The following is a 57,671-nucleotide window of genomic DNA, read 5'->3' as shown; positions in this document are numbered from 1 at the left end:
CATTAGTTATTAGTTATTAGTCATTTCACCGTTATTCCCAATGCCCAATGCCCTAATTAATAAAACATGATATGTCGTAATACATAAGCTATGATGGTGACAGCGCAGACTACAGCTAGTTGACCGGGAAGCGAAAACCAGGAATATTTGAGGATTGCTTGCATTAAAGGTAGATGTTCTGCACCTCTCCAGGGAAAAAGATAACTGATCATTAAATAAGCAATACCGCATAAGTGGACTGTTGACAAACCACAAAGGCAACTAAAAGCCAGGGTTTCTAAACGAGGTCTGGCTTTAAAGGCAAAATATCCGCAAATCCAAGCTCCTGGAATAAAACCGAGCAAATAGCCAAACTGAGATAGTTTAACATATCCTATACCACCTCCTTCGGCAAATACAGGCAATAATGTTAATCCCATGACTAGATAAGCAATCTGGGAAAGCGCACCAGCATTTTTACCTCCTAAACAACCTACCAACAGCACTGCACCAACTTGATAGCTGACACCTAAAGAAAAGGTTTTAATTCCTTGCTGACTCCAACTCCAAGGTAAGGTAGTGCCATAGGCTTCTAGGAACGTGCCACCCATTGTCAGGAGTAAGCCAATCATGGACCATAATAATTGATTGGAAGCAGCAAACATTGATCAGGCAATAGGGAATAGCCCAAAGGTAACACTAACAGCAACCACCAGTATATGTAAAAATCGCAAATGTAACCAATCAATTCAGGAGTCAGGAGTCAGGAGTCAGGAGTCAGGAGTCAGGAATCAGAATATTTGTTTGTAGCAGGAATTTACAGGAGTAAGTTTTTCATCAACAACCAATGACTCGAAAACTCTCATCAATTCTTAATCCTGTATTCTGTGTCCTGAATCCTTACCCAATCAAAGCAAATTGATATACTATTAAGTAGGTAGGCGTTAAAAATTGTCGTTATAACAAGGCAGGAGGCATCTATGCTGGAGGGAAAAGGTTGTTAGCAATTTTACATTTTTGTACTTGCTTTGGTTTTTTCCTGTCGACTTACTTGTAATTAATTTGCGAACAGAGTAGGCTATTTTGATCAGAGCTAAATCAATATTTGACCGTATTGTTCCCTAAATAATCTATAATTAGAGTGTAATTTGTATTACTAAATATAACAACTAATTCATCAGATGAATTTTGGGCATTGATTAGGAAAACAGAAAATTTTTGGTTTGTTAACCTTTTGTTTACCTGAGATTAAATATTTAGAGGTATGTTAGAGGCGTTTCTCTTATTATGGCAATTTACAAAATTTAGACAGCAATGCTATTACGCAAAATTTCTGTTAAAAATAATCGCGTCAAAACCGCTATTTCCGTAGTAGCACTGACATTAGGTTTAGCAGCTTGTGGGGGAGATTCCAGCCCAAACAACACTGCTAATACTGATAATTCAGGCAATACTGAAAATACTGCTGCCACTACCCCTGCTAAAAATTTGGATTTAGGTGGAGATGTTACATTGACAGGTGCTGGTGCATCTTTTCCTGCTCCACTTTACCAAACTTGGTTTACTGAATTGAACAAAAAATATCCGAGTTTAAAAGTTAACTATCAGTCAGTGGGTAGTGGTGCTGGAGTTGAACAGTTTACCAAAGGTACTGTAGACTTTGGTGCTAGTGATGTGGCCATGAAGGATGAGGAAATCGCCAAAATACCAGCAGATAAAGGGGTAATGATGCTGCCTGTAACTGCTGGTAGCATTGTCCTGGCTTATAACCTGCCAGATGTTCCTGAACTGAAACTACCACGAACCGTATATACTGATATTCTACTAGGTAAAATCAAAACCTGGAATGATCCAGCGATCGCCAAAGCTAACCCTGATGCTAAGTTACCAAACCAACCCATAACTGTCATCCATCGTGCTGATGGTAGTGGAACTACAGGTGTATTTACAAAACATCTCAGTGCTATCAGTCCAGAATGGAAAGCAAAAGTTGGTGAAGGAAAAAGTGTAAAATGGCCAGTGGGCGTTGGTGGTAAGGGTAATGAAGGTGTAACTGCCCAAATCCAACAAACTCAAGGTGCTATTGGTTACATAGAATATGGTTACGCTAAACAAAGCAATTTAAAATTTGCTGCTTTGGAAAACAAAAGTGGTAAATTTGTGACTGCAAATGCGGAATCAACATCTAAAACCTTAGAAGCTGTAACTTTACCAGAAAATCTCCGCGCCTTTATTTCTGATCCAGAAGGTGCAGATTCTTACCCCATTGTCAGTTATACTTGGATTCTGGCTTATAAAAAGTATCCTGATGCAGCCAAAGCGAAGGCAATGGAAGCAGCGATAGAGTATGCTTTGACTGACGGACAAAAGCTGTCTGATGAACTAGGTTATATTCCCTTACCAGCAAATGTGGTTACTAAAGTAGCTGCTGCTGCTGATCAAATCAGTCCTAGTTATAAAATTGCTGTTGGTGACTCCACCAATGCGAGTAAGTAATTTCACTCTTCCGTCTATGCTCAAGATAATCAATCATTGAATTACTAAATCAGTTGGGAACCCTGATTATTTAGTATCAAATGCCAAAAGGTAACGAAATGATAATTTCATTTATAGCCATCCCCAAGGTTATCACCGCAAGCATTTGACTTGTGACTTTTGACTTTTATTTGGTTCCCCTCACATTTTTTTCGATTTTCTTTCTAGAGTCAGTATTCATGAATACAAATTTTCAGAATCTGTCATTAGCTGTTAAACAACGCTCGGAACTTGATAAATCTCTAGATAGGGGCTTTATTTGGTTGACAAGGATTTTTGCTCTGGCGATCGCTGGTATTCTCCTATGGATAGCGTTGCAAGTCGCTTCTAGTGCTTGGCCTGCTATCCAAGAATTTGGGTTGGGCTTTTTAGTTCAAAGCAGTTGGAACCCAGTTAATGATAACTATGGAGTTTTACCAGCAATTTATGGAACTCTGATGAGTTCTTTTATTGGCTTGTTGTTAGCTGTACCCATTGGCGTGGGTACGGCGGTTTTATTAAGTGAGAATTTTCTCCCATCTCAGGTGCGGTTGGTTTTAGTATTTTTAGTAGAATTACTAGCTGCCATTCCTAGTGTTGTCTATGGAGTATGGGGAATTTTTGTTTTAATCCCGATTTTAAATGACGTGGGTAAATGGTTACACAGTTCTTTAGGTTGGATACCATTTTTTAGTTCTACACCTACAGGACCTGGGATGTTACCAGCAGGAGTAATTTTAGCAATTATGACTTTACCAATTATTACTGCTATCTCCCGTGATGCTTTAATTTCCCTTCCCCCTAGTTTACGTCAAGCAGCTTTAGGACTGGGTGCAACTCGTTGGGAAACTATTTTTCAAGTCCTCATTCCTGCGGCATTTTCCGGTATTGTCAGTGCTGTCATGTTAGCACTCGGCCGAGCAATGGGCGAAACAATGGCTGTCACCATGTTAATTGGTAATTCTAACAATATTAATATTTCTCTGTTAGCTCCTTCTAATACCATTTCTTCACTACTAGCAAATCAATTTTCTGAAGCCAGCGGTCTGCAAGTTTCGGCTTTGATGTACGCTGCTTTAGTGTTGTTTTTACTGACGTTGTTAGTTAATATTCTGGCGGAGTTTATTGTTATTCGGGTGAAGCGACTTTAATTACAGCAGCAATCAGAATGATTATGAAAAAATGCAGATGAAAATTTAAAATTATGCACGTTTTTTCATACTAATTCGGTTTCTGATTGCTAGTTATACATACCAGCAAAAATGACTTTTTGTAGAGTCAATCCAAAATCTAAAATCCAAAATCTAAAATAGAATGACTTCTCTATTTCCCCAAAATAGCCTGACTCGCTCCCCTACTTCTCCCCGCACTTTATTTAACACGGTGATGACAGTAGTAGCGTTTATATGTGGAGCATTGGCGCTATTTCCTTTGTTGGCTGTACTTTCTTATGTATTGTTTAAAGGCTTCAGCAGTCTCAGTCTTGATGTGTTTACCCAACTACCACCAGCACCTTTCAGAAAAGGCGGTGGTTTCGGTAATGCTATTTTGGGAACTTTGCTGATGGTGGGTATTGGTGCTATCATCAGTATTCCTACAGGAGTATTGGCAGCTATTTATTTAACAGAATTTAGTAATGGTAAAATTGCTCGGTGGGTACGCTTTGCTACTAATGTTTTGAGTGGTGTTCCCTCAATTATTGCAGGTGTTTTTGCATACTCGATTGTGGTTTTAACATTGACAAATCTCAATCTAGGCTCTTACTCAGCTTTGGGTGGTGGGTTTGCTTTAGCAATTTTAATGTTGCCAATTATTGTCCGTACAACCGATGAAGCCTTACAGCTTGTCCCCCAGGACTTACGACAAGCATCTTTGGGTTTAGGCGCAACTAACTTTCAAACAGTTATACAAGTTGTTGTACCAGCAGCTTTACCAGCTATTGTAACTGGTTCGACTTTGGCGATCGCCAGAGCATCGGGAGAAACTGCACCATTATTGTTTACTGCACTCTTTTCTTCTTTTTGGCCTGATGGTTTACTCAAACCTACCGCGTCCCTAGCTGTTTTAGTTTACAACTTCGCTATTTCACCCTTCCAAAATTGGCAGTCTCTAGCTTGGGCAGCTTCTTTAATTTTGGTGTTGATGGTTCTGATTACAAGTATTATCGCTCGCTGGGCAACTAGGCAAAAAGCTTAACAAAAGCTCATAAACATTATGCCTACTTTACAACCTAACTCTAAAATATCTATGACTATGAACACCAGTACAATCAACGATGCTAACGTTGTGTTACGTACAGAAAACCTGAATATTTATTACGGTAACTTCTTAGCTGTACAAAATATTTGGTTGGATATTCCCAAAAATAAAGTTACTGCTTTTATCGGTCCTTCTGGTTGTGGTAAAAGTACATTACTACGTTGCTATAATCGCCTGAATGATTTAATTGACTCATTCCGTGCAGAAGGTAAGGTTTATTTTGATGATAAGAATTTGTATGCATCTGACATTGATCCAGTAGAAGTGCGTCGTCGCATCGGGATGGTGTTTCAACGACCAAACCCCTTTCCTAAATCAATTAAAGAAAATATTGCTTTTGGTGCGAGAATTAACGGCTACAGAGGTAATATTGATGAATTGGTAGAACGGAGTTTGCGTCAAGCTGCTTTGTGGGATGAAGTGAAAGATAAACTCAACCAAAGTGGTTTGTCTCTTTCTGGTGGACAACAACAAAGGTTATGTATTGCTAGAGCGATCGCAGTACAACCAGAAGTAATACTCATGGATGAACCTTGTTCCGCACTTGATCCTATTTCCACTTTGCGGGTTGAAGAACTCATTCACGAACTTAAAGAACAATACACGATTGTGATTGTTACCCACAATATGCAACAAGCTGCGCGGGTTTCTGATAGAACAGCTTTCTTTAATGTTAAAACTTCGGAAAAGGGTGGACGTACAGGCTATTTAGTAGAATACGCCCCAACAGAATTAATCTTCAACAATCCGCAACAAGAAGATACAAAAGCTTACATTAGTGGTAGATTTGGTTAAATATCGTAGTTGTGTCACAGTTTGTTTATACCTGAACCTTGTCGGGGTTTAGCAATGCTGAACCCTTACTATCTCCTGTTATATTTGTTAATTCTTATGGTTTAGCTCCTCATCTTTGAAAATAGACAACAAAGTAAGTTAAGAAAGTTTGTGCTTTCAACTTACTTAACCTTGAATAACAAGCATAGTAAGATAAGCGGGCGGCGGGAATCGAACCCGCATTAATAGCTTGGAAGGCTATAGTTTTACCACTAAACTACGCCCGCGAATTTCCAACTATTTGAATATAACAGAACCTTCCTGAAATTGCAAGCCCTTATTGAAAATTTATCGGTTCAATTCTAATCCGCACATATAAATTGCTTAACTCTGGTTTTGAGCCATCCTGATTATACGCACCTATAAAGCTTTCTTGTTGAAACATCTCATTTAATGCTTGTTCATAAATACTTTCTTCACTGCGAAGTACCGCAGGTTCGAGATTGATAATTACCGCTTGTTGAAAGTTACCGTTTTTATCAATAATTAAACTGGCTAGTATATTTGCTGGTTTTAATCCAGAGTCACTTGCAAGAAAATTAAGCTTTAAGTCCTTGTTTGGAGAACCTTTATATTCTGCCAGTACATCAGGTAAACCATCTACTCTTAATTTTCCATCTTGTCTTAATTGTTCTATTTCATCTCTCAGTATAGGATCAATATTAGCTAGGAAACCTCCTATGTTTGCAGTTGTGGTTTCTTGTGATGTGGGAGTTGGTGTAGTTTCTGGTTCTGGGGTGGGATTTGGTGTAGTTTCTGGTTCTGGGGTGGGAGTTGGTGCAGTTTCTGGTTCTGGGGTGGGAGTTGGTGCAGTTTCTGGTTCTGGGGTGGGAGTTGGTGATTCTGAAGGAATATCATTTGGTAATAAAATTCCCTTTCCCAGCTTAATTTCTTGACGACGATTCCAGGGAAGATCATTGAATGGAATAGTCTGTGTGGGAGTAGGTTTAGGAGTAAATTGTACTTGAGGTGTAAATGTAGGTGTAGGTGTAGGTGTGGGTGTAGGTGTAGGTGTGGGTGTGGGTTCTAATTGTTGATGATTAACCTCAGTATTTTTGCTTTCTCCCTGTTGTGAAAGATTGAGATCAGAATTTATCACCTGATCATCTGGGTTTTCAGGAGTGGTGAGAGTAGTTTTTGGTAAAGATGCTGTAACAGACTTTTGACTGGAAGAAGAAACTTTTGGTTTAACGGTTGTGGGTTGTGATTCTTGTGATTCTACAGCAGATGGAATATCGATCAAATCAATAGCAATATAATCTTGATTCGACCGAGGAATCCACGGTAGAAATGGTTCATAGGAGCGCAGTAACCAAAACACGAACAGATGTAGGAAAATCGAACCTGTAAATACAGCAGTCCAAAACCAAGGTGGATCAGTATGTCTGTATTTGATGGTTTCATCATGCAGTTTAAAACTGGATTTGACATTGTTCATGTTTGAATATCCAGTAGAACTTGACTTTACTCATTAGCTATAGAAGCATCTAAATCTGTTCTCACGACAAAAGTGAGGACTGTTTCATCTATTCCTTTCAGTTCCAGGGGACTACCTTTAGTAATTTCTTCTTCCTGCAAATAATCAGCAACAGCAGCAGAAACTAAGATAGTACCAGGTATAGCCGCGGCTTGCAATCTAGCAGCAATATTCACAGAAGGACCAATAGCCGTATAATCAGCACGTTCTTCACTACCAAACATCCCCACCACTGCTGTACCTTGGTGAATGCCACAGCGAAACTGTACACCTTTACGGCCATCTGTTTCAAATATACCCTGTTCTAGCCAACGCTTATTTAAATTTACCAGGGCTTGTTGCATTCCTCTGGCAGTATTGATAGCACGACGCACCTGTTCATTGGGTGTGAGGTCTTCTGGCGCTCCGTACAAAGCTAAGATAGCATCTCCCATAAATTTATCGACAGTACCACCATTCTGAAACACAACTTTAGTCATAGTTTCCAAATATTCATTTAGCACCTCTGCGACTTTTCGGGATCTGAGAGTATTGGATAGCTGGGTAAAACCCACAATGTCACTAAACAAAACTGTCACTAAACGCGGTTCTGGGCGCAAATCTAGAGACAAAGTTCCCGCAGCGGCTTTCTGGACTAACGCAGTGGGTAAAAAGCGTTTGAGTACAGATTCTGTCAAGTAAGTGTTTAGCTCCAAAACTCGTTTTTCATTTTCCTTCAAGGCTAAAAGATTGCGTGCCTCTGCCAGCAGTTCCCGATCATTAAATGGTTTAGCTAAATAAGCATCTGCACCATATTCTGTTCCTTGAATACGAGTTTCGTCATCAGCTTTTGCAGTCAGGAGAATGACAGGTGTACCTCGCATCAAATCATCAGTGCGAATCATCTGAATCATTTCTAATCCAGTCACTAAGGGCATCATTAAGTCAGTGATAATCAGGCTGGGGAGAATTTCTCGTGCCAAATTATATCCTTCGTAGCCATTACGAGCGGTAGTTACTTGATAGCACGGACGTAAAATATTGGCTACATAGTCTCGCATATCTGGGTTATCTTCTACTACTAAGATTAATTGCTCAGGATATGGGTCAGTAGTATCAATTTGTTCGTTAGAATCGACAATTTGTAGATTCGGTGATGGATCTCTGGTGATAATTTCTCTGTGATCAGATGCTGATCCTACCTGTTCTAAATTCGCTAGTTCTACATTGGCGCGGCTGATATTTAATTCGCAGGGTGTATCTAGTACCTGTTCTGGAGGTAAATGCTCTGAACCTGTCAACAGGCGAATACTAAATTGAGTACCTTGTCTATAAACTGATTGGACGCTGATTTCGCCACCGTGGATTTCTACTAATTCTTTAACCAGGGATAAACCCAATCCACTCCCTTCATAGGAGCGGTTTTCTGAACCTTCAGCTTGACGGAATCGCTCAAATAGGTGGGGAATTTGTTCGGGAAGAATACCAATTCCTGTATCTTGAACTTGTAAGACGCAAGCATTACCGTCATTGAATAATCTCACAGTGATTTTACCCCCATCGGGAGTAAATTTCATGGCATTGGACAACAGGTTGTAAAGTACCTTGTCAAATTTTTCCATGTCCAAGTAGACTGTTGGACATTCAAACAAATCCGTAATTACTCTCAGTCCCTTTCGCTCACAATAAGGACGAAATGAATCGACTATTTGGTTCACAAATTCAACTAGACTGCAAGGACGGAAACTCGGTTGCATTTTACCAGCATCCAAGCGTTGTAAATCGAGTAGTTGATTTACCAATCGTAACAGACGGCGAGAATTGCGGAGGGCGATCGCACATTGCTCTGGGGTTAAGCCTTCTCCGCTTTCGACTGCCGACTCTAAAGGTCCTTGAATTAAGGTGATAGGGGTGCGAAATTCATGGGAGATATTTTGGAAAAATTCGGTTTTTTGTTGATCTAATTGGATTAAACGTTCCGCCTGTTCACGAGTTGTTTGGTATAAACGAGATTGTTGGACAGCGATCGCAGCTTGAGCGGCCACGGCCTTAGCCAGTTCAATTTCCGATGGTAGCCACTTACGGATTTTCTCACCTTCTCTCAGAGAAATACTACCAATACATTGACCATCAATTAATAAGGGAACGACCATGAGCGATCGCGGTCGCATTTTCAAAGGTAGGTCAAATGCCTGGACATCTGAGGGAGAGTGATTTATATCCGTAATTACAACAGGTTCTTTTGTTCGCAATATTTCTAAAAAAATCGGATTTTTCCTGATCGGAGCTTGGGAACTAGACAACTGCTGAGTTAAAGCTCGCCGATTTCTAGTGAGGTTATTTTCGGGAAAATTCTCCAGATGTTTAGAACTGTCATACAAACCTACACAATGGACAAATTCATCTTCCTGAGTCCATAAAGACAGAACACAGCCATCAACCTGCATAGCTTGTCCCAATCTTTGGGTGATAGCAGCAAAGATATCTTGTGGGTCTAGACTAGAGCGAATCTCCCTAGTAATTGTATTAATTAAACCTTCTCGCTTCGCCAAAGCTTCTACTTGTTCATAAGCATAGGCTTGAGATAAAGCTAAGGCTGCCTGATCAGCGACAATTGATAGCAGTTCTACCTCTTCCTCTTCCCAAATACGGATTTGATCGCACTGGTGCAAAGCTAATACTGCTCTTAGTTCTTGTTGACAAATCAGCGGCACTACTAAACTAGAACATATATTAGCTTCTTTAAAAGCAGCAGCCCGTTTTTCACGACTTTGAATGCGGTCATCACCAGTCACATTATGAATTACTTGCACTGCATCAATTTCCCACACTGTCTGAGCTAAAAGAGGTAATGGGGTGATAGAGACCTGATTTGCGGTAGCTAACTTGTTATTGTCTTTAGATAGAGGTGGAGAAAAAGCATCATTGTTCTCAGTAGCGGATCTCTGTTGGTCTAGCAATGATGCTTGAGTAGATTTTTGGTAGATAAATCCTTCATCTGCCAATTTTTCATCTTGAAAGGGACGTAACAGGCAAACATCCACCTCCAACATATGCCCCACTGTATCAACAATGGTTTGTAAAATTTGCCGATAGTCTAGGGCGCTACGAATAGTATTAGTGACAGTATTCAATAGGGATTCTCTCCGCAGAGTCCGAGTCAGTTCGCGGGTTCTGGCTTTCAAGACATTATGGGTATCCAACGCTTGACGGACTACGGCTTTCAGTTCTTCAGCTTCCCAAGGTTTCGTAACATATTTAAATACCTTGCCAGAGTTAATCGCCTCCACCAAGTCTTCAACATCAGTGTAGCCAGTTAAAATAATCCGAATAATATCTGGGTATTGAGTTGCTGTCAGACTTAAAAATTCCGTACCGCTCATCATTGGCATCCGCTGATCAGAGATAATCACAGCGATATCCCCTTCTTGTGCCAGCAATTCCAGAGCTGCATGTCCAGAGTTAGCTCTCAAAACCTGATACTCACGATAGAAACTGCGGTAAAGCAAGTCTAGGTTGTCTGGCTCATCATCGACAACCAAAATTTTTGGCTTACTGTTTCTGTTTGCTTGTGATGTCATGCACAGCTTTCCTGCTGCAACGGCAGTCGGATAAAGAATAATCTGCTCAGATCAAGGTATTTCTGAATCAGGTAAGGTTCAAGCATTTCGACCAATAAATTGCTGGGACACATGACAGCTAGATGCCAAAGTGTGTAATTAAAGTTATTGAAATTATTGTTTTTCAGGATTTGTCATCAGCAGTTTGCCCCTCTTCCGCAGGACAGTTTATTGGATTGTCATTTTTGATTTACCGTGTAAATTTCAACTGACTAATTCTTTTCTCACCTCCTTTTATAACCTGCTGGTGCTACATCAGACCCTGTCCTCCAGAGAAAAGAGTATAAACTATATATTGATTTTTCCCATTCCATCCGTGATACTAACACTTAAAGCTGATTTTTTGTGATCTAGGTTATGTTAGAGTGATGAATATGACATATAATAACTATATTTCAAAATAAAGTATAGTATTAAACAAGTACCTCTTGGTAATTAGACATCTGATGACAATTATTGTAGGGACAATTCATGAATTGTCCCTACAGGGATTCGGGGATTATGCACATTTAATTACCACGAGATGTCTATTGAGCAATCACAACGTGATCGGTGACAGGCTTCGCCGTGAGTTGCCACAGTCTCAACTACAGCATAACCTCATGACTAATGACAAGTGACGAATTACAAAAACTATACTCAAGCCAACTTTCCTTAAATTAACCTCAATCCTCAACTAGCTTTGAAATCCTGGTTTTTTCACCCACATCACCAACAGTTAGTTACAGATACACGTATCCTCAATTCTTGGCAGTTCCAAATCCGTGCAGCTACATCTGCTGATTTACCAGGGATTGCCCAAATCATTGCTGAAAGTTTTCACTCCCAAAAAGGTTTATGGGGATGGGCTTTTCCTTTATTCCGTTTGGGTATTTATGAAGACTTAAAGTATCGTCTAGCGTCAATGACACCTCATCACGTCTGTTTGGTGGCTGTTGACATCAGTACCACAGGCACTCATCAAATACTGGGAACTGTGGAACTGGGTGTGCGTTTCAGTGATAGTTGGACAAATATTCAAAAGAGTTATCCCTATTTGTCTAATTTAGCTGTTCACCCACAATACCGTCGGTATGGTTTGGCTTCCAGTTTACTGATTAGTTGTGAACAAGTGTGCCAAGACTGGGGATTTGAAGATTTATATCTTCATGTCTTGGAAAATAATTATCAAGCCAGGCAGCTGTATTTCAAGTTGGGATATCGCGTGCATGGAGTTGAATCTAATTGGAACAGCTTTTTCTTTTATCCCTCACGGCAGATTTTCTTGCATAAACACCTGACTCCTGACTCCTTGATATCCTGACTTCTGACTGCTGCTATAGTTAGGGTTTGCTGAAAAAGTCCTTTCGTTAGGGCTAGGAGTCAGGAGGAGAATTAAAGACATTTTTTCATTTCTGTCCGCCCAGAAAAGTGCAAGGTTTTTCAGACTCAAGACGCTATAACGAAAGCACCTACTGTCTTTTTTATGAGCCTCAAACCTTTGATTTATGAGGCTTTTTGGTTTATTCAGCAAACCCTAGTTAAGTTTCTTTAATATTCGACACTTGTGCTTATAAAAACTTTAAGAAAAAATTGCTGGAGTTAAAGACAAATCTGCCTCAATCCCATAAAATAGACATCTCCAGAAAAGAAGTTATGGGATATCTAGATGTCTGATTTTTCCGTTAAATTATCGCCCATAAGCTTCGCCCCTACAACTTATGACAAATTAATACATTCTATTTTGGAGATGTGTAATATAATTATTAATTTTTGAACACTACTGAATTTTGTTGTCGTCTATTTATTTAGGGTTGGTAAACAATTTTTAATGATACAAACATAATCTTTGATTTAATTAAACAGTTACTCAATTGACGTTTTTAAGTCCATATTCCCAGGGCATGGCAAATGTTTAGAATGTCTTTAAATGATAATTTTAGATAGTAGCTGTTACAACTGGGGGAATATCCGCAAAGCACTGCCTTGGCTACACAAACTAAGTCCTCCTGCACTGGCTAATTTCAACCGACATAGGTGGGGTTTACTTTTTTGATAATATACTATATTATAATATTTCTGTGCCTGTGCAAAATAGGAATGCTTCTTCTATTACCATCAATTTCATTAAAAATTTGAAAAACATGGATAGCGAACAACGCCAACGCTATCAAGCTGCTATAGTATCAACTTATTGCTCTGAAACTAGTTTCCTGGACAAACCTACCATGCGAGATGGTAGTGAGCGATCGCATAGCACTGATATTCTTGCGTCATTACATAGCGGAAAAGTTTTGATAGTTAATAGTCGTAAGCGCAACGGGTTAATAGTTGGGAAACGCTATCATGCAGAGTTTGCGGGTCCTGGAGCAGTTGTAGGTGGGGATTATGACAGGGATTGTCAGTTTGTCATACCTATAGGTAATCTCTCCTTATTAGCTCCTGAATCTCATGAAGAGCTTCAGAAGGCTTACTTGATTAGAAGACAATGGATTCGCTTAATCAAACAAATTACAGAAAATCCAGTTCCTGTACAGAGAGTACAGAAAATTCTGGAACAATTTGCACAGTATTTTCCAGCAGAAATGGTTGCTGATTTGCCAGATGCTGCCTTTGCTATGTTAGTGGGTGTGTTGCCGCAAACAGTGACAATAGTGCGTCGTCTTGGCAATGATTTAGACGACGAATGTTTTGATTATTAATAGTGAATATAGTTAATATTCAAGCTTGGCTAAAGCTGTTTTTAATCGCGTCAAGGTACGAGAGTTTTCTTCTGGTGTTCCTAGAGTAATTCGTAATCCCCCAGGCAGTGATCTGATCAAAGTGCCTTCATTTGTGAGTGTTTGATTGATCATTTTTAAAGCTTCATTGACTGGTTGAGAAGTCTTCTGTTTCAGACGCAGGTAAATAAAGTTAGTGTCACTATCTGTAATTTCTAATGCTGGGTGTGGGGATAAAGCCATGATCAGTTTACTGCGCTCACTCAGAGTTTGGGGAATGGAACTTAGCAAAAGTTGACGATTTTGTACAGCTACTAAAGCGGAAGCAAGGGAAAAACTGGGTAGATTGTAAGGAAGACGGACTTTTTCTAAAATAGCGATCGCATCGGGATGACCTACACAATAGCCTACTCGCATAGCTGCTAACCGGAAAGCTTTGGAAAAAGTCCGCAACACTACCCAGTTTGGATGCTGTGCTAATTCCCCAACTAAGCTAGTTTGGCTAAATTCAAAGTAAGCTTCATCAATCACTACCAAAATTTCCTCTGGTAAACTTTTTAACCATGTTACTTCTGCCGCAGTCAAACTATTAGCTGTGGGAGAATTGGGATGAACAACGAAAACCACTCGAATTGGAGGATTTTGAGTTTCTTCCAGTGCTGATTGTGCCGCTTTCAAATCTATTTCAAAATTGCTTTCATTTCTACCCACACTCACCACAGTAATACCTAGAGTTTGCGCCAAAATAGCATACATGGAAAAAGTGGGGTTAGCAACTAAAACAGAACCTTCTCCCCCCAAACAAGTGGCGATTAATAAAGAACGTATGAGTTCATCGGAACCATTACCTACAGAAATATGAGCAGCGGTGAAAGTGGAGGATGAAAGGTTAGCTGACTCATTGACATATTCGGCGATCGCTTCTTTGAGCGCCTCATGTCCACCATCAGGATAACGATTGCTTTCAATGACTTGTTGAAAAGTCCAAGCTAATTTTTCTTTGATCTCTGATGGCAAATCATAGGGACTTTCATTAGTATCCAGCCGATCAAATTGCGTTGCAGCCGGTTCGCTTGTATTGCTGCTGGGGTGGGGTTTGTAAGCAGAAAATTGGTTTAAATCAGAACGAATAAATGGAAGCATCATTTGTTAGTTGTTAGGGAACTATTAACAGGGAACAGAAGGCAGGAAGTTCAGGAGTTCAGGAGGCAGGAGGCAGGAGTCAGGAGTTCAGGAGGCAAGAAGTAATGTAGGGTTTGCTGAAAAAGTCTTCTCGTGAGGGCAAGGAGTCAGGAGGGAAAATTAGAAGTAGCCAAGAATGACTGATTTGGAAATAAAAGTGATCAGTTTTTGATGGTTTTAGTGTCTATTCCTTGCAGCTTTTTCACCTTTTTTACACCTGAATCCCTTGATTTATCGTGGTTTTATATTTATTCAGCAAACCCTAATATATTATTCTCCCCAGTCACCAGTCACCAGTCACCAGTCACCAGTTACCAGTTACCAGTCACCATTCCCCAGTTTGCAGAATGAGCGAATGGCTTGCCAAATCTTATCAGTTACATTTGCCAAGGTGTGATCGCTATCCAATTCTATTAATTCTACCCAAGGACGCGATCGCGCAAAATCTCGACTAGCTTGAATAGGAATAACTTCATCTTGTTTGCCATGTAAAATCAGGGTAGGAATGGGACATTGTAACAAGTTTTCCTGGTATTTGGCAGCATCTGTGACGAAATTATAACTTAGGGGTTGCTGAGAAAGTCTTTCCGTGAGGGCATAGGAGTCAGGAGTCAGGAGTCAGGAGTCAGGAGGAGATTTGAAAATTTCTTTGCCATCTCTTGAAATCCCCAAAAATGCACACTTTTTCCGGTATACCCTTCAAAACCCTTGCACTAATTTCTGTGTTTATCAGCCTCTAACCTTTGATATATCAAGGTTTTAGGTTTATTCAGCAAACCCTAACTTAAAGGTAATTCTCTTCCTTCCCCATAGTGATAAACAAAGCAATATTGTTCTTGATGCCAACGTTTGATTTTTTCTGCTCCTAAAGAGGGCAACCAATGGTATAAAAATCCAAAAGCTGGTGCTAGTAACACTAAGCGTTGCACTTGTGGGTTTTGTTCTGCCAAATGAGCAGATGTTAAACCACCTAAACTAGAACCAATCAGCGTTACAGGTATGGATGGATCAGGAAATTCAGCGGTTCGGCTTACTTCGGCTCCGCTCAGTACAGGTCGCTCACCATAAAATTTAACCTGATGTAATTGACGGGTAATGGTGAGATGGGAAAAATCACCAGCATTTAAATCGGGAATTTTTAACTTGATCTGAATTTGGGTAAAGTGATCGCTCAAATCCTGTGCTTTGGTTGATTTAGGACTGGAAGCAAAGCCATGAAGATAGATGAATGAAGTCAAATTAAAACTCCTGATCCATTATTCACTCAAAACTTAATTGTTACCGGGGTTATTGCCAGGGTTATTGCCAGGATTGTTACTTGTACTGAGCGGAGTCGAAGTATTCTGTCTATTTTCGCGGATGACTTCTCCTGTTTTGACAAAATAATCTATTGATCCCAAAGGATTATTCCTGATTGATTCTCTTCCTAAATTATCTCTGGTAAGACGGTTGATAAATCTTTGTTCGCGCCCAGATTCTCTATTGTTAGAGCGATTGTTGGAGTTATTATTGGCGTTGTTAGTAGAGCGATTGATTTTTCTAGCTAGTTCTTTAGTGTCCAGTCCCCAATCACCTATTCCCTATTCCCTATTCCCTATTCCCTATTCCCTATTCTCTATTTCTAATAACTAATCCAATCACTCCAACTACCTGCATAAAGTTTAGCTGTGGAAATTCCAGCTAGTTCTAAAGAAAGTAAATTGACACAGGCGGTTACACCAGAACCACAATAAACTAAAATTTCTTTAGTAGGTTCTATTTTTTCCCATCGTTGACGTTGTTCTGATTGGGGAAGTAAGAAACCGGAAGCGTCGGTGACTGCTTGCCAAGGATAGTTTACAGCACCGGGAATATGACCAGCTATTTTATCGGTTGGTTCTCGTTCTCCACGATAGCGATCGCCATCTCTTGAATCTACTAAAACTACATCTGGACTATCTTTGAAATTTTTAATATAAGTATAGTCTACAACTTTTTCTTCATTTAACTGAGGGGTAAAAGTTCCCATTTTAGGTGCTGGAATTACATCTGTAATAGGATAACCAGCTTTTTGCCAACCAGCAAAACCACCATCTAAAACAGCTACTTGTTCATGTCCTAAATAACGCAATAACCACCACAAACGAGATGCAAAAGCCAAACGTGAATCATCGTAAGCGACTACTAAAGTTTTTTGGTATATTACCCCAATTTTTGCTAATTTATCTGCTAAATCATTGGGGTTAGGTAAAGGATGTCTTCCCCCATGTTCAGCGACAGGGCTAGATAAATCCTGATTTAAATCTAAATAGTAAGCTCCTGGAATATGACTTGTTTGATATTGGTTTTGTCCTAATTGTGGATCAGCCAAAGAAAAGCGACAATCAATAATGACTACTTGGGAATCATTAAGATGGGTAAATAGCCATTCGGGAGAAACAACAAATTGATGATTAATCATAGGTGACAGGTGACAGGTAACAGGTGACAGAAGGAAGGTTATTTTCGCTCACCCAGTATCCTAACTGCTGAATGATGAATATTGAAATGAGGTAACGAGAAAAATGTCAGATACAAATAATTTTACACTTCAATCGACAAAAGATGGTTCTTTTACTTTTTTTTCTCCAGAATTTAATGAAGCTTTTCACAGTAATTATGGAGCAAAACAAGAGAGCTATCTAAAATTTGCAGTTCCCACTCAAGTACAGAAAGTAGCCAGGAAAGGAATAGTAAAAATTTTAGATGTTTGTTATGGACTAGGATACAATACAGCGGCTGCTTTGGAAGTAATTTGGCAAGAAAATCCTACTTGTATAGTGGAAGTTATTGGTTTAGAAATAAATCCTGAAGTTCCCAAAGCAGCGATGAGCCAGGATATATTTAATGATTGGGATGATGAGTATAGAACTATTTTAAACGAACTGGCATTTAAGCACTATTGTCAAACAAATCGCTTACAAGCTAAATTACTGATAGGTGATGCTAGAAAATTAATTCAAGAAGTAGGTAAATCAGGTTTTTTAGCAGATGCTATTTTTCTTGATCCCTTTTCACCACCCCATTGTCCCCAATTATGGACTGTGGAATTTATACAAAAATTAACGCAGTGTTTACACAGAGATGGGTTATTAGCGACTTATTCCTGTGCTGCTGCTGTACGCACTGCACTTTTAGCGGCTAAGTTGGTAATAGGTTCTACCGCACCTGTAGGAAGACGCACTCCTGGTACTATTGGAGCATATCCCGATGGGGTAAATGACACTTTGATAAGCTCAGTGCATCGCATTACAGGGATTTATCCCCTTTCAGTAGCCGAAAAAGAACATTTACAAACTCGTGCTGCTATTCCTTATCGAGATCCTTCTTTAAGTGATACTGGTGAGTTAATATTAAGCAGAAGGCGACAAGAACAAGAAACGAGTCCCTTAGAAACAACTTCAAAATGGCGCAAACGATGGCTAGGAAAGGGTTAATATTTGACACTTCGACAAGCTCAGTGCATCGCAATTGCCCGTCAACAGACTAGAAACCTGTTTTACTTCTTGATCATGGGTATATTATTTTAGAACTTGAATTTCAACGCAAGGCAAGTAATATTTTAAGAGTAATATTTTAAGGAACCTAAAACAATTACAAAAGATTCATTCATAAGCTATTAATTGCTTGGTTGAGAATCAGTTAATAACTTTTACCCATGTTTTTTTGTAATAAATAAACGATTATAGATTTTAAATTACTTGACTGAATAATTATTATTTTTACTACTATTCACTTCTATTAAATTCGGCTTTAACTCGACATTAGAATTTACAGCATTACCTAGTTGAGAAATCATCAAATTTGAGCCTAGACCTAATAAAATTCCCGTCACACTTAAACCCAGCATAGCTATAATTTTTTGTTGATTTATTGCAATCCAAAAAATATCTAATATCTGATCTGATATTGTACCAGAACCCATCACCGGAATAGGCATTAGTGCTGCTAAAGCATCCGCAGCATTAGCATAACGATATTTACGATTTGGTGCAACCATTTTCTTTAACCATGAACAAAAACTTGGACTGATATCAGGAAGTAATTCCTGAAAATTAAAGCGATATTTATCATCCATTAATTTACCAATATCCGCAGATCGACTATTTGTCAACAAGCAAATTAATGTTACACCTAAACTATATAAATCAGATGCTGCTGTTAAAGGATATCCAAATTCTGCTTCTGGGGGAATAAACCCCGGAGTACCAGCAACCAATGTACTCAAAACTGCTTTTTTATCCTGTGTCTTTGCTAAACCAAAATCTACTAAATAAGCTTGTAATTGCTGGTCTAATAAAATATTATCTGGCTTGATATCTCGATGAATAATTTTAGGTTTTTGTTCTTGTAGATAAACTAAAATATCTAAAATTGATAAAGCAATTTCCTTTATTTCTTGGGGATGAAAGCAGCGGCTCAAACCTAATGATGGAGCATTTTTATATTCTTGGACTAAATAGAAACATCCTGGTGTTTCAAAAGAATTTATATAACGAGGAATGCGGGGATGATTTAATCTTTGTAAAAACTGCATTTCCCTTTCATAAGCTTTCACTCCATACCAGTCAGCAGTTGTATTTGCAAAACAAAATTCCTTAATTACTACTTGTTTTTGAGAGTTGATATGATTAGCTAAATAAGTAATGCGTCCTCCTTCTGAGTTTCTGCCTAATTCTCGAATTACTTGATAGCCAAATGCCGAAAAATCTGGATAATTTTTGCAGAATTTTGTCTTTTTGTATCCATGATTTACATTAAACTCTATCATAAAATACACACAAGTTTTGTTTTGACAAAACAAAATCATAAAATACATTTTCAAAAATTTTCCTCAGTTGACATAGGAATGAGTAAAAGGTAATCTACGTGCTTCACAAATTACCCATTACCCATTACCAATTCCAGATGGTTTTGATGTTTTACCCTACGGACTTCCAGTTTTTCTGTGCTAACCAGTCAATAATTGCAGTGTTGACAATATCTGGTACTTCATCATGGGGACAATGACCGGCGTTAGGAATAGGCACAATTTGAATATCTTTACCATTGTTACCCGCCTCTTCGTAAATTTTAGCGCCGGTAATTGGAGTCCAAGGATCATTAGCACCCCAAATTACTAATAAAGGCCATTTTAACTGCGGTAATAGTTCTTCGGGAGCAGGTCCTGGAGGTGCGGTGAGAATGGAAGCAAAAACTTGTTGCGCTCCTGGATCGCAAGATGGTGTATAAAGTAAATCAACAAGTTCATCTGTTACAGCATTGCGATCGCAATATACTTGATACAATGTGCGGCGAATTTGTGATTTTTGGCGAATGCGGTTAAAAACGAATTTTCCTGTGACTGGGTTAGCTACCAACTTGTTAAACGTAGCCATGAAAACCCTTAAAACCGGGTTTAATTCATGGGGACGATGACTCAAACCACCAGCAGAATTTATTAATACTCCCCCAGCAGCAATTTCAGGATGTTCTGTGAGAATTATTAAACTCAACAGTGCGCCAATGGAATTTCCTATAAATATAGCCGGTGTTTGAATGTGTGCATCATAAAAATCTTTTAACAGTTCTACCCACACTTCCATGCTATAACTCACGGTCGCTTTGTCCGAACCACCAAAACCTAGTAAGTCTAAAGCAAACACCCGATAACCAGCATTGGCTAAAACAGCTATATTTTTGCGCCAGTGTCCTATAGAAGCACCAAAACCGTGAATGAGTACCAAGGGTTGACCTGTACCCATCACAGTATATTGAATTTTATAATCTTGCCAAGTCCAAACTTGTTTTTCTATGGTTTGTAAATTCTGGGTTGTAATCGTCATTCGTTAAGATTCCTAAAGTATTGTTTCTTTATGCTAATCCTCCTGGCATTCTAGACAAAACATGAGCGAAAAAACTACATAAGATGTACACTAGCACCTGTAACTTTCACGTAGCATCAAAATCACTATCAAATCTTACTTACGCTGTGATCTAATGTCAGATAAAATACTATGATTTTAAGTAGATTAACTAATTCTAGGAAAGTCCTGATAGCGTCAGTTTCTCTCATAGCCTTGTCGCCAATACATTCTACCTTGGCTGCATCTAAACTATCTGCTGTATCTGTTACAATCCCATCAACAATCAATGATCAGCAGCTTTTAGCACAAGAAACTACTCAAGCAGAAGAAACATCAACTCCTACTGCTTCTGCCAGGAGAGAAAAGTCAGGATTTACTTTATATATCTGGCAACCAGGTGGTAAAATATCAGAAGTAATTGCCCGGATATCTATTAAAGGGAAATATGGTGATAAATATCTCAAAGAAAGATTTTTAGGCGATTACAAATATAAAATTAAGCAGAAAGCCAAATTTGTGAACGGTTTTAAATTGGGCGATCGCATTGTTGTCCGATTGTATGATACTAAAAACCGTTTTATTGGCTACACAGAATTTGTTTGTTTACCTGATCATACAGCAGTAAACCTGATTTTACCAGCCAAACCAAGCGAAAATCCCGTAGTTCGCGTTTTTTATGGTGTTGATAATAACGAAGATGGCATCGTTGACAGAGATGCAGCTATCAAATATGACTATTTCACAGAACTCAAAAACCAAAAAGTTACCTTCCTCACCAGTTCCGAAAATCTCGACATTACTCCATACCAAGCAGCGGGTTTTGCTAACGTTGCTCAAACAAGCGTTTATCCTGCAACCTTTAGTGAAGGCGAGTTTGCCTTAGCAGGTAAAACCATTAGCGTCTATGATCCTAAATTAGCACCAGCCCTATTATCTATTCCTGGCAGTTTGGTAAAGTTAACCCAACTCGGTAACAACTCCACATTTCAACTTCACGAGTTATTGGGTAAATATCGCTCAGTGGGTGTAGCTCAAGGTATTCGAGTCAACTTTTCTGATATTCCCAAAGATTACTGGGCTAAGGATTATATCGCCGAATTGGCAGCAATGGAAATCATTGATGGCTATCCTGATGGTACATTTCGCCCTAACGCCCCAGTTACTCGCGCCCAACTAGCAGCCCTCTTGCAAAAGACATTTATTAAAAGTAAAGTACGAAAAGCTATAAATTTTCGAGATGTTCCTCCAGATTATTGGGCTTATAATGCTATTCGTGAAAGTTACGAAATGGGTTTTTTCACAGTTGTTAACAGCAGAAGCTTTAACCCCACACAAAAACTGAAACGTCTCGATGTTTTAATTACCTTAGCAAAAGGATTGAATTATAAATTTAGCGGTTCTACAAAAGATATTTTGTCTATTTATAATGATGCTTCCACTATCAGAAGCGAACACCGCGAATTTATTGCCGCAATGACAGAAAATGGCGTAATTGTCAACTATCCCAATGTAAAATTATTAAACGGTGACAAGCAAGCTACCAGAGCCGAAGTTAGTGCCTTGTTATATAGGTCTATGGTAAGTGCAGGTGAAACTGCTGATTTTGCTTCCAAATATACAGTTAAACCTGTTAGAAAAGGTGACAGGTGACAGAGAGGTAAAAGTGATTAAGTCACACCATTTTTCTGCCATCTTACCAGTAAATAAAACAGTATTTAATTGGCAGAAAACAGATTTTATAGAAGTGTTAAAAAATGCTGCTGATACTGCTGAATTAACTGTCATCGGTGAAGTGAGTTTTGCATTTCAACCCCAAGGAGTATCAGCAGTGATTTTATTAGCCGAATCTCATATAGCGTTACACTTTTGGCCAGAGGAAAGTAAAGTTACTATTGATATTCATATCTGTGATTATCAAAAGGATAATTTACAAAAAGCGCAATTTTTAACACAGATAATCACACAAGAATTTAGTAATTGTGAATATCTCAAGAATTGGCATTATTTATCTGTTAGTGGATAGCATTCCCTATTCCCTATTCCCTATTTTTAAAAACACCAACCACTTAAAAAAGATGCAGCAATATAAGCAAAAGCTTCTATTAAACCTGCACCCACATTAGGAATTTCTTGGTTAACAATTTCATCGGAAATTTTCACACCGGGAACTAAAATTAAATCTGCTAACCAGCGAATACCAACTAAAGAAAGCAAGCAAAATACTAAGATTAAACCATATTGGGTAAAACTAACTAACCAATTTGTAAACTCTGGATAAAAAGCCACCCTAACTATATTACCAGTAGCAATTAATAAACCTGCTAACGCTACTCCTGCTGCGGGGTTATTTTTGATAATTATTTCATTCATTTTAACCCAATGACAACTTTTGCAATAAACTAATTAATGTATCTGCTAATTGGTCATAAAAAAAGTAATCATGAGCGCCAATTGTTTTAATATGTTTACCTCCAAATTGACTTTTAAATTGGGAAAATTTGGCATAACCATGATTAGGATCACGGGTAAAACCATAAAAATCATAAACTTGACAACCGCAAATTTTTGCCCTTTGGATAGCTTGCCAATGTAAGCCATAATTTGCCATTACTTGTTTATATAATAAGTTTCTGCCACCATATAAATAAGTTGCTGTATAACCACAATATACTACTAAAATTGCTGCTATTATTTCTCCATTCCAACTAGCTAAACCAATTTCTGCCATATTTTCTTTAAATAACGTTTGACAGAGATTGATAAAAAACCTGTAGGGTTCACCAAAAAATTCTTGACGTTCGACAGTTTCCCAAAATAAATTATAAAATAAAGGAATAGTTTGGGAATCATTACTAAATTCAATTTTTACCCCATAACGTTGACTAATACGAATATTGTAACGCCCTTTAGGTTTCATAGATGCTAGAATTTCATCTGTACTTGGGCGTAAATCAATTAATAAAGTTTCACAGGGTAATAAGTCAGCAGGTGCGCGAACAAAATCTTGAAGATAATCAGGTTTTTCCTGCCATAATGGTTCAATACGAAGAGCAACTGCACCCTGTTTTCTGGCTAAAGTTTCTCCTTTTTCTAACAATAACTGCATCCCTATTTCTGAAGTATTTTCTGGAGTATTTTCTGGTAATATTGGTCCACCAGAAGTAAATAATAAATTGGCTTTATTAGTGTGGGGGTATAAATAATAAATACACCCACCCACTAAATCATTATTTTCTGGAAATAATCCATAACGAAAAGTTTTATAACCTTCTATTTCTTTAAAATCAGCCCAACTTGTAGTTTGCATAAAGCAACCCTTGGGAGTAGATTTAACTAACAAATTCCAAGCTGTTTTTTCTGAAGCTTGTAATTCTCTGACTGTTAAAGATAAGTTATTTTTCTCTGCTATGGTTGGGTGATAATTATTAACATTCATAATATTCATCTTTAATTATTTCGCATTCTCTTAATAATGCTATATATCCAGTAACTACTAAAGCAAGTGAATATAAAACCTACCCATTTACTATCACCAGTACCATCGTTATAACTACTGCTACTGCTACGACTACCATAATATGAGCCTTTAGCAAATACTGAATCTGGTGCTACTAGATTAGTCATTAACAACGTTATAGACAACAAAGTAATCAATTCAACCATTTTAGGGTTTAACGTGCCTAAAGGCTGATTATATTTAATTTTATCAGCAAAAGTCCTCAATTCACTAGCAATTTGTGGTGGTAATTCCTGCACTCTAGTTAGTAAACTATTGAGTAATTTGTTAACGTCTATTTCTGATAATAATCCTTGGAGATTATCTAACCAATATGTTGTCATCTTTGGTTCGTGATAGGGATGACGTACTGGTACAAATTGATTAATATTTGGTAAGTCTTTGTCTGCATTAGGAGCAGCATAAATATTTTGTAGCCAAAACTTAGCTACAGATTCCAAATCTAAGGAATTAATATTTTCTATTTCGGCGTTGAACTGTTCATTAATATCTAAAAAATCCACATATTCACCAGAATTTAATAGGATATCTTCTGGGTTTGATGGATGATTCAAAAGATAATAAAATAACCGTTCGTTTTCCAGTGTGTGAATAGTTACTTTATGCCGATATGCTGCTATTTTTTGTTCAAATTTAAAGACAGGGAGTAAATTTTCACGGGTTAAATAATTTAAATTATTTGGGAAATCAATGTTTTCAATTTCTGTCCTCAAAATTCTTTGTGTTGAACCTAAAAAGAAACCCCAATCACCATAATCATGGTTACAAAATGAGGGAATTTGAATTTGTAAGGGTTTAGTTGCAAAATTCACTGATAGCAAAGTTTGATACAAACACCAAAAAGCGTGAGTATCATAATTTGGTGAAACTCCGTTAACAGCTACTATTCCAGAAGGAATTAAAATGCGATTAACTTCTTGAAACCATTCCTGACTATAGATTTTTGCATCTTCAGCCGATTTAGGACAAGTGAAATCACAAATTACAACATGATAATAATCATCAACTAATTGTCTGACAAATCCAAAGGCTTCTTGAGTGTATACTGTAACTTTTTCATGTTCTAAACTGCCTAAATTATAAGGTTTAAATACTGTGTTTGCTAATTCGATAACATCTGGATTATAGTCTACTAAATCAATGTTTTTTACCTGAGCAAAACGCAGTAAATCTCTAGCAGCTAATCCATCACCACCACCACAAATCAAAACCCGTAAATCTGTATCAGTAAATCTTTGGATGGCTAAAGATACAGCAGGAATTACTAAATTTTCATGATAAATTGCCTCATCAGCACTATCAAACTGTAAATCTCCATTGATATAAAAGGCAATACGATGATCATAGTTTTCAATAAATAAGGAAATAGACATAGAAACTTTACCCAAATATCATTAAAAATATACCGATGGACAAAAATATGAGCGCAATTATTAATTCAATTATTAACTCAGGTTTCCACCTCAATACCTGGCGTTCCGAACTTACACCTTTTTGAATATTATGAAATTCTTCAGGCTTGACTATTTTGGTTGAGTAAATCTCTAATTGTAGATTGGGAAAAGATTCTATTGCTAAATTTACACAATGGTCTTTATCCCAATAATCCCAAGTAATGCGAGATTTTGTTTTCCCTTCAGAATCATAACTTCCTTCAGTTTGTGAATCGAAATAATAGGATTTATAGAAAAGTTTTAGTTCTGGATAAGGGGTATTTAATACTTGCATTTCTTTCCATAATGTAGTTAGTTGTAGTGGGTTTTTGGGAAAATCTGGAGTATATAAAGACACATTCTGTAATTGATTGGAAATATACCAAGTTACAGAGTTAATTTCTTCGCTGGGGTCATATTCTCGCAATAAGTAATATTCCGAACCACCGGAGGAGACTAACAACCATTCCTCGGTTTGATAACCTTGAGGATCTTGGTAGGTGCTGTAATCTTTTATATCCCAGTCTACACCAGAATATCTCACGCGATCGCCCGGACGCAAGGCATGAACTTGAGTTTCAATACTAACTGTATACATACAGGTTTAACTATGATTAACTGTAACTTTCACAACCGAGTTGAGAGTTACATTACTATATGATCTATTTCTCGTTTTTTGCTAGAAAATTTTAAATCACTTTACAAAATAGAGTTTTACCCTGTTTCCTCTAACTGTATAAACTAAATCTGATGAAAATGGCATCTTTTTCGGGTTTAGCATTGCTAAAACCATAGCAAATTATATGCAATTATATTAAATGCCATGTGTATAAACGTATTGAATTGGAAAAGGAATTTCAATTCCTTCTTGTTGATAGCGTTTGTGTAACTTCTTCACCAACAAATGTTTACCAATGCGCTGGTCAAAATATTCACTGACTCGCATATAAAGAGTATAATCTATGCTAAAATCATTGAAAGTGTGAAACCTCAGATAAGGTTCGATTTGAATTAATTCTGGTGCAATTTCTTGCATAACTTCTTTAGCGACTTCTATAGTCACTTTTTCCACCAATTCCAAATCACTATCATAACTAACACCCACATTCATAGTTAAAGTAATTTCTTTTGCAGGTAGATGATAATTAGTAAAAATTGCCGAAGCCAACTTAGAATTAGGAACAATAATCACATTATTAGAAATTTCCTTGATTGTGGTATTTCGCCAAGTAATATCTGTGACATAACCTTGATGACCATCATCTAATTTAACATAATCCCCTGCTCTTACCTGCTTAGAAATAACTAAATAAAAACCAGAAAATAAATTAGCTAAGGTGTCTTGTAGAGCTAAACCAACAGCTAAACCTCCAATTCCCAAGGTGGTAACTATGGGAGTAATTTCAATACCCACAGTTTGCAAAAGAATTAATGTTCCCAAAACTAAAACAATTGTTTTAGCTAAATTAGAAAGCAGGGATGTAGAAACTCCCTCGGTACGTTGGACAAATAAATTGACAAAACCGGCAGTCAGTCTAGCTAAAACTAAAGTTACAGAATATAATAAAATTATGGTGATGATTTTTTGCAGAACATTAGCAATACCTGGTTTAACAGGAGAACTAAGAATAGCCCAAAAAAAACCTGCCAAAACAAACCAAATAAAGGTCATTCTGTGCAGTGATTGAAATATAATCTCACTCCCAGGAATTTGCCGCTTAATAACAAAGCTTTTAATTCTATTAAAAATAACTTTTTCACCAATTATGCCAGTCAGAAAGCCAACTAGAATAAATATAAGAGGTATAATCCATTGCATCATAGTTATATTTGATAGTGAATTGACAACTGGAAATTACAAGAGTCAAGATTGAGAATGATCGTTAAATCAGGAATATAGCTAGAAGCGAAAAGCTGAATGCTGACCTGAAAATTAGGATATCAACAATTAGCAAATTAAACTCGCTAAGTTTTTCCAGAGAAATTGATGTATAATGATCATCCGAGCAAAAATATGTGATACATTATAGCAATGATAAGTAATTGATGATATGTTTACTAAAATCCGATTTCTACCTAAAAAAAGGTGACTTTTATTACTTTGAAAAACACAAATAAATTAATTGTTTTCTGATGACAATCTAGCTGGAGACTGATTTTTGAGACTTAATCCTCAGTATCAGTAGTAGTTAACCTCAAAATTTATTGGTGTACTTCACCTAAGTAATGGATCTACCAATTATTTACCATCAAGATTATATTGCACCTCTGCCGCTTGGACATCGCTTCCCCATGTCGAAATTTAGACAACTGTATGAATTGCTGTTAGCTGACAGGGTAGCATATCCAGAACAGTTTCACACTCCTGAATGTCCACCGCAAGAATTAATAGAATTAGTCCACACCAAAAGTTATGTACAAGCTTACTGCGAAGGAACATTAGAAGCAAAAGCACAAAGACGCATTGGTTTACCTTGGAGTCCAGCTTTAGTAAATCGTACCTGTGTAGCAGTAGGTGGAACAATATTAACGGCTAAATTAGCATTAAACCAAGGTTTAGCTTGTAATACTGCTGGTGGAACACATCACGCTTTTCCTAATTATGGATCTGGTTTTTGTATTTTTAATGATTTAGCAATTGCTACTCGCGTTTTACAAAAATTAGGACTTGCTAAAAAGATGTTAATTGTTGACTTAGACGTACATCAAGGAGATGGAACAGCGTTTATATTTGAAAATGATCACAGCGTTTTTACATTTTCCATGCACTGCGAAATTAACTTCCCTAGCACCAAACAAACAAGTGATTTAGATGTACCATTACCACTAGGAATGGAAGACGATGCTTATTTACAAACCCTAGCTAATTACCTACCAGACTTGCTAACAGAAATTAAGCCAGATATAGTATTGTATGACGCTGGAGTCGACACCCATATAGATGATAAACTAGGAAAATTATCTCTCACAGACACTGGAATTTTTCGACGAGAAATGCAGGTTTTAACCACCTGCGTTAGTGCTGGTTATCCAGTAGCTTGTGTTATTGGCGGTGGTTATGCAGATGATATTAAATCTCTTGTTTGGAGACATTCTTTATTACATCGAGCCGCCAGTCAGGTTTATCACCAGTTTCATCTTTAAAACTATATCTAACCTTATTCCTCTTGGTGTGAAATCAAAAACAATCAGGACATCCATGCAACAGAAATTAGTGAAAATAAACAATTCAGAAACCTTTGGCTATAGCTTATTAAATTCCACAATTGATAACTTAATTCGTAGCTTTGAAGGACAACAAGCAGTTACATCATATTCCAACTTTCGAGAAAAAAAAGAACGCGCTCATGAATTGATTTTTGAATGTATAGGTAAAAAAACTTGCCTATTTTATCTTCGCCGTCAAGGTAAGGGAAAAGATACAGGAGAAGAAATTTGGGATTTAACCATTGCTACAGATGACAGTGAGTTTCAACTACCCAAAAGATTGAAAGAACTAAATAAAACTTTAGGATTGAGAGCCGCAGTGAAAAAAAATGGTACTGGTGGTTTAAAAATTCTCTCAGTTTATTTATTACCACTATCAAGAGGAAGAATTGACGCTTATGCTTTACCATTACCATTGCAGTTAGTTCCTAATTATTATGAGCCTATAAATATTTCTCCCAAGAGATTGGCACAAATAAATAAAATGCCAATATGCGGTAATCATATACCCACCGAAGACCAACTACAAGCATGGAAAGCTTTTTTGAAAATTGAAGAACGTATTGCTAAAGCCAGACAATTTTGTGTCAAATTTTTCCACTCCGAATATGACTGCCAACAAAAAGAAATCGCCTTAAAAATTGATATTAACTCAGCCACCCTTGATGGTGATGAAGAGAATTATTTAGATGTAGAAAACTTTTGGGAACGGGTAAAACAGGCAAAAAATCAAGATATCAAATTTTCTGATTCTGTACCTACTGAAATAACTCGTCGCACTAGTCGTCAATTAGGAAATATTGAAAAAATTGACCACAGAAATAATCTTATTTACATCAGGCTTGAGCGGGAATTAGTAGAATATATAGCATCGGAAAATTATCAAATACCAACAAAAGGATACTTATTTTTTGATGCTGCTGGTGATATTAAACAAATTAAGCGTAAAGAAAAAGCATTAGAACAATTAAAACAAGGACGGACACAAAACCCATATTTAGGAGATTTCTTATTTGACGCTTCCCAAGCCAGACCTATTCAAAAAACTGTTAAACTAAAACCACAAGATTTGTTATTATCTGCTGCAAATTCAGGTCAAAAAGCATCTGTAGAAAAGGTAATAGCCGCAGAAGATTTAGTTTTGATTCAAGGTCCACCAGGAACAGGTAAAACGACTGTAATTGCCGAAATTTGCTATCAAATAGCTTTGCGTGGTGGTCGCACATTAATTACTTCCCAAGCTAATTTAGCAGTTGATAATGCTTTAAGTCGCTTAGTTCACAACCCAGTTATCCGCGCTGTCAGAAAAGGAAAAGCTGAAAAAGTTGGAGAAGAAGGACAAGGATTTTTAGAAGACCAAGTAATTAACAGATGGTTAGAAAATACTGCTAATGACTGTGAAAATAATCTCAATCAACACAGAGAAAATATACAAATTCTTCAGCAGCTATTAACAACATCGAAAAGATTTACAGATTACTTAAAATTAGTGGAAAAAGTCAATCATAAACAAAAGAAATTAAAAGATGAAAAGATAAAGTTAGAGAATGTTTACAGAACTCAAGAAACTGTCTATCATGAATTGCTTGAGCATAAAAATGAAATTGAATCTTTAATTAATGGGGTGAAAGATATTATCAATAAACCACAAAATATCAATTGGGATGATCCAGAAATTAAAGATTTTTTACCCCGTTTGCAACCTTATATATTAGAAAATAATCTAGTAGGAGATTTTCGGGAAAAAGTCAATCAAGCTATTAAGTATACCGATGAACTGGGGGTTATTTGTCCTGTGCGTGGTGCATTCGGTTTAGCTGTCTGGTTGCGGGAAACTATAGCCAAGGAAATTGCCGGATTTCAATCAACATTCACCTATGCTTATGATGCAACTATCGCTATGTCAGACTTAGCAAAATTAGTACAGGGTTTCCAAAAAAAATCAGCCTATTTACATCAGTTACAAACAGAGTATCAAAAGTCTATTAATCAGGATCACAAGCTACAACCAACCATTCAAAATTGGGAAAACCGTAAACGAGAAATTGATTATATTATCGCAGCAGTTAAAGAGTGGAAAACTACAGCGTATTCCCATCTTTACCAAGTTTTGAAAAATTGCCAGCAATCTGATTTATTATTGACTGAAGAAATGCTGCATTTACCACTGGGTTTATTGATGTTTGCTAAAAACTTAAACTTGCCAATCTTACCAAAGAATTACCAAATTAAATTACCAGAATGGGAATTACTAATCAAAGCATTGTCTTATGAAATTGATGGTAATTTTAGTGACAGAAGGGGTAAAAAGCATAATTTTAGCTATTTTATGCAGCAAAATTTTAGTCAAATTCTCTTATTCTTGGAAAAGAGCGATCGCCAAAAATGGCAAGCAACATATCAACAGTTTCAAAAGTATCAATTACTCACTACAAAACAACGTCAATTATTAGTTGAAAATGCCCAGAGTTTTTTAATTCAACTGCAACAAACCTACAGTGCATCTTATGAATTAAATAACCTGGATTCTACTTTAGCTAGAATTACCCAAGAATTATTAGATACAATTCTTGCTAATGCTCGTCAATGTGTTCTCAAATTAAAAACAGAAGCAGAGCAACAACTTAATAATTTGCACAAACAACAACAGTTAAATCAACCTCCAAATAATCAAATTACCCAAGAACAAATATTAGCAACTCAAACTCAGGTAGAAAAAGCCAGTCAAGATGCTAATTTACTGCTGGAAAGAGTTGTAAAAATTTTGGAACAGCTGAATAAACAACCACAGCTACCTGTAAAATTACGAAATCTCACACAACAATATTTAGCAAAACAAGCAAATATTTGGGAACAGCATCAGGAATTTGAGAAACAAGTGCAGCTTTGGGAAACTTGCATAACTCATCTGGATGATTTAAATTCCTCCTTAGATGCTTTCTCAGTATTCGAGAATATTCAAGAATCTTTAAAAGAGGAACTAGTAAAAATAAATAAAACCAGCAAAAACTCTTTACAAAAACTTGAAAAAGCAAAAATTAAATTAAATGAAATAGAAGAAAAATTAAAATCCCATATCTCCAATGATTTAATCATAGAAAAAAATTGCTGCGAGATGACTTGGCAACAAATACCCGATCAATTTAAACCTCAGCCCAAAACCACAGAAACAGATTTCTTGAATTTGGAATTTTTGCAGCAGATAAAACAACAATTTGATCTTTGGCAACAACAACTACAAAATGAAGAAGATTATTTGCGGAAATATCAAAACTTTGTCCAAGATTGGATTACCAAACTACGTCAACCTTCAGAAAGAGATAGTAACGATTTAAGACAAATTTATTTAGATAACGCTAACGTCGTTGGTATCACCTGCGTGCAAGCTGCAAATTACAACTTCTCGGAAGAATTTAAATATTTTGATGTTGTCATTATTGATGAAGTAAGTAAATGTACACCTCCAGAATTAGTTATCCCCGCATTGAAAGCCAAAAAATTAGTCATGGTAGGAGATCACCGACAACTACCACCAATGCTAGAAATTGACACAATAGAAGAAGTCGCAGAAACAATGGGACATTCTAGAGAAGAAATGGGATTTCTCGAAGAATCCTTATTTAAATTTCAGTTTGAAAATGCCGATAATAGCATTAAACAAATGCTCAATACCCAATATCGAATGCACCCCAATATTATGGGAGCAATCAATCAGTTTTATGATGGTAAATTAGAATGTGGCATTTTAGAACCAGATAGCAAACGCGCCCATAATTTAGCAGGTGAAATCATTAAACCAGAACATCATTTACTGTGGGTGACAACGCCTAGAGAAGATGAATTTGCAGAAGAAAAATTAGGAACATCATTTTTTAATCCCCAAGAAGTAGATGTCATTGAAAAAATCTGTCAAGATTTTGAAAATGCTTGGCGTTCTAGAGTTGCTAATGGTGAACCTAAAAAAGAAATAGCAGTTATTACATTTTATGGCGCTCAACTGCGAAAAATAGATGAACGTTTACAACCGGAACTTTTTCCATCCTTGCACATTAGAACAGGTACAGTTGATAGATTTCAAGGTATGGAAAGACCAGTTGTAATTGTGAGTATGGTGCGGAATAATCCTTTAGGAGATGTGGGATTTGCTAAAAAACCAGAAAGGGTAAACGTCGCTTTTTCTCGCGCTCAAGAATTATTAGTAATTGTTGGTTGTCACGATTTATTTACCAGCAACTCTGGTAAAGTTGGTCGAATGTATTCAGAAGTAGCAAATCTCGCCACTCGTCATGGAGGTTTTATTGATGTTTCCTGGTTCTGTTGATAGAAATATTGATCCGCATCTCAAAAATATAGTCACCGAAATTGAAACAGAAAATCCCCAATTATCAGTTTTTGCAGCCCGTCAATTTCGCTATAGTTTGCGTAAAAATACCTTAGAATTAACAGTTAAAGAACCACGTCCATTTAATGTCATGGAAGAGTTTATCATCCGTGCTGGACTGGAATTTGAACCCCCACCAACAGGAGATGAATTAGCATCTATCCTGGGACTTGATCCTGTATTTGTTCACAGTACAATTTCCACACTTCAATCATTACAAACTTTGGCATTGAAATCACCTATTACCGTTACCCCAGAAGGACAATTATTTTATGAAAAAGGTACAGTACCACTGCCGGCTTATACAGTGGAAATTTATGCAGTTACCGATTTTTTAGAAGGTAAACTTACCTGTAAAAACGAAGATTTAAATAATGATGTCTCTATGAAATTACCTGATTTAGCCAACTTGGTGAAAATAGAACATATAAATATTGATATCTCTATTTTACCTTTGGAAAGAATACAGCAGATTATTCAAAACTCAGGATTAACATTTCATGTACCAGAAGCAGGAAAAATAGTCACTGCTTTTAAGGTGATTCAACCTACACAAATTATTTGGAAAAATATATCTCTTTTGGTGATTTTCGATGGTATAGCTGACAAATTTAAAATTCAAATTCGTAGCGGTAAGCGCATATCAGAAGCAGCATCAACTAGGGTAACTTCCTTATTAAATGAAGGCAGAATTTCCTTAGCAGCATTATGTGATTTATCTGATGCAACAATCAATTCTGCAAGAGCAAAAATAATGAGTAATTCATAATTGGGTAATAGGTAATAAGTAATTCGTAATTATAAATTACTACCCAATCACCAATCACCAATCCCCAATCCCCAATCACCAGATGCAAAAAATCGTTAAATTTGATACAATTTATCAAAATTAGGAGAGCCAAGGAGCAAAATAAAGTGGTCTTAACGAAAGGCTTTGAAATTGAGATGTATACTGGCACACCTCAAGGTGAAATAGTTGGTCTCTCCGACCAAATTGTTGCGGATTTACAGGGATTTATGCGAGAGCCAGATAGCCGCAACGTAGAATACATCACTAAAGCTTCCACCAGTTACGAAAATCAATTGTGTGGTTTATTGCGCCCACGTCAGCAGTTACGGAAATATTTGCAGCGGTTAAACAATTACACATTGATACCAGGGAGTACCCTGTCCTTGGGAAGAAGCGATCGCTTTTACCGTTCTGACCTCACTAACCCTTATCATGACTACATTGAGCAAACCTACGGGACAAAAGTTGTCACCGCCAGCGTACATATTAATATTGGCATTCCCGATCCAGAAATATTAATGCGTGCCTGTCGGATTATCCGTATAGAAGCGCCACTTTTCCTTGCCCTAAGCGCCTCATCACCATTTTTAGATGGTAAAGCCACAGGTTATCATTCTACCCGTTGGGGACTCTTCCCCCAAACTCCCAGTCATGTACCTCTATTTGCCAGTCATGACCATCATATTCAATGGGTGGAAGCACAGTTAAAAGCTAGAACAATGCAAAATGTCCGACATTTGTGGACATCAGTTAGACCAAATGGCGATCGCCGTCCTTATGATTTAAATCGCTTAGAATTGCGAATTTGTGATTTAGTCACAGATCCTATTTTCTTATTAGCAATTACAGCCTTATTAGAAGCGCGGTTATTGCAAATCATTGACAACCCCAATATTGACCCCTTAACCCAAAGCAGTTTCTCACCTGAAGAACTAATTAATATAACCGCTAAAAATGAAATGGCAGCAGCCACATCCAGTCTTGATGCCCAATTGCAACATTGGCAAGATGGTAGTACCATACTCGCCAGAGATTGGATTAACCAGCTATATCAAGAAGTTTGGGGCATAGCCAAACAACAAGGCTTCGGTTGTTTCCTGTCTCCCTTACAGAAAATTCTCCGTGAAGGCAACGAAGCCCAACAATGGTTACAGTTACACAAACTTGGTGTCGATGCCCAGCAAGTCATTAAACAAGCCATCATTGCCACCCAAGAACGGGAACAAGAACTAGAAAGCAAATTATTTTGTTCCTCTGTCATGGCTTAGTGGGGACTGGGGACTGGGGACTGGGTACTGGGTACTGGGTACTGGGAAAAAATTTTAGACTTTAGATTGGATTTGACAAAAATAATCCAAAATCCAAAATCCAAAATCCAAAATTAATAACTCCTGCCTCCTTGACCTTATTTGTTTTAAAAATCTAATGTGTCCCTAGTGGTTAATGCCTATTAACAAAACCTATATATCGTCTATATGTGTTTTTAGGTATATTTTCTCTGATATACTCATAAACCCCAGTGCCTTCCTTGGTTTCTACTGGATTTTGACTTTTAACTTTTAACTTTTGACTTGTCTTATGCCCCAGGTAGTTTTAGTTAACCCGCAAATTCCTCCAAATACAGGCAATATTGCCCGTACTTGTGCCGCTACAGGGACAGAATTGCATTTGGTGGGTCCATTAGGGTTTGAAATTAGCGATCGCTACCTCAAAAGAGCAGGTTTAGATTACTGGCCTTACGTCAAACTGCACTATCACGAATCTCCAGAAGCATTCCAAATCATCCATCAACAGCGTGGAGGCAGATTGTTAGGGTTTAGCGTTCGTGGCAGTTTTAACTATATTAACTACCAGTATCAAACCGATGATTGGTTATTGTTTGGCAGTGAAACCACAGGTTTACCGCCAGATGTTCTCAATGTCTGTCACTCTACCCTCTACATACCCATGCACGAACCCGGCGTTCGCAGCTTGAATCTATCCGTAAGTGTGGCTATTGGCTTGTTTGAATGCCGACGACAGTTAGGGTATCTACAATAGTTAGCTAGGTTTTACTTATAAAGACTGAATCAGTTAGGAAAGAAGCAAATTCTCCACTTAACTGTTTAAGTATTATTACTAAAACAAGATTTAGATGTAGCAACATTTATATACTAAATCAACCTAGATAAAAAAAATTGCTGAGTCCAAAGATAGTCATATAAGAAATTTGTATAGAAACTTTGATTCCAAACCAAGAGACAATGATAGATTTTAGTGAATTGAAATTTTATCTCTGTCAGAGGTAAAATCATCAAAGCATTTACTGTCAAGCATCTTAGCTATTTGTATTATGAAATACAATCGACCATATCAGAAACTGCGGCGGATTTGTACGGTTGTTTTTTAGGAAATAAAAGCCGTAAAGTCTCCTGTTGATAAGACTGATTAGATAAAAAAACTTAGAAAATATCTACAGCAGGAACATCGTTTTTTTCAAAGTTGCAGCAGAGCAAATGCTAACAGCGATAGTGAACGGGATCAAAGCTATCAGATTTGTCCAGTCCCCGCTTTGAAAGCATGAGCATCAGGCATAACTGTCAAGAGCGAAAAATCCTGGGTTTTGTGAGGAGTGAAAACAGACAATTCAACGCAAAAATCTTAAGGTTGACTAACAAGTGTGAACTTGTCTAAATCAGAGAAGCAGGTTAATCTTGCCTAAGTATCTCTGGTAAATGTGATCTTGATCTATCGTTTGATGTGATCTCAAATTATGGATTAATATCCAACAGAAAAATCAAGATCAGTTAAGCGAAGCGTGATCATAGGAGGTCGTCTTTGAAACGAGCATTGAAAAAGAGAGTAAAGGCTGTGTTAAACAATACTCCCAACAGCGATGGTGTCCTGATCGAGCCGTCAAATGAGACAATTCACAAAACAAACCGCCGGGCGGGAACCCAAGCCGCGATGATTGGCTTGGCAATCTCAATGGGCGCAACCAGCCTTTTGGTGACTCGACAAAGCGATCAAGCCCAAGCAGCCGCGCCTGTTGGCAGTCAAAAAGCAGCCTCAACAATTCCTGCTGCTTCTGACACTGAGATAAAATTTGCGGCCACAAAGCTGGAGTCCCAAGCCGTCCCTTCAGCGAGCGTGCCTGAAAATCCTGTCATTGTCGGGGAACCAACAGCAGTTTCGCAAATGCCTGGGCTTGAAGCTAAATGGCCAGTTGCAGCCAAGGAAATGGCTGTACAAATTCAAACATCAGAAGCTAACAAAAATGCTGTCTACTTGCAACCCCAAGTAGAGCAGGGATTGAATAACAACTCAGTTCAATCTCGGTTACAAACAGAAAAACCACTGTCCCAGACAGAATCGCAATTTTCTCAAAATCAGGGTGTTGCTGATTCTCTATCCCCAGTCGTAATAGTAGAATCAGCAAACCCAGTTAGCAATGATGTTAATGCACAACTAAAAGCGCAGCAAGAGTTCGCACTCAATCGCTTACAGGAAAAATCCAACCGTTTAAGAAATAGTCTTGCCCAGTTGCGGCCTGATGAGACAAATAAGTTCTCAGAAGCTGGTATTGAGGTAGCACAACCAACAACTGTAGCTGATAACAGCTTGCCAGTACAGTCGTCAGAGGTGATAGATGCTAACCAAGCCGACCTAATATCCAGGTTAAAACAGGATAAACAAACAAGTGCGCCAGTGCAGAAAGCATTGACACCTGCACCCGCACCCGCAGTTGTCGCGCAATTAGCAACGACAACCTACGAAGTTAAACCCGGAGACACATTAGCCGAGATTGCTGATAATTACGGGACTTCTGTTTCCGATATCATCAAAGCTAATAATCTCGATGATCCCAACCAGCTGCAAATCAGTCAAAAACTGATTATTCCCACAGCTAAAGCAGAGCGTACCAGTTATACTCAGCCAACTGTAGCAATCAGTCCTACTTTCATCCGGCCTAGCAGCAATCCCAAACTTGCTGTTTCTCCGCTGAGTAAACCTGATCCAGAAGCTAATCTACCTCTGATTCCACAGTCACCAGTGGAAAGCAACAATAACAGTGTTGCCATTCCCGTACCTGTAGTCAAACAGTCACCAGTGGAAAGCAACAATAACAGTGTTGCCATTCCCGTACCTGTAGTCAAACAGTCACCAGTCGCTAGGAACAACAGCAGTGTTGCTATTCCCGTACCTTTAGCTGGGAATCAACTGCCGCCAACCCCAGAAACTGAATTCACTGCTCCTAATTCCTTGGCAGTGGGAGGTGATAATTCACAACTGGATATTGCGACAGAAACACAAACAGAGCAACAACTACCTCAAAAAACAGCAAAGCTCAAAGGTCCTGAGCGTATCCGCAGCTTGCAAGCCGAAATTGAAAGACTAAGGGAAAAATACCGCGCTCAAAAGTCTGGTGTAACTGTGGCTAACGTGGATGAAACTGAAAATACACCAGTCCCCGTTGTGGTGGAGAAAGCCAATAATCAAACAAATTTTCCAGTTAATGCTCAACTGAATGCGGTATCAATTTCTGTACCCAAGCCGATACAACCAGGCTATAGTCAACAACCGGTTAAGCCCTTGGTAAGTGCGGCTCGACCCAATAATGAGCCAATTAACCCCCAATTCATATCAAGGCAAACAGCTTTACCTGGTAACTCCTCTGGTAGTTCTTCTAGCATTAGGTTAAACGTACCTACCGCTGGTGTCAACTCTAGTGACTCCTTGGGTAACTTGCGCGGAACCAGAGTATCCCCAGCTTTACCACCTTTGGCAGCAGTAGATTTATATCTGCCCAAATCTGTTGAAGAAACTACAGAGCCTTCCTCTTCCACGGCGCATATTTGGCCTGCTAAGGGTGTGCTTACCTCTGGCTATGGCTGGCGCTGGGGTAGAATGCACAGAGGTATTGATATTGCTAACGGCGTGGGTACACCAATTTACGCCTCGTCTGCCGGTAGGGTAGAAAGAGCAGGTTGGAACAACGGTGGTTATGGACTCTTGGTTGATATCCGCCATGCTGATGGCAGCTTGACCCGCTATGCTCACAACAGCCGGATTTTAGTGCAAGTAGGTCAAGAAGTGGAACAAGGACAAATCATTGCAGCGATGGGTAGCACTGGTTTTAGCACAGGATCCCACATCCATTTTGAAGTTCACCCCGCAGGTAAGGGCGCAGTTAACCCCATTGCTTTCTTGCCATCACGGACACAGGCACGCCTGTAAATACTTGGCTGCTGGTTAATTTAGTAATTGTCTTGTTTGTGGAGGGAGTTTGACTCCCTCTTTTATTTTGGAAATATAGCAGGAGGCAGGAGGCAGGAGGCAGGAGTAAAACCGTTTTGTAGTAAGAGGTTCATTATTATATTGATGTCCTAACTACTCTGTCTACGGCTATATGGAAGAAAAAATTTGGCAAAAATTTGTTTTGGTCATTGCCACAGCCAAAATAGTGTGCTATATTAATTAATGTTGATAAAACGTTTGGCTCAGTAGCTCAGTTGGTTAGAGCACGGGACTCATAAGCCTGGGGTCGTTGGTTCAAATCCGACCTGAGCCATTTTTAAAAGAATAAATATAGTCAAGCCAGAATTGGTTATTTGCTAAATTAAACCTGATTTTCAGGCTTTATTTTAGCATTGATATAGTTTAACCAGTGCTAGTTAATAGTGTTTTGATTTAGTTTAATAACAGAAATAGATACGGGTTCAATTATTACAAATGTTGTGAGCGTATTAAGTTAGAAATAATTTACTTAGGCTATACTAAGTAATACAGATTTTCCAATGAGACATTTACCAAAATAATTACAATGGTTCAGAAAATCGCCTTATTTAATCATAAAGGTGGTGTTAGCAAAACTACCACTACCTTTAACTTAGGTTGGATGCTTGCAGCAAAGTCACAGTTTAGGATCTATCAATCAAAATTTATTAATGATTAGCGATTTTTTCTTAGTTCCCACAACTGCCGATTTCTTTTCCGTCATGGCTATAGATTCTCTAGCTAGAATTTTACCAAAATGGTGTGCTTGGGCAAGAAAAGCCAGTGAAAATCCCATATTAAAGGAAGCTAATTATCCATTTCCTGAATTTAGATTGAAATTTTTAGGAACTATAGTTCAAAACTATAGAATTATTAGGGGTAAAGAAACCACAGCATTTCAAATATGGATAGAAAAAATTGAAAATACAGTTAATCATAAGTTAAAACCAATTCTAGAAATAAATAATTTGTTGTTGCCTAATCAGGTATATGCTGAACAGGGAATGAATGTTAATTTGACCATGACAAAAATATCTAATTTCAATAGTCTAATTGCCCTATCTCAAGAACATTCTACATCTATTTATGCTTTAACATCTGAACAGTTAAAACAGTATGGTAGAGTATTAGAAGCTAATCAAAGAAAGCAACAAGAATTTAAAACAACGTTTTTCAATTTAGCAGATAAAATTATTGCCTTATCATCGAGTTATGCAGTCAGCACTTGATCAATTTCGGATTAGTATTCAGCGTGTTCGGGATTTAATTTCTCATTAAATTCTATCGTGTATCGTAGAAATAAAATTGCTCATGAAGCAGATATAGATCCTACCTTTGGGTTAGGAAATCGCTGGCCTATAGATGAATTGATGGTTGGTGATGCAGTAGATTTTATTGAACCAGTCGTTGAGAGTATTCATCAAATTTTATAATCTTAGATAAATCCAGATCCCCGAATTATCAAATAGATTAATAATTTATTGAGATGATTAAAAAAGAAGCCGAGGATTTTCATCTACCCCCAACCATACCCCAATTTAGATATAATCGATAAATTCACAATAAAATCAAACTACGCAAAATGACAACCACCACAAAAATCAAACTCCCCGAACTCTTAGCACCTGCGGGTAACTGGGAATGTGCAACTGCAGCAGTCGAAAATGGTGCAGATGCAATTTATTTTGGTTTAGAGAAATTTAATGCCAGAATGAGAGCAGATAATTTCACCATTGCAGACTTACCCGAATTAATGGAATTTCTACACCTACGGGGAGTCAAAGGTTATATCACCTTAAACACCCTAATTTTCCCCTCAGAACTGACAGAAGCAGAGCAATACCTCAAAAACATCATTTCTGCTGGTGTTGATGCTGTTATTGTGCAAGATGTGGGTATTTGTCGTTTAATTCGTCATCTTTCCCCAGACTTTCCCATTCACGCATCAACCCAGATGACTATTACCAGTGCTGCGGGGGTAGAATTTGCTAAATCTTTAGGATGTCAATTGGTAGTTTTAGCGCGAGAATGTTCAATTAAAGAAATCAATAAAATTCAACAACAAATATCTGAAAAAAATATTATTTTACCCTTAGAAATATTCGTTCATGGTGCTTTGTGCGTCGCATATTCTGGACAATGTTTAACGAGCGAAGCATTAGGAGGACGTTCCGCAAATAGGGGTGAATGCGCTCAAGCTTGTAGAATGCCATATCATTTAATTGCAGATGGAAAATTTGTAGATTTAGGTAATAGAAAATATTTACTCAGTCCGCAAGATTTAGCAGGTTTAGAAGTTTTACCAGAATTAGTAAAAACTGGAGTGACTTCTTTAAAAATAGAAGGACGATTAAAAACAGCAGAATATGTTGCTAATGTGACTCAAGTTTATAGAAAAGGATTAGATAAAATAGCGGAAAGACCTAACCCCCTAACCCCCTTCCCTACAAGGGAAGGGGGAACAAGAGTTCAAGACCAATATAATTTAGAAATGGCCTTTTCTCGCGGACTTTATACGGGTTGGTTTGAGGGAATAAATAATCAAGAATTGGTTCATGCAAACTTCGGTAAAAAACGCGGTGTTTATTTAGGAGAAGTTACTCGCATTAAAAATGAACAAATAACCGTTAAAATTTCCGCACCTGTTAAACCTGGTGATGGGGTAGTGTTTGATAGTGGACACCCAGAAGCGAAAGAAGAAGGGGGAAGAATATATGAAGTTATTCCCAAAGGTAAAGAAGTAATTTTAACTTTTGGGAGAAATAATTTAAACATACATAAAATAAATATCGGTGATAAAGTTTGGAAAACCAGTGACCCAGAATTAGATAAACAAATTCGTCAAAGTTATGAAGGTGAATATCCCAACTTTACCAAACCTATTAATATAGATGTCTATGGGGAAGTGGGAGATAAATTAATAGCTATTGCTGATGATGAACTTGGTAATATTGTCAAGGTTAAATCAGAGATATTATTACAGGAAGCACATACTAAACCTTTAACATCAGAAAAATTAAAGGAACAATTTGGACGTTTAGGAAATACACCTTTTCTTTTAGCAAGTTTGCAAAATCAGATTATTGGTAATGCAATGTTACCCGTGAGTGAGTTAAATAAAATGCGTCGGGAAATAGTAGAAAAATTAGAGGAGTTAAGAAGTAAACCTAAACTTTGGCAATTAAATCATAGTGCAAAATGGACGGATTTAATTAATCAAAATTTAAGTATAATTTCCAGAGGAATGAACCACAAAGAACGCGAAGGACACGAAGGAAAGAGGGTTGAAGAGAGTTATGGGTTTTGTGATGAAGATTGTAAAAATAATTTGATTGTTTTAGTCAGAAATATTCAACAACTCAAAGCAGCATTAAGAGCAGATATTAAAACAATATACTGTGAATTTGAAGATCCGCGCAATTATAGAGAAGCGGTCAAAATCTTTAAAGAATACCCAGTCACCAATCACCACTCCCCAGTCCCCAGTATTTTTGTAGCACCTCCCCGCATTACTAAACCGGGAGAAAATTGGATTTTAAAACAGGTTAAAGATTCCCAAGCAGATGGTTATTTGATTAGAAATTACGACCATTTAGAATATTTTGCAGGGGAAAGATGTATTGGGGATTTTTCCTTAAATGTTGCTAATCCTCTCACCGCAGATTATTTTATTAAGCGGTTTAATTTAGAAAGGTTAACTGCATCCTACGATTTAAATATTAACCAACTCGTAGATTTAATTACCAGTTATGCACCGCAATTTTTGGAGGTGACAATACATCAACATATTCCTATGTTTCACATGGAACATTGCGTTTTTTGTGCCTTTCTTTCTGAAGGAACAGACTACACTAACTGTGGTAGACCATGCGAAAAACACGAGGTCAAAATTAGAGATAGGGTAGGTAGTGAACACATCCTTACAGCAGACGCAGGATGTAGAAATACAGTATACAATGGTGCTGCTCAAACTGGGGCAGAATACGTACAAAAATTAATAGGTTTGGGTTTGCAACATTTGAGAATTGAATTTCTCAACGAAACACCAGCACAAGTACAGGAAACCATACATTATTATCAACAACTTATCCAAGGAGAAATCACAGGTTCAGAACTGTGGAAAACATTAAAGTTACAAAATCAACTTTTACAAAATCAATTAGGTGTGACTCGTGGTGCTTTAGGTTTGACCTAAAGCTGTTATACAGCTAAATTTTATCATCCTCACATTGTTACAGCAGTTTTCATGTCTTTAGACCACAGTCAGGGCGAAGCATTCGGATGATAGTCTTAGGTAAAAACCGATAATTAATTGTCCGAATGCTTCGCCCCTATATTGTTGACCCTAATTGTCGTGAGAGTTTTATTATCAATAGATGTCCTAACTACTTGTCTACAGCTATACATATTGTTTACATATTTTATGCAGTCTGACGCACCTGAAAATACTTGTATTTCTATCAAATCTACCCAAGTTGCGATAAGTAGTATTACAATACTGATAAACCTTATTTACTACTTACCATGTCAAATTTAGCGCCCCAGTGTCAGCAACTGCAAACACAAGTTGAGACAATTCTGCAACTACTACATCAAGAACCTGCTTTGCGTTCTCAAGATGTGACATCTGTGCAGATATCTTTAGATAAAGCTATTTCTCCCAGGTTTGAAATTGTGTTTGCAGGTGCTTTTAGTGCTGGGAAATCAATGTTAATTAATGCACTTTTGGAAAGAGAATTATTATATAGTGCAGAAGGACACGCAACAGGAACAGAATGTAAAATTGAATATGCGTCTGCAAATGAAGAAAGGGTAGTTTTAACTTTTTTGAGTGAAGCAGAAATCAGAGAACAAGCGATTTTTTTATGTCAACAATTGGGATTCAATACTGTTGATAATATCAACAAACAAGATGTAATTGATTTATTGCATCAAGGGTGTGATATGATTATTCAAAAAGAAGGGGGAGAAAGTAAATCAGAACGTGCAAAACTAGCTAAAGCATTAACTTTATTATTGGATGGATATGTAGCAAATCGTGAGAGAATCAAGACTTTGAATAATGCTACTTATTCAATGGAACAATTTAACTTTTCTAACCTCAAAGAAGCTGCGGGATATGCAAGACGAGGTAGTAATAGCGCGGTTTTAAAACGGATTGAATATTATTGTCATCATCCGCTTTTAGAAGATGGAAATATTATTATTGATACACCAGGAATTGATGCACCAGTAGCGAAAGATGCACTATTAACTTATGCAAAAATTCAACATCCAGATACATCCGCAGTAGTCTGTGTTCTCAAACCTGCATCCGCAGGAGATATGACAAAAGAAGAAACAGAACTTTTGGAAACAATGCGGGAAAATGCAGGTATTAGAGACAGGGTTTTTTATATTTTCAACCGCATTGATGAAACTTGGTACAATAACCAACTGCGACAAAGATTAGAAGATTTAATTAATGGACAATTTCGGGAGAGTCAAAGAGTTTATAAAACCAGTGGTTTGTTAGGTTTTTATGGAAGTCTTCTGAAACAAACCAGTCAACTAGATAGATTTGGGTTAGATTCGATTTTTGCGGAAAGTGTCAAAGGTTTAGATGGGAAAGAAGACACACCCCAATTTGTGAATGAATTTAATCGTTATTGTGCTAATGCTGGTAAATTATCACCTAGTCAATTTAGAATTTCTGTTAATAGTTTTGAAACTCCTAATCAAAACTATGTGAGAATTTTAAATGAACAGGGAACACCGTTAATTAAACAATTGATTCAAGATAGCGGAATTGAAGAATTTCGCAATGCAATCACCCGGTATCTGACAGAAGAAAAACGTCCTCAGTTATTTAAAAATCTTGCGGATGACTTAGGAGATATTTGCATCAAACTAGAAAAACACTATCAAAATATCCAACGAGATTTAGATAGTCAACCGCGAGAAATTGAAAGTATGAAAGAATATGAGTTGCAAAAATTAAATCAGCAACTCCAACAGGTTGGTAGAGATTTCAATCAACATATCAATGAAGAAGTCAATCAAATCATTAATAATCATTGTGAGGAATTTGAAAATGATTTTCGACAATTACAATCAAAAATGATTCGTCGTTTAGATGAGTTATTAGATACCTTTTCCGTCGCTGATGCTTATCGTCGTGCAACTTTGAGTCATCCCAGAAATGCAACCGCACCTTTATTAGCGATTTTGGTGGAAGCTTTCTATTATTTATCAAATCAGTTGGAGGATATTTTAACTGAGTCTTGTGAACAAGTGATTGGTAATTTATTCCAACAGTTAATGGAGAAGATTAGAAAATCAGAATATTACCGTCAATTGTATCGTTTGTTGGGTAATGATGGGGGAATTGAATTACAAGTTAAGGAGGTAGAGAAATTGATTTCTCAAGCTTTGGTAACTGCTGCTAGGGTGGAATGTGATAGATTTGTGAAAGAAAGTCCTAGATTTTACAATGAAGGAACTTTTTCTATCTATCAATTTCGACAAGTGTTAGAACAAACTTCTCAATCTTATGGTCCAGAAAGTGTGATAGAAGCTCAACCTGCAATTAGACAATTGTTGAAATTAGATTTTGAACCGAAAGTTTCTTACACTATTCGTCAATCTTTCCGTCAAACTATCAACCAAACTATTAAAACTCAGTTGTTACCAATGGGGGAAAAACAAGCTGATGAGATTTTACAACTTTATCCCCAAGCGCGTAGTTATTTAGAAAAGACTTTGCAACAAGAAGCTGAGGAAAAGATTGCTAATAATCAACGTTTGTTAAATCAGATTGAGGAGAAAATTCAAAATTATAATTCTGCGGTTTTGGGGATTAATAATTGTTTACAAGCTATGCAGTTATATGAACATCTGTTACCTGTGATTGGGGGTGAGGAGGTGTAGTATAATTTTTTGGGTGAATGCAGGGTTTTTCTGTGTTCACCACAATTTAGATTTTTTTCACGCAGAGACGCAGAAAACGCAGAGGAGGAAAGAAAATGGAAGATAATTTTGAAGTGTTTGATTTGGAAGATGGCGATATTGTGATTGATTTTGATGGACATATATTAAAAGTCAGTCAATTGGATCAAGCAATATCAAAAGTGATTTTAGATAATGATGGATTAAAGCAATTAAATGAGAAGTTAGATAAGATAAATAGTCGTACTTTACCATCTACGAAAAATAAAAAAGATTGGATAGAGCAAGGTGTTGATTGTAAAGTTTTAAAACCTGGTAAAAATTGGGAGTCTGGAAAGTTTAGAGTCAAATTTACCCTAGAATTTTGTCCTGATGAACCAGAAATTAAAGAACCTGAATCACCCCTTGATGATTTACGACGTAAAATAAACGAAGCTACATCATAAATAAATTAGTCCACCGAAGTGGACTTTGTTTGTGTAGACGCGATTTCTAATCGCTGGGTTGAGATTTTGTTTAATTGTCTGAATCAGGATATCCAGGATTTGAGGATTTTCTGGATGTTATAAAAAGAGGTATAATTGTTTGTGGTGAATGTGGCTTTTTCTGTGTTCACCATAGATATTTTTGGTCTGAATCAGGATGTCCAGGATTTAAGTATTTTCTGGATGTTATAAAAAGATATAAATTATATACTGATATTGACATTATATTATGTTGAGAAAATTAATTTATGTTAAAAACAATAAATTTAAAAATATTATTTATTATAATTATTCCATGTTATAAAACATACAAAAAATTCCCAAATCTAAGCATCCAACCCCATCCTGTAAATCCTTTAATCCTGGACATCCTGATTCAGACCAAAAATGATTCAACTTAAAAATAAACTCACCCTCGAAGAATTTATCGCACTTCCTGAAAGTGATACTATATATGAATTGGTTAACGGTGAAGCTATACCTAAATATAAAAATGAACAAATGTCACCTAAATTTTTTCACGGTTCAACTACAGGATCGCTATTTATATTATTATCAAAATGGGCGCAAGAAAAAGGCCGTGTTGTAATTGAATGGAGTGTCAAATTAACCAAGAATCGACAAGATTGGATACCCGTACCAGATTTAACTTATGTTTCTTATGAGCGTCTTCCTATTGACTGGTTAAAAGATGAACCTTGTCCAGTGATACCAGAATTAGTAATTGAAATTATTTCTCCTGGTCAAACTTTTGGAGATATGATTGAAAAAGCTACCTATTATTTACAAGCTGGAATTTCTTTAGTTTGGGTAGTAGATACAGTTTCGCAAACTATCACAGTCTTTACCTCATCTTCTCTACCTGTCACTTATAGAAATCAGCAAATTATTAGTAATGAATTATTATCAGGTTTGCAAATTACACCTTATGATATATTTAAAAAGGCAGGTTTAATTCGTTAAATCCTGTAAATTATCATTCAAACAACATCCACCTATGAACAACATCAAAACCCGCATTGAAACTTTTAACCACGGAAGAGATCCAGAATTATTAAAATTAAAATACAAAAAAATCTCTACTGATTCATTTTCTTTCTTTCGGGGAACTTGTCATTTATTCTATGAAGATTTACCTCAAGAATCATCTTTGAATAATGCACCTCTTACCTGGATATGTGGTGATTTACATTTAGAAAACTTCGGTAGTTATAAAGGTGATAACCGTTTAGTTTATTTTGATATTAATGATTTTGATGAATCAGTTATTGCACCTTGTACCTGGGATTTAGTGAGATTTATCACAAGTATTATTGTGGGTTCTCATGCAGTGGGAATAAATGACGAAGAAGCATTACATTTAAGTGAGATTTATTTAAAAACCTACACTGCAAATCTCGCTGATGGAAAAGCAAGAACTGTAGAAAAGGAAACTGCAAAAGGTTTAGTTAAAGACTTATTAGACAGTTTAGAACACAGAAAACGGGCTAAATTTTTAGATAAATACACCAAAGAAAAGAAAGGTAAGCGACGTTTAGTAGTTGATGATAAACGAATTGCAAAAGCTACAGATGCAGAACAAAAGAAAGTTAAAAACTTAATTACACAATGGCATCATACAACAGAACAAAATCCTGATTTTTATGAAATTCTCGATGTCGAAAAACGCATTGCTGGTAATGGGAGTTTAGGATTAGAACGTTATATAGTTCTAGTAGAAGGTAATGGTTCACCGGATGAGAACTATTTGCTAGATTTTAAAGAAACTCAACCCAGTTCTTTACAACCTTATCTGACTGTTTCGCAACCAAAATGGGAAACTCCAGGTGCAAGAGTGGTTGCAATTCAAAATCGTTTTCAAGGTATTGCACCTGCATTATTAGAACATATCAATGATGGTGAAAAATCTTATGTTTTAAAAGAATTGCAACCAGAAAAAGATACAGTCCATTTACAAGCTTGGGATGGAAATTTAGGACATTTAGAAAAATTAATCCAAACAATGGCCGAAGTTACAGCTTGGGATCAATTACGAAGTAGTGGTAGACAAGGTTCTGCGATCGCTGATGAATTAATTGAATTTGCTCAAACTACATCATGGCATAATTATAATAACTCTATTATGGAATATGCCCGCAATTATGCCCAACAAGTAGAAAAAGATTTTCAAGAATTTAGTCAATCAATATGAACAAAACCCCACGTATTCCCATACCTCCAGAAGTGAGACAGTATGTTTATCAAAGAGATAAATATCAATGTCAAAGCTGCGGTAAAACTTCCCTAGAAACAAACCTCAGTATTGATCATATTATCCCTTTATCCCGTGGGGGAAAAAACGATATTAGTAACCTGCAAACCCTTTGTTTAACTTGTAATCAAAACAAAACAAATAAAATTGATCATCGGTTTTACCGACATTTCTATCTTTAGTCGGTCTTCCTAACTCCTCCTTAAAAAGCAATCCATTATAAACTTTTGTGAGAATGGGGAATGGGGAATGGGGAATAGGGAATAGGGAATAGGTAATAATGGGGAAACATAAAATTGATTACCCAATCACCAATCACCAATCACCAATCATTGCATTCTATCAATTGTTCGATATTGAATTGCTTCTGCTACGTGCTGAGGTTTTAAATTTTCATCTCCTGCTAAATCTGCAATGGTGCGTGATACCTTGAGAATGCGATCGCTCGCTCTTGCAGATAACCCTAATTTTCTAATTGCTGTTTCTAATAAATTACGACTAGCATCATCTAATTTACACCAAGTTTGTAAATGACGACTTTGCATTTGTGCATTACATTTAACATTAGTTTCTGATTGAAAACGATTTGTGGCAATATCCCTTGCTTTTTGCACTCTTTCCCGCACAGCTTTTGATGATTCTCCTGTCGATCCTTGGGTAATTTCTTCTGGTTTTAACCGATTTACCGCTACTTGTAAATCAATTCTATCCATCAAAGGTCCTGATAATTTTGCCCAATATTGCTCTCTTTGTCTAGGTGAACAAGTACAAGGTTGAATTGTATCACCATAAAAACCACAAGGACAGGGATTTGTAGAAGCAACTAATGTAAATTGTGCCGGAAAAACTACAGATTGCCGAGTACGAGAAATCGTCACATAACCATCTTCTAAAGGTTGTCGTAAAAACTCTAAAACATCTCTTTTAAATTCTGTTAATTCATCTAAAAAAAGTATCCCCCGATGAGATAAAGAAATTTCACCAGGACGGGGAAAACTACCACCACCAACTAAAGACGGACCAGATGCAGAATGATGAGGACTGCGAAAAGGTCTTTCTCGTACTAATGAACCACGATTTTTTAATAAACCAGCTACAGAATGAATCCGAGTAACTTCTAAAGATTCCGAAAATTCTAAAGGTGGTAAAATTCCTGGTAAACGTCTTGCTAACATTGTTTTCCCACTTCCCGGAGGTCCGACAAAAATTAAATTATGTCCTCCAGCAGCAGCAATTTCTAAAGCTCGACGTGCATGAGCTTGTCCTTTGACATCTTGTAAATCTGCTAAATTTAAAGATGTCGCTGCTAATGTCTTTGGGTTTTCATTTAATTTAACAGGTTTGAATTTCCCCGGATTATTTAGTAAATCAACCACATCAGAAATATTACTACATCCATAAACATTTAAACCTTCCACTACCGCAGCTTCTTGAGTATTTTCCATAGGAACAATTAAACCAGAAATTCCCATTTTTTCAGCAGTTGCAGCAATAGGTAAAACACCAGCCACCGGACGCAAACTACCATCTAAAGAAACTTCACCTAAAAATAAAAAATCTCCTAATAAATCCGGGCTAACTTGTTCAGAAGCTGCTAAAATTCCCACACTAATTGGTAAATCAAAAGCTGGTCCTTCTTTCCTTAAATCTGCGGGAGTGAGGTTAATTACAATCTTTCGCAGGGGAAAAGCAAAACCCGCATTTTTCAATGTTGCTTTTACCCGTTCTTTTGATTCTTGAATGGCGGAATCTGGTAAACCTAAAATGATAATTCCTGGTAAACCACCAGAAACATCCACTTCCACACCCACCTTCACCGCGTCGATACCAACAATAGATGCACTCCAGACTCTAGCCAGCATTGTTCATATATGAATAAACCCTAATTATATCAAAGCAGATTTTCAGGTAAATTAACAATGAGTGAAATCACCGAATACAAATGTTATTAAAAACTTTTCAAACACCCTTTAAGGAAGGATACACTTTAAATTACCTAAATTAACCATTTGTTCCTGAGACTGGGGAATAGTTAGCTCAAAATTACAAATACCGCCTTCATAGTCCACATTAGCTGCATATTTTCCCGGAGCAACACTGTCTAAATAAAAATCTCCTTCCTTACCAATAGGTGAGTTAATAATTTGATTATTCACAGTGATATTTAACTGACCATAGGACGGAATTACAGTTTTTCCTGATGTTTCTACCGACAAAGTACCAACAATACTTTGAATTAGTTGCACAGGAAAACGCACAACCGCCCCACCTCGAAAAGGTGGAGTAATTACTTTTTCATTAGCATCAATTTTGTAGTTTAAAGGAATATCCTCATCTTGGATTTTCAAATTATTCCCATTATAAGGGCGCAGATTAGTAATTATTAAATTACCCTGAGAATCAGTGCGTCCAACTTCCTGATTATTACTGTAACCACGCACACCCCTTACCCCTGGAACTTTTATCAGTGCAAAGCTTTGGGTAACGGGAGGAGCAAGAAAAACACTATTTCCTATGCCGATAATACTACCAGAAACATTAACAGAACCACTATTTTTACCATTATTGCGGTTGAGGTTTAACTCATAAACGCCAAAGGGAGCGCGATACTGAATACTACCATTGCCGGGAATTTTTTCCCCGTTGGGGTTAACCTGAAGACGGTAGCCCAAGCCATTACCAGCCGGTGGAGATTTCTGTACGGATACAGTTGAGTTAATTGCAGTTTTACCATTGGTATTTTGCCGATTAATACTAGCCCTCGCATTACCTAAAGTATAATTGAACCCGATAAATAGTTCATTTGTAGTTGGTTGTGTAGGTTGGTTAGACTGGCTGAGATTGATAGATAAATCTGCACTGGAATTGAGACGCAAACTACTGGTGAGAGCCAGGCGGTTACTGTGTCCTTTATCACGGAAGTCAGAGGACGCATACTGCAAACCTAAGCTTAAATTACGGGTAGGAGATATAGAAATAAAAGCATTATTTTCTAACTTGGCTCTGTCATCTAATGCTGTCAAACTTAAATTAGCATATCGGTCACTCAACAGCCGCACCGAACCACCAAAACCGATATTACGACCAGAATAGCTATAAGTGAGGGCAGCCGCAGCCCCCGGTATTCCTGATTCACTACTGACGGCTAGGGATAGTCCTAAAGCCCCAAAGGGTAGGCTAGTGGTTAGACTAGAACCACCACTAATTAAATTACTAGCAACCTCCAAGCGCCCGCCCAGGGTCAGGGAGTTGGTGATACCCTGACGATAGCGACCGAGAAAAGCCGGAGAACCATAATTAAAATTATCAGAGTCTAGTTTAAATCGCCGTAAACCTAAATTAAAACTGTAGTCAGATAAACCGGGTTTTAGTAACCCTGTAGCAAAATAAAAAGGTGAAGTAATTACCTGTTCTCGACCCAAAGCATCACGAATTACAACTTTTGTAGAACCACTACCGGAGGGTAGGAGTAAATTATCAAATTGAAAGCGACCGGGGGGTACTTCTGTTTGATTTACTCTTTGTCCATTAACAAAAACCTCTACTTTGGAAGGTGTTAAGGCTACACCAGATAAACTAAAAGTTGGTTGTTGAATGACATTAGGATTTAGTCCAAAATCCCGTGAATTACTCACACCAGCCATAAACATTCCTCCCCCTAAATCGCCGGCACTGACAAAGGAATCACCAATTACCCATTTAGTCATTTTTTGGGGATTGTCTAAGGTGAAATTTGTTAAACCTCGCAGCCAAGAACCGTCAGTTTTGCGGGAAAAACTGCTATAAAGTAAACTTTTATTAATGCTTAATCCTGATTCTCCAAAAAATGTATAATTGTTGAAGTTGAATTTTTCAACGTCAACAGGTAAATTAAAAGCATAATTAAAGAAAACACTAGTGTTTTGACTATAAGTAATATTTTGGGGTGACTGGCGACCTAAATTAAATGAGTTACTCTTTAATAATTCTGGTTGGGCTGTTATACTTAAAGTTAAGGCTTTTTCATCAAAAATATAGCTTAACTGGGGAGCTAAGGAAGTCAGAGAAACATAAATTTCATTATTAATAGTTTCTCGACTACCAGCGAAACTTTCTAACCCGGCTTTTTCTAAATCAGGAAGACTAACAAGAATATCCTTGGGGCGTAAAATCACAAAAATTGCTTCTTTAGCTACCTGATTAACTGTCAGTTCCAAAATTGCATTTTGTTCTTGTGCAGCAACCTCAGAACAGACTACAAAACTCCAACCCGAAACCAACAGCAACCACCAGCCATTATTTACAGACATCAAACCAGACATAAAACCAGACATCAAACCAGACATAAAACCAGACATAAAACCATGAAAGTGCGCCCTTCCTTATTAACTGTTTTGCTGCTTATAGCCAGTTCCACTGCTCCCGCAATGGCAGGTAGTGCAAATGCTAATTTGAATGTTTCTGCTTCCGTAGTTCCTAGTATCACGATTACCCCACCTGTTGATCCTGTGCCAATACCAGTTGAAAACGTAATTGATCCGTCTACTCCGGCAATGGTAACATTACCAATCGCTATCACTTTACCGAGTGGTATTACTGGGAAAATTACCCTGGGACAAGGACAAAATGCCTCTACTGGCTCCACAGACACTAACCCCGTGCGCCGCATGACTGATGGTGACGGAAATTATCTATTGTATGAATTATATCAAGATGCAAATAGGACAATAATTTGGGGGAACACCGATAACACTGCTTTGTCATTGACTGGTACGGGTTCAGCCAGTAATGTCAATCTTTATATTAAGATTCCGGCGGGGCAAAATGTGCCGGCGGGAAATTACCAGGACACGATGCAACTGAGAGCGACTTTGTAAGCATTTTGAAATTAACCCCACCCTAACCCCTTACAAGGGTAGGTATTTTACATTGTCATGAGGGCAAGACAAGGTGGACAAGGTGACAAGGGAGGAAACCAGTACAAAGTCTATATTCTTAGTCACAAAAATAGTCCGTCAAAAAACCATTGTCCGTATAAAATCTTCCTTGTCCATCCCTTCGACTACGCTCAGGACAAGCCTTCCTTGTCTTCGGTGGTCTTGCCTTCACAAATCATATTAAAAACCTACCCCTGTGAGGGGGACTAAGGGGGGTAAGCAGCAGCACAAGCGCCCTGGGGAGTATCTAGGGTTTCTTTAAAGGTGGTTTTTGCAGTTTTTACTTCCACTACCAGTTTCTTGACCCCATTACATTTTTCCTTGGGTGGTAATCCTACACTGTAGGATTTAGTATTACCCGCTAAAATATACCAACTATTAACAGCAGTTTCAATGATTTTTTCCCCTGTGGCACTTAGTCCTTGCACTGTTATTTGCTGTGGACGAAGATTGACATTACCAGTATTATTAATCTCAAAAGATAAATTACCTTTTTTGATTGCTAGTTGTCCCATTTTTCCTGACTGGTTGATTTGGCTCGGTTGTAGAAAAATAGGAATACTTAAATTAGTTAAGACTTGGATGGCATTCTGGGTGGGTTGACTGGTTTTTGTCGGTAGTTCTTCCACAATCAATCGGTAAGTTTTTTCGACAGTATTAATGGGAACTTTAGAACCGAGTCTAATTTGCCGTTCTCCCTGGGATTCTACGGAAAGTAGAGATGGAAACAGAATAATATCTTCAGTAGGAGTGAGTTTGTCTTCTCCTTGGGCATTTTGTTCCCATTTGAATACTTTGAATTGAAAGCTGGCAGCACTGGTATCCTGATTACGTAATTTCAGCAGAGCAGTGGAAACTCTGGGAGAAAGAACAACATTAATGGGACTAACGTTATAATTACTTGCGTTGGCTTGGGATGTTTTAAAACATAAGCCCAGAAATAGGCTGGGAAACAGCAGTAATTTTAAGCGGGAACTGAGGGTAAACACGAGAATTAACCTTATTTGCAGGGTGCGTTAGGACAGAAACGTAACGCACCAAAATTTTGCGTCGTGGGTTACGGATATCGCTTGTGTAATTTTTACCAGATGTCTTTTGGATGATCAGGGCTTAGTAAGTAACAGTAGCTGTTACAGTTACCCGACTTCTTCAAGAATTCGGGCATCTAAGTATTAAATTCTCTTAACAATTGATTTGAGCTACTACAGCATCAGAGTAAGTAGTGGCATCAGCAGCTTGTCCAGCTGGGATTCTACCGTAAATAGTAGTAGTATCTTGTGGATTACCATTCGACTGTAGCTACTACAGTATCAGAGTAAGTAGTGGCATCAGCAGCTTGTCCAGCTGGGATTCTACCGTAAATAGTAGTAACTTGTGCACTACCAGTTCCAGTAACGTTCGGACTAGTATCAACAGTATTTCCCCAATTTGTAGTGCGTGCTGAATTCTGGTAAATGTTATAATTGATATATCCATTACCAGAATTCTTAAGCCTACGCCCTGGGGAGACATTAGTAGACCCAGTTGCAGCATTTGCGCCTTGTCCTAACCTAATATACGTTCCCCTACCATTACTGCAAGTTGTAGTTACAGTTGCTGTTGCATCTAAGTGAGTGGTGGCATGAGTAACGAGTGGATCATAATCGCCAAATGCAAGTGGAGTCGTAGAAATACTGCAGTTACTAATAACAGTAGCTGAGACATTTATATCACTTGTTGCTGTACCTGCCATTGCTGGAGCGGCATAACCGGCAGTGATTAAGATGGCGGAAGCTAAAGCAAAACGACGAATCATGGTTTAAGTTTCCTGGGTACAAAAAAATATTAGGTTGAGAAAATATGTCTTTTGGTGGATGATTTTTTCTCAGTGTATGTTATCATTCACCCCCCCCGCATACATCAATATAAATACTGATTTTATTGGGAATTGAGAAAATTTATTATACAAGCTATGGATATCCATGAAGATGCTGAAAATACTTTATTTAGCTGCATTGATTACAAATAAACATTTACACATATTCCGAAATAAGTAAATAAAGTTACTTAACACATAAATACCTCTCAATGCCTCTTTTTTCAACGGGGCTTTCAGGCTCTATCCCTTATGAAACAAGCTGTTTAACCGCCTTGTCACCCGTTAAGCCTCTTTTACTCTCCCTGCAACTGCGGTTAGATGATGTGATGCCCTGGTGTTGATAGTTGGGACAATTCATTTTCTATCAAGTATAATTAAATCATCCATAACGGTGAAGTTAAGGTATATAAATCATGGTTCAAGTTTTACAAAAACCAGTAACCTTTGCAGAATTTGCAGATTGGAAACCAGATGGAGAACGCTATGAACTGCATAATGGAGTAATTGTGGAAATGTCACAACCAACAGGACTACATGAAGATATCATAGGTTTTACAGCTAGAAAAATAACTGTAGAATTTGATAGATTAAATCTTCCTTATTCCATTCCTAAACAAGCATTAGTCAAACCACCTGAAAGCGAATCAGGTTATTTACCAGATATTCTATTATTAAACCGGACTAATTTAGTCAATGAACCTCTTTGGCAAAAACAATCAACTGTAACTCAAGCTGCTTCTATTCCCTTAATTATTGAGGTTGTCAGCACTAATTGGCGTGATGACTACTTAACTAAATTACGAGATTATGAAGAAATTGGCATTCCTGAATATTGGATTATTGATTATTTAGGTTTAGGAGGTATTCGTTATATAGGTAGTCCTAAACAACCTACTATATCTATTCATTTATTGATTGATGGTGAGTATCAAGTAAGGCAGTTTAGAAATGATGAAAAGATAATATCACCAACTTTTCCAGATTTGAATTTGACTGCTAAACAGATTTTTCAAGCTGGTAATATTTGAGCAATATTGATCTTTATTGTTCTTTACACATTACTTGATTCTCAATTCACTTTTTGAGTAATTAATGATTGCAAGTTTTCCATGATCAGTCTTAATTCCTCTAAACTTTCAACTGTGAGAATTGAACGTTGAATTATTTTTAATGTTTCAAAATCCGATATTTCTGATATTTTCGGCATAAACTTTAATCCTTCATTGCCAAATTTCACTTCTAAAGATAATTCAATACTTGAGATTCTTTCTTCTCTCAGCGCGGATAAGTACATCACTTTCTCTACTAATCCACTGAAATTCAGAATTGAGTATTTCTTTAGCAACTACATCCGGGATTTGTGTTACCCATTTTACCTAGTTGTTGGGTGCGAGACTAATTAAACGTTTGGTACTGACATCCGCAGGTTTGGTAATAAAGCTATAGATGCACTGATTACACAACAGCTTAACTTTTTCTCTGCAAAAAAGCGATACCCACGGTAAGCGATCGCCACCTCACCCAACTATCCCCTAAAATCTCTAACAGATATACTAGGTAAAACCGCATGAGTGAAACCAAAGATACCATTTTCGGTAAAATCATCCGTCGGGAAATCCCCGCAAACATCGTTTATGAGGATGATTTGGCTTTAGCCTTTACAGATGTTAACCCCCAAGCACCAGTTCACATCCTTGTCATTCCCAAAAAACCCATAGTTAACATAGCTACCGCCCAACCGGAAGATCAAGCATTATTAGGACATCTATTATTAACAGTCCAAAAAGTCGCCGCCCAAGCAGGACTAGAAAACGGTTATCGCGTAGTCATGAACACTGGTAACGATGGCGGTCAAACCGTCTATCACCTACACATACACATCTTAGGCGGTCGTCCTATGGCATGGCCTCCTGGTTGATCTTCACCTATCAATCATCTACCAATCTTATGGGATAGGCATCTTGCCCGTCCCATGATCATTTCTGTCAACGCCACTACATTAGAAAAATCTATAAAAGTTATAAACAAAACTAATTTTAATTCTCTTTACAAAACTAAATACACAGTTTATGATTTGTGCAGAGGTGAGAAAAACAACTCGCCGATATTATAAACAGAGCAATCATAAAAACATGACCGCAACCATTCAACAGCGCCAAAGCGCCAACGTATGGGATCGTTTCTGTGAATTTATCACCAGCACCAATAACCGCCTTTACATCGGCTGGTTTGGCGTATTAATG

Annotated in this window: 44 protein-coding genes, 2 tRNA genes and 3 pseudogenes; 29 read left to right on the top strand and 20 right to left on the bottom strand. The window is 37.4% G+C overall.

The features are described 5' to 3' along the window. Positions 1–56: 56 nt before the first annotated feature. Positions 57–644, bottom strand: coding sequence for a biotin transporter BioY (locus tag H6F47_RS04845; RefSeq protein WP_137666327.1), 588 nt, complete (start codon positions 642–644; stop codon positions 57–59). Between the two features lie 649 nt (positions 645–1,293). Between H6F47_RS04845 and pstS the strand changes: the two genes are divergently transcribed. The 4 genes from pstS to pstB all read left to right on the top strand — a co-directional run bounded on the left by pstS (position 1,294) and on the right by pstB (position 5,547). Then, positions 1,294–2,475 (top strand): phosphate ABC transporter substrate-binding protein PstS, encoded by a 1,182-nt coding sequence (pstS, locus tag H6F47_RS04840; RefSeq protein ID WP_137666326.1) that lies wholly within the window; start codon positions 1,294–1,296, stop codon positions 2,473–2,475. Between the two features lie 218 nt (positions 2,476–2,693). Next, positions 2,694–3,644 carry a phosphate ABC transporter permease subunit PstC gene (gene pstC, locus H6F47_RS04835; RefSeq protein WP_096567471.1) on the top strand — a complete coding sequence of 317 codons (951 nt, stop codon included), beginning with the start codon at positions 2,694–2,696 and terminating at the stop codon, positions 3,642–3,644. A 163-nt stretch (positions 3,645–3,807) separates the two neighbouring features. Further along, positions 3,808–4,689 carry a phosphate ABC transporter permease PstA gene (pstA, locus tag H6F47_RS04830; protein WP_137666324.1) on the top strand — a complete coding sequence of 294 codons (882 nt, stop codon included), beginning with the start codon at positions 3,808–3,810 and terminating at the stop codon, positions 4,687–4,689. A 51-nt stretch (positions 4,690–4,740) separates the two neighbouring features. Continuing rightward, the gene (gene pstB, locus H6F47_RS04825) at positions 4,741–5,547 is read left to right on the top strand and encodes a phosphate ABC transporter ATP-binding protein PstB (RefSeq protein WP_096572654.1); all 807 of its coding nucleotides are present in this window, start codon (positions 4,741–4,743) and stop codon (positions 5,545–5,547) included. Positions 5,548–5,742: 195 nt separating this feature from the next. Here pstB and H6F47_RS04820 read toward each other — a convergent pair. The 3 genes from H6F47_RS04820 to H6F47_RS04810 all read right to left on the bottom strand — a co-directional run bounded on the left by H6F47_RS04820 (position 5,743) and on the right by H6F47_RS04810 (position 10,623). Then, positions 5,743–5,813: transfer RNA gene (locus H6F47_RS04820), tRNA-Gly, on the bottom strand. 50 nt (positions 5,814–5,863) lie between these two features. Next, positions 5,864–7,024, bottom strand: a complete 1,161-nt coding sequence (locus tag H6F47_RS04815) for a hypothetical protein (RefSeq protein ID WP_190647876.1) — start codon at positions 7,022–7,024, stop codon at positions 5,864–5,866. A gap of 26 nt (positions 7,025–7,050) precedes the next feature. Next, entirely contained in the window at positions 7,051–10,623 is a 3,573-nt protein-coding gene (locus H6F47_RS04810) for a response regulator (RefSeq protein ID WP_190647874.1), read from the bottom strand. Positions 10,624–11,344: 721 nt separating this feature from the next. Between H6F47_RS04810 and H6F47_RS04805 the strand changes: the two genes are divergently transcribed. Both H6F47_RS04805 and H6F47_RS04800 read left to right on the top strand, forming a co-directional pair. Next, on the top strand, positions 11,345–11,965 hold the full coding sequence (locus tag H6F47_RS04805) for an N-acetyltransferase (RefSeq protein WP_096567463.1): 621 nt from the start codon (positions 11,345–11,347) through the stop codon (positions 11,963–11,965). An 820-nt stretch (positions 11,966–12,785) separates the two neighbouring features. Then, positions 12,786–13,343 carry a hypothetical protein gene (locus H6F47_RS04800; RefSeq protein ID WP_137666321.1) on the top strand — a complete coding sequence of 186 codons (558 nt, stop codon included), beginning with the start codon at positions 12,786–12,788 and terminating at the stop codon, positions 13,341–13,343. Between the two features lie 12 nt (positions 13,344–13,355). Here the strand turns inward: H6F47_RS04800 and H6F47_RS04795 are convergent, their stop codons facing one another. Beyond that, the gene (locus tag H6F47_RS04795) at positions 13,356–14,504 is read right to left on the bottom strand and encodes a histidinol-phosphate transaminase (protein WP_190347346.1); all 1,149 of its coding nucleotides are present in this window, start codon (positions 14,502–14,504) and stop codon (positions 13,356–13,358) included. 207 nt (positions 14,505–14,711) lie between these two features. Between H6F47_RS04795 and H6F47_RS04790 the strand changes: the two genes are divergently transcribed. After that, a complete protein-coding gene (locus H6F47_RS04790; protein ID WP_190647872.1) occupies positions 14,712–14,894 on the top strand; it encodes a hypothetical protein in 183 nt (60 codons plus the stop codon). Here the strand turns inward: H6F47_RS04790 and H6F47_RS04785 are convergent. From H6F47_RS04785 to H6F47_RS04775, 3 genes and pseudogenes are all read right to left on the bottom strand, one after another. After that, positions 14,862–15,113, bottom strand: a pseudogene (locus H6F47_RS04785) (YqiA/YcfP family alpha/beta fold hydrolase); the annotation flags it as partial. The gene H6F47_RS04790 and the pseudogene H6F47_RS04785 overlap by 33 nt on opposite strands. A 212-nt stretch (positions 15,114–15,325) precedes the next feature. Further along, a pseudogene (locus H6F47_RS04780) lies at positions 15,326–15,781 on the bottom strand (YqiA/YcfP family alpha/beta fold hydrolase); the annotation flags it as partial. Between the two features lie 383 nt (positions 15,782–16,164). Further along, the gene (locus H6F47_RS04775; protein WP_190647870.1) at positions 16,165–16,983 is read right to left on the bottom strand and encodes a sulfurtransferase; all 819 of its coding nucleotides are present in this window, start codon (positions 16,981–16,983) and stop codon (positions 16,165–16,167) included. A gap of 103 nt (positions 16,984–17,086) precedes the next feature. On the opposite strand from H6F47_RS04775, the gene H6F47_RS04770 reads away from it, so the two are divergent. After that, positions 17,087–17,998 (top strand): MnmC family methyltransferase, encoded by a 912-nt coding sequence (locus tag H6F47_RS04770; protein ID WP_137666320.1) that lies wholly within the window; start codon positions 17,087–17,089, stop codon positions 17,996–17,998. Between the two features lie 260 nt (positions 17,999–18,258). Here the strand turns inward: H6F47_RS04770 and H6F47_RS04765 are convergent, their stop codons facing one another. Both H6F47_RS04765 and H6F47_RS04760 read right to left on the bottom strand, forming a co-directional pair. Beyond that, positions 18,259–19,332 (bottom strand): serine/threonine-protein kinase, encoded by a 1,074-nt coding sequence (locus H6F47_RS04765; RefSeq protein ID WP_190647868.1) that lies wholly within the window; start codon positions 19,330–19,332, stop codon positions 18,259–18,261. A 151-nt stretch (positions 19,333–19,483) separates the two neighbouring features. Then, entirely contained in the window at positions 19,484–20,386 is a 903-nt protein-coding gene (locus tag H6F47_RS04760; protein ID WP_096567453.1) for an alpha/beta fold hydrolase, read from the bottom strand. Positions 20,387–20,620: 234 nt separating this feature from the next. On the opposite strand from H6F47_RS04760, the gene H6F47_RS04755 reads away from it, so the two are divergent. After that, the gene (locus H6F47_RS04755; protein ID WP_347239063.1) at positions 20,621–22,057 is read left to right on the top strand and encodes an S-layer homology domain-containing protein; all 1,437 of its coding nucleotides are present in this window, start codon (positions 20,621–20,623) and stop codon (positions 22,055–22,057) included. Between the two features lie 13 nt (positions 22,058–22,070). Continuing rightward, positions 22,071–22,430: an S-adenosylmethionine decarboxylase gene (locus H6F47_RS04750; protein WP_096572651.1), complete on the top strand. Its 360-nt coding sequence runs from the start codon at positions 22,071–22,073 to the stop codon at positions 22,428–22,430. A 26-nt stretch (positions 22,431–22,456) separates the two neighbouring features. Here H6F47_RS04750 and H6F47_RS04745 read toward each other — a convergent pair whose 3' ends face one another. The 5 genes from H6F47_RS04745 to H6F47_RS04725 form a co-directional block, all read right to left on the bottom strand. Next, positions 22,457–22,777, bottom strand: coding sequence for a hypothetical protein (locus H6F47_RS04745; RefSeq protein ID WP_228051682.1), 321 nt, complete (start codon positions 22,775–22,777; stop codon positions 22,457–22,459). Between the two features lies 1 nt (position 22,778). After that, positions 22,779–23,852 carry a peptidoglycan bridge formation glycyltransferase FemA/FemB family protein gene (locus H6F47_RS04740; protein WP_242027331.1) on the bottom strand — a complete coding sequence of 358 codons (1,074 nt, stop codon included), beginning with the start codon at positions 23,850–23,852 and terminating at the stop codon, positions 22,779–22,781. A gap of 2 nt (positions 23,853–23,854) precedes the next feature. Then, positions 23,855–25,297: a spermine synthase gene (locus H6F47_RS04735; RefSeq protein WP_190347327.1), complete on the bottom strand. Its 1,443-nt coding sequence runs from the start codon at positions 25,295–25,297 to the stop codon at positions 23,855–23,857. 7 nt (positions 25,298–25,304) lie between these two features. After that, on the bottom strand, positions 25,305–25,955 hold the full coding sequence (locus H6F47_RS04730; RefSeq protein WP_190347326.1) for a DUF4178 domain-containing protein: 651 nt from the start codon (positions 25,953–25,955) through the stop codon (positions 25,305–25,307). 216 nt (positions 25,956–26,171) lie between these two features. Then, positions 26,172–27,179 carry a mechanosensitive ion channel family protein gene (locus H6F47_RS04725; protein WP_190347325.1) on the bottom strand — a complete coding sequence of 336 codons (1,008 nt, stop codon included), beginning with the start codon at positions 27,177–27,179 and terminating at the stop codon, positions 26,172–26,174. 404 nt (positions 27,180–27,583) lie between these two features. Here H6F47_RS04725 and H6F47_RS04720 point away from each other — a divergent pair, with 404 nt between their 5' ends. The 15 genes from H6F47_RS04720 to H6F47_RS04650 all read left to right on the top strand — a co-directional run bounded on the left by H6F47_RS04720 (position 27,584) and on the right by H6F47_RS04650 (position 48,836). Next, a complete protein-coding gene (locus tag H6F47_RS04720) occupies positions 27,584–28,501 on the top strand; it encodes a histone deacetylase (protein WP_096567444.1) in 918 nt (305 codons plus the stop codon). A 55-nt stretch (positions 28,502–28,556) separates the two neighbouring features. After that, complete coding sequence (locus tag H6F47_RS04715; RefSeq protein WP_190347324.1) at positions 28,557–32,885, top strand: AAA domain-containing protein; 4,329 nt, start codon at positions 28,557–28,559, stop codon at positions 32,883–32,885. Beyond that, positions 32,866–33,714 (top strand): hypothetical protein, encoded by an 849-nt coding sequence (locus H6F47_RS04710; RefSeq protein WP_199291066.1) that lies wholly within the window; start codon positions 32,866–32,868, stop codon positions 33,712–33,714. Before H6F47_RS04715 ends, H6F47_RS04710 begins: the two co-directional genes overlap by 20 nt. Before the next feature lie 146 nt (positions 33,715–33,860). Beyond that, positions 33,861–35,003, top strand: coding sequence for a glutamate--cysteine ligase (gene gshA / locus H6F47_RS04705; protein WP_137666312.1), 1,143 nt, complete (start codon positions 33,861–33,863; stop codon positions 35,001–35,003). Positions 35,004–35,313: 310 nt separating this feature from the next. Further along, positions 35,314–35,775, top strand: coding sequence for a tRNA (cytidine(34)-2'-O)-methyltransferase (locus tag H6F47_RS04700; protein ID WP_096567441.1), 462 nt, complete (start codon positions 35,314–35,316; stop codon positions 35,773–35,775). Positions 35,776–36,585: 810 nt separating this feature from the next. Continuing rightward, entirely contained in the window at positions 36,586–38,952 is a 2,367-nt protein-coding gene (locus H6F47_RS04695) for a peptidoglycan DD-metalloendopeptidase family protein (RefSeq protein WP_347237730.1), read from the top strand. Positions 38,953–39,212: 260 nt separating this feature from the next. Then, positions 39,213–39,286, top strand: a tRNA-Met gene (locus H6F47_RS04690). Between the two features lie 376 nt (positions 39,287–39,662). Beyond that, positions 39,663–40,220 (top strand): hypothetical protein, encoded by a 558-nt coding sequence (locus tag H6F47_RS04685; RefSeq protein ID WP_199291064.1) that lies wholly within the window; start codon positions 39,663–39,665, stop codon positions 40,218–40,220. A gap of 57 nt (positions 40,221–40,277) precedes the next feature. Further along, positions 40,278–40,424, top strand: coding sequence for a hypothetical protein (locus H6F47_RS04680; RefSeq protein WP_236104184.1), 147 nt, complete (start codon positions 40,278–40,280; stop codon positions 40,422–40,424). 149 nt (positions 40,425–40,573) lie between these two features. Beyond that, on the top strand, positions 40,574–43,186 hold the full coding sequence (locus tag H6F47_RS04675; protein ID WP_190647862.1) for a U32 family peptidase: 2,613 nt from the start codon (positions 40,574–40,576) through the stop codon (positions 43,184–43,186). Positions 43,187–43,515: 329 nt separating this feature from the next. Continuing rightward, the gene (locus H6F47_RS04670; protein WP_190647859.1) at positions 43,516–45,900 is read left to right on the top strand and encodes a dynamin-like GTPase family protein; all 2,385 of its coding nucleotides are present in this window, start codon (positions 43,516–43,518) and stop codon (positions 45,898–45,900) included. A 95-nt stretch (positions 45,901–45,995) separates the two neighbouring features. Continuing rightward, complete coding sequence (locus tag H6F47_RS04665) at positions 45,996–46,364, top strand: KGK domain-containing protein (RefSeq protein ID WP_137668288.1); 369 nt, start codon at positions 45,996–45,998, stop codon at positions 46,362–46,364. Positions 46,365–46,790: 426 nt separating this feature from the next. Next, on the top strand, positions 46,791–47,366 hold the full coding sequence (locus H6F47_RS04660; protein WP_137668289.1) for a Uma2 family endonuclease: 576 nt from the start codon (positions 46,791–46,793) through the stop codon (positions 47,364–47,366). A gap of 34 nt (positions 47,367–47,400) precedes the next feature. Further along, positions 47,401–48,594 (top strand): DUF2252 domain-containing protein, encoded by a 1,194-nt coding sequence (locus H6F47_RS04655; protein ID WP_190647857.1) that lies wholly within the window; start codon positions 47,401–47,403, stop codon positions 48,592–48,594. Further along, the gene (locus H6F47_RS04650; protein ID WP_137668291.1) at positions 48,591–48,836 is read left to right on the top strand and encodes an HNH endonuclease; all 246 of its coding nucleotides are present in this window, start codon (positions 48,591–48,593) and stop codon (positions 48,834–48,836) included. The genes H6F47_RS04655 and H6F47_RS04650 overlap by 4 nt, the downstream gene beginning before the upstream one ends. 147 nt (positions 48,837–48,983) lie before the next feature. On the opposite strand, the gene H6F47_RS04645 is transcribed toward H6F47_RS04650, so the two are convergent. Both H6F47_RS04645 and H6F47_RS04640 read right to left on the bottom strand, forming a co-directional pair. Further along, the gene (locus H6F47_RS04645; RefSeq protein ID WP_190347320.1) at positions 48,984–50,516 is read right to left on the bottom strand and encodes a YifB family Mg chelatase-like AAA ATPase; all 1,533 of its coding nucleotides are present in this window, start codon (positions 50,514–50,516) and stop codon (positions 48,984–48,986) included. A 108-nt stretch (positions 50,517–50,624) separates the two neighbouring features. Next, positions 50,625–52,991, bottom strand: coding sequence for a fimbria/pilus outer membrane usher protein (locus H6F47_RS04640; protein WP_242027330.1), 2,367 nt, complete (start codon positions 52,989–52,991; stop codon positions 50,625–50,627). 6 nt (positions 52,992–52,997) lie between these two features. Between H6F47_RS04640 and H6F47_RS04635 the strand changes: the two genes are divergently transcribed. Continuing rightward, positions 52,998–53,510: a spore coat U domain-containing protein gene (locus H6F47_RS04635; protein WP_190647855.1), complete on the top strand. Its 513-nt coding sequence runs from the start codon at positions 52,998–53,000 to the stop codon at positions 53,508–53,510. 266 nt (positions 53,511–53,776) lie between these two features. Here H6F47_RS04635 and H6F47_RS04630 read toward each other — a convergent pair whose 3' ends face one another. Then, on the bottom strand, positions 53,777–54,559 hold the full coding sequence (locus H6F47_RS04630; protein ID WP_236104102.1) for a fimbria/pilus periplasmic chaperone: 783 nt from the start codon (positions 54,557–54,559) through the stop codon (positions 53,777–53,779). Positions 54,560–54,852: 293 nt separating this feature from the next. Beyond that, complete coding sequence (locus tag H6F47_RS04620; protein WP_190647853.1) at positions 54,853–55,365, bottom strand: spore coat U domain-containing protein; 513 nt, start codon at positions 55,363–55,365, stop codon at positions 54,853–54,855. 476 nt (positions 55,366–55,841) lie between these two features. On the opposite strand from H6F47_RS04620, the gene H6F47_RS04615 reads away from it, so the two are divergent. After that, complete coding sequence (locus tag H6F47_RS04615; RefSeq protein WP_190647851.1) at positions 55,842–56,456, top strand: Uma2 family endonuclease; 615 nt, start codon at positions 55,842–55,844, stop codon at positions 56,454–56,456. A gap of 41 nt (positions 56,457–56,497) precedes the next feature. On the opposite strand, the gene H6F47_RS04610 is transcribed toward H6F47_RS04615, so the two are convergent. Continuing rightward, positions 56,498–56,722 (bottom strand): hypothetical protein, encoded by a 225-nt coding sequence (locus H6F47_RS04610; protein ID WP_242027332.1) that lies wholly within the window; start codon positions 56,720–56,722, stop codon positions 56,498–56,500. 273 nt (positions 56,723–56,995) lie between these two features. Between H6F47_RS04610 and H6F47_RS04605 the strand changes: the two genes are divergently transcribed. Then, positions 56,996–57,346 (top strand): histidine triad nucleotide-binding protein, encoded by a 351-nt coding sequence (locus tag H6F47_RS04605; RefSeq protein WP_096567417.1) that lies wholly within the window; start codon positions 56,996–56,998, stop codon positions 57,344–57,346. Positions 57,347–57,560: 214 nt separating this feature from the next. Next, positions 57,561–57,671 (top strand): annotated as a pseudogene (locus tag H6F47_RS04600) (photosystem II q(b) protein); the annotation flags it as partial.

Origin of the sequence: Sphaerospermopsis sp. FACHB-1094, assembly GCF_014696195.1 — a bacterium.
In the GTDB taxonomy this organism is placed as follows: Bacteria; Cyanobacteriota; Cyanobacteriia; order Cyanobacteriales; family Nostocaceae; genus Sphaerospermopsis; species Sphaerospermopsis kisseleviana.
The sequence above is the reverse complement of the archived record's forward strand: the minus strand, read 5'-3'. Positions and strand labels throughout refer to the sequence as shown.

Excerpts from the sequence above, each read along its gene's own strand:
- H6F47_RS04815 (WP_190647876.1), bottom strand. The coding sequence starts at position 7,024 with ATGAACAATGTCAAATCCAGTTTTAAACTGCATGATGAAACCATCAAA.
- H6F47_RS04720 (WP_096567444.1), top strand. The coding sequence starts at position 27,584 with ATGGATCTACCAATTATTTACCATCAAGATTATATTGCACCTCTGCCG.
- H6F47_RS04795 (WP_190347346.1), bottom strand. The coding sequence starts at position 14,504 with ATGCTTCCATTTATTCGTTCTGATTTAAACCAATTTTCTGCTTACAAA.
- H6F47_RS04605 (WP_096567417.1), top strand. The coding sequence starts at position 56,996 with ATGAGTGAAACCAAAGATACCATTTTCGGTAAAATCATCCGTCGGGAA.
- H6F47_RS04700 (WP_096567441.1), top strand. The coding sequence starts at position 35,314 with ATGCCCCAGGTAGTTTTAGTTAACCCGCAAATTCCTCCAAATACAGGC.
- H6F47_RS04730 (WP_190347326.1), bottom strand. The coding sequence starts at position 25,955 with ATGTATACAGTTAGTATTGAAACTCAAGTTCATGCCTTGCGTCCGGGC.
- H6F47_RS04740 (WP_242027331.1), bottom strand. The coding sequence starts at position 23,852 with ATGAATATTATGAATGTTAATAATTATCACCCAACCATAGCAGAGAAA.
- H6F47_RS04735 (WP_190347327.1), bottom strand. The coding sequence starts at position 25,297 with ATGTCTATTTCCTTATTTATTGAAAACTATGATCATCGTATTGCCTTT.
- H6F47_RS04800 (WP_137666321.1), top strand. The coding sequence starts at position 12,786 with ATGGATAGCGAACAACGCCAACGCTATCAAGCTGCTATAGTATCAACT.
- H6F47_RS04665 (WP_137668288.1), top strand. The coding sequence starts at position 45,996 with ATGGAAGATAATTTTGAAGTGTTTGATTTGGAAGATGGCGATATTGTG.
- H6F47_RS04765 (WP_190647868.1), bottom strand. The coding sequence starts at position 19,332 with ATGATAGAGTTTAATGTAAATCATGGATACAAAAAGACAAAATTCTGC.
- H6F47_RS04655 (WP_190647857.1), top strand. The coding sequence starts at position 47,401 with ATGAACAACATCAAAACCCGCATTGAAACTTTTAACCACGGAAGAGAT.
- H6F47_RS04675 (WP_190647862.1), top strand. The coding sequence starts at position 40,574 with ATGACAACCACCACAAAAATCAAACTCCCCGAACTCTTAGCACCTGCG.
- H6F47_RS04635 (WP_190647855.1), top strand. The coding sequence starts at position 52,998 with ATGAAAGTGCGCCCTTCCTTATTAACTGTTTTGCTGCTTATAGCCAGT.
- H6F47_RS04610 (WP_242027332.1), bottom strand. The coding sequence starts at position 56,722 with ATGTACTTATCCGCGCTGAGAGAAGAAAGAATCTCAAGTATTGAATTA.
- H6F47_RS04615 (WP_190647851.1), top strand. The coding sequence starts at position 55,842 with ATGGTTCAAGTTTTACAAAAACCAGTAACCTTTGCAGAATTTGCAGAT.
- H6F47_RS04760 (WP_096567453.1), bottom strand. The coding sequence starts at position 20,386 with ATGACGATTACAACCCAGAATTTACAAACCATAGAAAAACAAGTTTGG.
- H6F47_RS04640 (WP_242027330.1), bottom strand. The coding sequence starts at position 52,991 with ATGTCTGGTTTTATGTCTGGTTTGATGTCTGGTTTTATGTCTGGTTTG.
- H6F47_RS04620 (WP_190647853.1), bottom strand. The coding sequence starts at position 55,365 with ATGATTCGTCGTTTTGCTTTAGCTTCCGCCATCTTAATCACTGCCGGT.
- H6F47_RS04670 (WP_190647859.1), top strand. The coding sequence starts at position 43,516 with ATGTCAAATTTAGCGCCCCAGTGTCAGCAACTGCAAACACAAGTTGAG.
- H6F47_RS04745 (WP_228051682.1), bottom strand. The coding sequence starts at position 22,777 with ATGAATGAAATAATTATCAAAAATAACCCCGCAGCAGGAGTAGCGTTA.
- H6F47_RS04645 (WP_190347320.1), bottom strand. The coding sequence starts at position 50,516 with ATGCTGGCTAGAGTCTGGAGTGCATCTATTGTTGGTATCGACGCGGTG.
- H6F47_RS04725 (WP_190347325.1), bottom strand. The coding sequence starts at position 27,179 with ATGATGCAATGGATTATACCTCTTATATTTATTCTAGTTGGCTTTCTG.
- H6F47_RS04810 (WP_190647874.1), bottom strand. The coding sequence starts at position 10,623 with ATGACATCACAAGCAAACAGAAACAGTAAGCCAAAAATTTTGGTTGTC.
- pstS (WP_137666326.1), top strand. The coding sequence starts at position 1,294 with ATGCTATTACGCAAAATTTCTGTTAAAAATAATCGCGTCAAAACCGCT.
- pstB (WP_096572654.1), top strand. The coding sequence starts at position 4,741 with ATGACTATGAACACCAGTACAATCAACGATGCTAACGTTGTGTTACGT.
- H6F47_RS04775 (WP_190647870.1), bottom strand. The coding sequence starts at position 16,983 with ATGATTAATCATCAATTTGTTGTTTCTCCCGAATGGCTATTTACCCAT.
- H6F47_RS04845 (WP_137666327.1), bottom strand. The coding sequence starts at position 644 with ATGTTTGCTGCTTCCAATCAATTATTATGGTCCATGATTGGCTTACTC.
- H6F47_RS04685 (WP_199291064.1), top strand. The coding sequence starts at position 39,663 with ATGATTAGCGATTTTTTCTTAGTTCCCACAACTGCCGATTTCTTTTCC.
- H6F47_RS04660 (WP_137668289.1), top strand. The coding sequence starts at position 46,791 with ATGATTCAACTTAAAAATAAACTCACCCTCGAAGAATTTATCGCACTT.
- H6F47_RS04770 (WP_137666320.1), top strand. The coding sequence starts at position 17,087 with ATGTCAGATACAAATAATTTTACACTTCAATCGACAAAAGATGGTTCT.
- H6F47_RS04710 (WP_199291066.1), top strand. The coding sequence starts at position 32,866 with ATGTTTCCTGGTTCTGTTGATAGAAATATTGATCCGCATCTCAAAAAT.
- H6F47_RS04715 (WP_190347324.1), top strand. The coding sequence starts at position 28,557 with ATGCAACAGAAATTAGTGAAAATAAACAATTCAGAAACCTTTGGCTAT.
- pstA (WP_137666324.1), top strand. The coding sequence starts at position 3,808 with ATGACTTCTCTATTTCCCCAAAATAGCCTGACTCGCTCCCCTACTTCT.
- H6F47_RS04650 (WP_137668291.1), top strand. The coding sequence starts at position 48,591 with ATGAACAAAACCCCACGTATTCCCATACCTCCAGAAGTGAGACAGTAT.
- pstC (WP_096567471.1), top strand. The coding sequence starts at position 2,694 with ATGAATACAAATTTTCAGAATCTGTCATTAGCTGTTAAACAACGCTCG.